Here is a 57,671-nt window from a genome sequence, read left to right as displayed (position 1 = left end):
GCCCGCTTCTTCGGCCGGGTGGAGGCGTTCACCCGGGCCACCGAGGACTGGCAGCGCCAGACCAGGAAGGCCGGCGTCCTCACCCGTGCCGCGATGACCCCGCTGCCCACCCTCGTGATCGTCCTCGCCGTGGGCACCTGGTTGGTCTCGACGGGCTCGCTCTCGCTCGTCGACCTGGTGCTCGCCACCCTGTTGGGCACCATGCCCATCGAGGCCGTCGTCCCCCTGATGTACCTCAGCCAGTTCATCACCGAGTCCCGGGCCGGCGCGGTCCGCATCGGTGAGGTCCTCGCCATCCGCCCGCTGCCGGAGCCCGACACCCCGAAGCAGCCCGCCGACGGCTCGGTCACCTTCACCGGCGTCGACTTCTCCTACGACTCCCGCGGCTCCGGAGCCACCGCCACCCCCGCAACGGACGCGGCCCCGGGCGAGGGCCCCGCCGGGCGCAAGGCACTCGACGGCGTCGACCTGCACATCCCCGCCGGCACCGTCTGCGCCCTGGTAGGCGCCTCGGGCTCCGGCAAGTCGACCGTCGCCCGCCTCATCCCCCGCTTCTGGGACGTGGACGCCGGCTCGGTCCTGGTCGGCGGCGTCGACGTCCGCGACATCGGTTCCACCGAACTGCTGCGGCACGTCGGACTGGTCTTCCAGGACCCGTTCCTGCTCGACGACACCGTCGCCGCGAACATCCGCCTCGTCCGCCCCGACGCCACCGACGAGGAGGTCCGCGCCGCCGCCCGCGCCGCCCAGGCCGACGAGTTCATCCGCAAGGAGCTGCCCGACGGTTACGACACCCGCGTCGGTGAACGCGGCGCACTGCTCTCCGGCGGCCAGCGGCAACGCCTCACCATCGCCCGCGCCCTCCTCGCCGAATCGCCCGTGATCGTCCTCGACGAGGCCACCGCCTTCGCCGACCCCGAGAACGAGGCGGCCATCCAGCGCGCGCTCGCCGAACTGACGCGCGGTCGCACCGTCGTGGTCATCGCGCACCGACTGAGCACCATCACCGACGCCGACCAGATCGTGGTCCTGGACGGCGGGGGCGTCGCCGAGAGCGGAACCCACGCGTCGCTGCTCGCCGCCGACGGCCGCTACGCGGCGATGTGGCGCCAGCACCTCCAGGCGGACGCCTGGGGACTCACCGGCCGCACCGCCGCCCGCACCACCGGCGGGACACCGACCGGCACCAGCACGGAGGCACCCGCATGAAGCGCCTGTTCCGCCTGATGATGGTCGCCGCCGCCTCGCGGCGCGCACACTTCCTCTCCTCCCTCAGGGCGTCCCTGGCCGGCTCCCTCGCCCAGGCCGCCGCCTACGGAGTCCTCATCGGACTGATCCACGAACTCGCCCGGCCCGACATCGACTCCACCGCCGCCTGGACCTGGTTCGCCGCCTTCGCCGCGCTCTACGCCGTGGAAGCGCTCTGCCGGCTCAAGGAACTGAGCTTCCAGTACGAGGACTGGGCGCGCGTCATGTCCGACCTGCGTCTCGGCCTCGGCGAGAAACTGCGCGCCATGCCCCTGCGGGAGCTGGAGAAGCGGAGCGCGGGTGACCTCAGCGCCCTCGTCGGCGGCAACGTCTCCTACGCGTCGATGGCCGCCTCCCACATCGCCTTCCTGTTCGTGCAGGCCGCGGTCGTCCCCCTCGTCCTGATCCTGGTCGTCCTCGCGGTCGACTGGCGCATCGGCCTGGTCCTGGTCGCGATCCTCCCCGCCACCCTGCCCTTCGTCCGTGGCATCCAGCGCCGCGCCGGCACCGGCCTGCGCGCCTCGAACGAAGCCGACGGAGCGGCGGCAGCCCGGATCGTCGAGTACGTCCAGGGACTTCCGGTGCTGCGTGCCGCGGGCCAGGTCGGGGCCTCGTCGCGCCGCCTCGACGACGCGCTGAAGCACCAGACCCAGGTGATGAGCGAGTCCCAGCGGTCGCTCACCCTGCCCAGCATCGTCGCCACCACCTCGATGCAGCTCGCGATCGTCGTGGCCGTGGCCGTCGGCGCCTCCCTCGTCTTCGACGGACGGCTCTCCGTGCCGCTGCTCGCCGCCCTGGTGGTGGCCGCCGTCAAACTCGCGGAGCCGCTCGCCAACGCCACCGCGATGATCGCCGTGTTCGAGCTGTCCGAGGCGTCGCTCGAACGCATCGAGGAGGTCATGAAGAGCGAGCCCCTCGGCGTGGACGACCCCGACGCCCGGCTCGACCGCTATGACGTCGCCTTCGACGACGTGGTGTTCCGCTACCGTCCCGACGACGCCGAGCCCGTGCTCGACGGCATCTCCTTCACCCTGCCTGCCCGTTCGCTGACCGCCCTGGTCGGCCCGTCCGGGTCCGGCAAGACCACCATCTCCAAACTCGTCACCCGCTACGCCGACCCCGACTCGGGAAGCGTCCGGATCGGCGACCACGACCTGCGCCAGGTCGCGCCCACCGAGATCTACCGGCACGTCGCCGTCGTCTTCCAGGACGTCTACCTCTTCGACGACACCATCCGGGCCAACATCGCCATGGCGCGTCCGGGGGCCACCGACGAGGAGGTGGAGGCCGCCGCCCGGGCGGCGAACGTCCACGAGTTCGTCAGCCGACTGCCCCACGGCTACGACACCAGGGTCGGTGAGATCGGCGGGGCCCTCTCCGGCGGGGAACGCCAGCGGGTGTCGATCGCCCGCGCCATCCTCAAGGACGCCCCGATCGTCCTGCTCGACGAACCGACCGCCGCGCTCGACAGCGGCAGCGAGGTCGCGGTGCAACAGGCCATCGACGCGCTCGTCGCCCGCAAGACGGTGCTGGTCATCGCCCATCGGCTGTCCACGGTCATCGGCGCCGACCAGATCCTCGTCATCGAGGAGGGCCGCGTCACCGAGCGGGGAACCCACGACGAACTGCTCGACTCCCGCGGGCGGTACGCGGACATGTGGGCCGCCCAGACCGGTGCCCGGCAGTGGCGGGTCGCCGGAGCCGCAGCGGAGGCCCCCGCTAGGGGGTGAACGCCGCGCCGCGGGGGCCGGGGCGGTCGGCGGTTCGTCAGCGGTCGGCGCGCAGGAGCGCGCCCAGCAGCCGACCGACCGACCCGCCGAACAGGTCCTCGGCGGGCCGGCCCTCCGCAGCGGCCTGCTGCGTCGCTCGTCGGACCCGGGTGAACGCCGGTAGCCGGCCGTCGTCCGCCTCGTCCACGGCGCGGGTGCGCTGGCTGGGCTCCGGCGGGGGCACCAGCGGATGCTGGGCGAGCAGTTCGCCGAGCATCAGGTGCCAGCACGCCCAGTAGGCGTCCCGTGTTTCCTCGGGGGAGAGGCCGGCCTCCAGGAAGTCGGCGAAGCACGCGTCGACGAACGAGAAGGCGGTCTCGGCGACGAGGTCACCGCGGATGAGGATGTGCAGCACCCAGACGTGGCCGGCCAGGTAGTCGTGGGCCGCCACGAGCCGGCCGAGCAGGCGTTCGCGCGGGGTGTCCCCGGGGACCTCCACCGGCAGCCCTTCGGCGATCTGCTCCAGGATCAGCAGCAGCAGGGCGTCCCGGTCGGCGACGTGCCGGTACAGCGAGGTGGCCGCGGTGCCCAACTCCCGTGCCACGGCGCGCATGGTCAGTGCGTCCAGTCCGTCCCGCTCGATCAGTTGCCGTCCCGCCGTCACCACGGAGGCCGTGGTGAGGCCGGGCCGCGGGTGGCGCCGCCCGTAGCGGCCGCGTTCCTCCAGGCTGGACTGTTGTGCCATGGAGCCATCGTTTCACGAGCCGGCCCCCCGTCATCGGTGGCGGGGGTGCCGCCCACCTGCTCCCGACGCAAGGCGGTGAGCTGCACCACATTCAGGTAATCAAGTTTGACTAATGGAGTCGGCGGGCCTACCTTGATCAGGTCAGCACTGATGATCGACTCCCTGGAGGAACGCGCGTGACCCAGCTTCCCGACGCCGGATACACCCCGACCGCCGCCGACCACGCCGCCGTCCAGGCCTGGTTCGCGGAGTACGACGCGGCCGCGGCGCGACGGGACGTCGAGCGGATGGCGGACCTCGCCGTCTTCCCCCTGAACCTCGTCAGCGACGACTCCGCGGGCGAGGGCGCCTCGGCCCAGTGGGACCGCAAGCAGTTCATCGACACCATGACGCACGTGATGGGAGAGGGATCCGATGACATCACCTTCGCATCCGTGCGCACTCCGGTCTTCCTGAGCCCCGCGATGGCCGTCGTCTTCACCGACTCGACGATGACGGCGGGCGGCGCCACCCAGCAGTTGCGGTACGCCGACATCCTGATCAAGCGGGACGGGCAGTGGGCCTTCCAGACCATGATCCAGGGAGGGTGGGGCGACAACCTCCGCTGACGCCGCGCACGGGTCCCGCGCGTTCGCGCGCGGGACCCGTGGCGCCCCCTAACGCCCCGGTGCGCCGGAGCTCCCCGGCTCGTCGGCCCGGTCCGTTGCCCTGGTCAGTGCCCGCCCCGTTCCGCCCGGGCCGGTTCCGCGTCGGTCGGTTCCGTTCCGGCCGGGGGAGCCGCCCCGGCCCGCTCCCGCTTCGGGGCGACGAACGCCGTGGCCGCGAGCGCCAGGACGAGCAGCCCGGCGCAGAGGTAGCTGGCGATCTCCACCCCCGAGGTCATCGCCTCGCGTGCGGCCCGCGCGGCGCCCACGGTCCGCGGATCGCCGGCGAGCGCGGGGATCGCTGACCCCGCGCTGTCCGTGACGGCGCCGCTGAGCCGGTCGGCTTCCGCCTTCGGTGTCCCCGTGTCGGTGAGCCGCTCGCGCAGCCCGGACGTGAGGGTGCTGAAGAACAGGGTGGTGAGCACCGCGATGCCCAGCGCGGCGCCCAGTTCGCGCGCCGCGCTCTGGATGCCCGACCCCTGCCCGGCGCTGTGCGCGGGGACGTCCACCAGCACGATGTTGGTCACCTGGGCGGTGGCGAAACCGACCCCGATCCCGTACACGAAGAGGGCGAAGGCGACCGGCCACCAGGGTGCGTCGACGGAGGCGACCAGCCCGAGCACCGCCATCCCCACCGCTTCCAGCGCCAGCCCGATCCGCACCAGGGTGAGGGCGGACGCCGACATCGAGAAGCTGGCGCCGCTCGCGAAGAAGCTGCCCACCGCGATCGCCACCAGCGACAGGCCCGCCTGGAACGCGGTGTAGTCGAGGGTGAACTGCAACCACAGGGGCAGCACCGCGATGATGCCGAACTCGCCGAGTCCCACGATCAGGGTGACGGCGTTCCCGTTGCGGAACGACGGGATGGCGAACAGCCGCACGTCCATCAGCGGTTCGTTGTCGCGCTGCCACAGGGCCCGTTGGCGCCGCCAGAACGCCAGGCCGGTCAGCACGGACACGACGAACGCGACGAAGACGGGGGACGGCCCCCCGCTCCAGGAGGTCCCGCCGACGACGAGGGGTTCCGTGGTGAGCAGCCAACCGTGGGTGCGGCCCTCGATGAGGGCGAACGCCAGGAGCCCCAGCGCGACCGCGGACAGCACGCCGCTCGGTACGTCGACCCGCCCCCGGGTGCGGGGCGAGGCGGAGAAGTGGCGCAGGACGCCGAGGGCGACCAGGGCCACCAGCGGCACGTTGATGCCGAAGGCCCAGCGCCAGGACAGATCCGCGAGCCAGCCCCCCAGGACCGGCCCCACGGCCGCCGCCGCGCCGATGGTCGAGCCCCAGACGGCGAACGCCTGGCCGCGCGCCCGACCGGTGAAGGTCGCGTTCACCAGGGTCAGCGACGAGGGGAGCATCATGGCCCCGCCGATGCCCTGGAGGAAACGGGCGAGGATCAGCAGTCCGCCGTTGGGTGCCAGCGCGGCGCCCACGCTGGTCAGCCCGAAGACGGCGAGACCCACCAGGAACACCCGCCGCGCGCCGTGCAGATCGGTCAGCCGACCGGTGACCAGCAGCAGCGCGGCGAAGACGATCGCGTACGACTCCTGCACCCACTGCGCCTCGATCGAGGTGACCTGAAGGTCGTCGATGATCGGGGCCAGGATCACATTGACGATCGTGATGTCCACGACGATCAGGGCCACGCCCAGGGACACGGCGATCAGCCCGAGCCATTGCCGCCGGGAGGGCGACTCCACGCCCTCGGAAGGCGCCCCGTCGCCCGGAGGTCCTGTACGTTCGGTCATTCTTCCCCCACGTGAAGTTACCTTTACCGTAAAGCTAACTAACTTTGTGGCAAAGGTAGTTTCGTCGAGGTAGGTTGTCAATCGAGCGGTTGACCGCGTGGACCGCGCGGACCGTGCGGTTGGGGTCATCGGAACGGATCGGAAACGACGCATGTCCATGGAGAGGCCGGAGTCCGTCGACCTTGAGGAGCAGCGCGACCGCCTCATGGAGGGGTTGCGGGCCTTCGGGGCCAACTACACGGAGTTCACCCGGCGGTTCGCGTCCTGGCTGGGGCTCCACTCCACCGACGCCGCCGCACTCGCGGAGATCCTCTACGCCGAGGACAAGGGCACCCCCCTGTCGCCCGCCCGGCTGGGCGAACGGGTGTCGCTGTCGTCCGGGGCGACGACCATCCTGCTCAACCGACTCGAAGCGGCCGGGTGCGTCGTCCGCACCCGGGAGCACTCCGACGGCAGGGTCGTCACCCTGCGGTCGAGCCCCCGCATCCGCCCCCGCGCCGAACAGTTCTTCACGGCCTACACGGAGCGGATGACGGAGGCCATGGCGCAGTACCCGCCCGAGCAGCTGCGCCAGTTCGAGGACTTCGTCGGACACCTCTGCGACACGATGGGGGCGTTGCTCGCCGACGAGTACCAGCCGGGTCGGGGCCCCGCCCCCCGCCCCGGCGACGCCTGACGCCCGGTCGGGCCGGTGGCCGAATGGCCGTTGACGCTACTCGGGCTGACCACCGTCAACGACACGCCCAGGTCCGCCGCCGTGATCCGGGGCCGCGTCCCCCTTCCGCTCGGACGCCTCGTACGCGCCCTGGCGCCGGGGCAAGCGCGGCCGAGCCCGGGGCGGGTGCGGCCCGATCCGGTGGATCTACGCGGAAGGCTTCGCCGTGCCCGCGCCGTCCTGCCGGAACTGCCGCAGCAAACCGGCATTTACTGCGGCAGTTCTTCCGGTCGCCGTTGAGCGGCTGCGGCGAGCAGGTCGGCGAGGTCCTTGAGGGCCTGTCGCAGTTCGTCGGGGTGGTGGATGGTGAAGGGCCATTCCAAGGAGGCGAGGAGGTGTGCCATGCCGTCCAGCCGATCTGCTCGTGCGTGCATGAGGACGCGGGCGGGCCGGGCGGTGAGGGTCACCGCCGATCGGGGCAGCCGGCGGGCGATCTCATCGAGAGGACCGTGGATCGTCACCTCGACCTGCCAGTGGTAGGGGCCCTGGGCCAGGGTGGAGGTCAGGTGGGCGACGGGATCGAAGCCGTCGGGGGTGGTGAAGCGCCGGGTCCGGGGGGTGGTGGCGGCGATGCGGTCGATGCGGAAGGTCCGCAGGCCGTCGCGGAGGTGGTCGTGGCCGACGACGTACCAGCGGCCGGTGTGAAAGACGACGCCGTAGGGGTCGATGTCGCGTTCGGTCTGCTCCTGCCGCCAGGACCGGTGGCTGATGCCGACGGTCGTGCCGGCGCGGGACGCCTGGGCCAGGGCCAGTAGGACGCCGGTTCCGGGTGTCTGCCCGATCACGGCGTTGGCGGTGAACGACAGGGTCTCCCGCATGGCGGCGAGCGGCTCGCGCAGGGAGTGCGGAAGCACCCGCTCGATCTTGGCCAGGGCACCGGCACTGGCCGGTGCGGTGGTGCCCATGCCGAGGCGTTCTGCCGCGAGCAGGCCCAGGACGACGGCGAGGGCCTCGTCGTTGGTGAGTACCAGGGGTGGCATCCGGTAGCCGCGGGCCAGGCGGTAGCCGCCGTAGCGGCCGCGCTCGGCTTCCACGGGGATGCCCAGTTCCCGCAGGTGGGACACGTACCGACGTACCGTGCGGACGTCGGTGTCCAGACGGTCCGCCAGCTCCGTCCCGGTGAGTCGGGCGTGGGACTGGAGGAGTTCCAGCAAGGTCAGAACACGGGTGAGGGGATGCGACATGGATCACTCGACATTTCAGGGCGGAAACTGTCCTGTATCAACTCTACGCTCCCGGTAGCACCTCACCTCAGGGAGATCACATGGCCACCTTCGTACTCGTTCCCGGCGCCTGGCTCGGCGCGTGGGCCTGGGAAGACACCGCCCGCACTCTGCGGGCGAACGGCCACACGGCGCTGCCGCTCACGCTGACGGGCCTGGCCGAGCACGCCGAGCAGGCCGGACCCGGGACGGACCTGAACACGCACATCGCGGACATCACCGGCTTCATCGAGGAGAGCGATCTGCGCGACGTCACGCTGGTCGCCCACAGCTACGCGGCTGCCCCGGTCACCGGGGCGGCCGGGCGCCTCGGCGACCGGCTGGAGCGCGTGGTCTACGTGGACAGCGCCCCGTTCGCCGCAGGCATGTGCATGCTCGACCTCATGCCGCCGGAGGCAGCGGACCAGCTGAACCGGCAGGTCTCCGCCTCCGACGACGGGTGGCGGCTGCCGATGCCGCCGTTGGAGGTCCTGGGCCTGTCCGGAAGTCTCGTCGGGCTCGATGAGGGACAGCGGGATGCTCTGTGCGCGCGTGCCACCCCTCACCCGTTCGGCACCTACACCCAGCGCCTCGCCGGCCCGACCGAGCCCGACGCCGGCGTGGACCGTGTCCTGATCGCCTGCCATGACTTCACGGGTCTGCTGGATGCCGGGATACCGATGCTTGCCTACCTGAACCAGCCGCCGTGGCGGCGCTTCGACCTGCCCACCGGGCACTGGCCGATGCTGTCCACACCCACCGAACTCGCCGCCCTCCTTGACAAGGCCGTCTCCTGACGTCGACGGCTTCCCGCGGGGCGACGCGGCAGCGCACCAGCAACTCCACTCGCACCTGCTCGGGCCTGCGTTCCCGTGCGCAACGTGCTCGGTCAGATGAGCCGTCAGCTTCTCCGCATCCGCGACGCTGCACTCACTGATCACCGCCGTTCGCGGCCGGTGACAGTATTGTCACCGGCACTCCCAGTCCCCCCCGCAACGGCTCCGTGCTCGCGTAGCCAACGGCGTGGCCCAGCCCCAGGTGCGAAGAACTCTTCGCGAAAGACTGTTCGCGAAGAGTTCTTCGCACCTATCGTGTCCTCTCATGAACGACACGGCGGCACCCGACCCCGATCGATCCGTACTGGACCTGTCCCTCGACCCCCGGGCCCTGCGCGTCCTCGCCCATCCCGTTCGCGTCGCCCTGCTCACCCATCTGCGGTGGCACGGGCCCGCCACCGGACGGCAACTCGCCCGCCACTTCGACCTGGACTCGGGTGCGGCCAGCTACCACCTGCGCAGGCTCGCGGCCGGCGGACTCATCGAGGAGGACCGGGAGCGCGGCAGCAAACGGGAGCGGTGGTGGCGACCACGGCACGTCACGACCGAGCACGACCCCGCCCACACCGGTGCCGACGGAACGGACCAACGCGCCTACGTCCAGGCCGTCGCCCTCGCCCAGAGCGAGACGCTGCGCCGGGTGGCCACCGAGACGGTGCCCGCGCTGCCCGACCCGTGGTTCGGGGCGGTGGCCTTCACCGACCACCGGCTGTGGTTGACGCCGGACGAGGCCCGCCGGATGCAGCACGAACTGGCGGAGGTGATCGCACGGTACGGGGCCCGGGGCGACGCCCGCCGCGACGAAGCCCGCCGGGCGCAAGCAGCGGGGCCGGTCGCCGCCCACGTACAGATCTACGCCAACCCCCACGAGCCCCCGACGGCGAAGGCACGTGGTGGCGGCTCGACGGACGGGGCGACGGGAACGGAGGGGGCCGGGTGAGCGACGGAGCCGAGCACGGCCGCGCACGACCGGAACCAGGAACCCCGACCGCGGAGGTTCCCCGTCCGCCCGTGGCCCACCCGACCGCACCGGAACGGGAAGGCCGGCCCGTCTACCGCGACGCCAACGTGCTGCGCTGGCTGGGTGCGTACACCGCCTCGGTGACCGGCGACGTCGCCTACTACTTCGTCCTCACCTGGGCGGCCTCACGGGTCGCCGGCGCCGCCCAGGTGGGCCTGGTCCTGGCGGTGGGCGCCGCGCCCCGGGCCGTCCTGATGCTGGGCGGCGGCGTGCTGGCCGACCGGTTCGGACCCCGCCGCGTACTCCTCGCCAGCGACACCGTCCGCAGCGCGACGGTCGTCGCGGTCGCCGTGGTGACCTGGGTCGCCGGGCCCGGACTGTGGTCCCTGTGCCTGCTCGCCCTGGCCTTCGGCATCGTCGACGCCGTGTTCATGCCCGCGGTCGGCGCACTGCCCCCGCGGATCGCCCCGGTCGCCCAACTCGCCCGGGTGCAGGCCCTGCGGGGGCTCGCCGTGCGACTGGCGAACGCGGTGGGCCCGCTGATCGCGGCGGCCGTGGTGGCCGTGGGCGGCGCGGCGGCCGGGTTCGCGGTGGCGGGGGTGCTGTTCGTCGTGTCGCTGGTACTGATCGCCCTCGTGCGGATCGCACCGTCGGCGCCTTCACCAGCCGGACGGTCCGGCCCAGGCCGTCCGTCCCCCACCTTCCGGGACGACCTCCGAGAGGGGTGGCAACTACTGCGCGGTGACCGGCGGTTGGCGCGCCTGGTCGCCGTTCTCGCCCTCGGCGAGATGTGCTTCAGCGGCCCGCTCGCCGCCGGCCTCGTCCTGTTCACCCAGGACCGGGGCTGGGGACCCGCCGAACTGGGCGGCCTCCTCGCGGCGTTCAGCATCGGCGGGGCGGCGACGGGACTGACCTTGGCCGCCGTCTCCCGGGTTCCCCGCGCACCCGCCGTCATGGCCACGGCGCTCCTGCTCTGCGGCCTGGCCGTGGCGGCGTTGGGCCGGACGCAGACCCTGTCGACCGCGCTGCTGTGGTGCGGCCTGCTGGGTGCGGTCTCCGGTACCGCGGGAACACTCGCGCACGCGTTGGTGCAACGGGCCACCGAACCCCGGTACCTCGGGCGGATCACCTCCGTCACCACCCTGTGCACCCTCGGACTCGCGCCCGCCCTCTACCCCCTGGCGGGTGTCGTCACCGCACGGTGGGGCGTCGGTGCGTTCTTCCTGGGCTGCGGGGCCGTCTGCGTCGCCGCGGTGGCGCTGTCGCTCACCGCGCCTGTGCGGCGCGCGGAACTGTGACCGCGCGCCGCACCGGTATCCGCCCGGACGACGGGTGCGCCCGGCGTCAGACGCCGCCGGTCGGGGAGAACTCACCGGCGAACGCAGCCGCCATCCGCAGCTGCGGGGCCGCCTCGGCGTCCCGCCCCTGACGCTCCAGCGTCCGGCCCAGCATCAGCCGCGCGTAACCCTCGACGGGGTCCCGCTCCAGGACCGCGCGGAGCTGCTCCTCCGCCCGACCCAGCTGCGCGGAGTGGTAGTAGGCACGGGCGAGCAACAGTCGCGGGGCGACCTGCTCCGGCTCCTCCTCGACCAGACCGCCCAGGATGCGCGCGGCCGTCAGGTACTCCTTGGAGTCGAAGAACATGCGGGCCCGGTCCCAGCGCTCCGCCGCCGTGCCGAACTCGTAGTACGCCGTGCTCACCATGACCTCCTTCGACGATGTGACACCCGCCCCAACCGGGTCGGACGGGTGGATATTCCCCGAGCCCCCGGGCCCGCGGGCGTCTCGCCTCACCATCCGGAATGTGGGCGGCACTGTCCGAACCCGGAAGGTCCCTCTAAGCTGATCGGCGCAGCTGGTTCGCCCTGTCCGCCAGACAGACGCGTCGCAAGAGGGAACCCGGTGGGAATCCGGGACTGCCCCGCAGCGGTGAGTGGGAACGACCGCCGTCATACGCACTGGATCCGGCCAACGGATCTGGGAAGCGACGGCCAGTAGGTGTCCGTCCCGACGGACGTGCCCGCGAGTCCGAAGACCTGCCCGCTGCCCGTGCGCGACCGATCGCGCACGGCATCCCGGTGACCTCGTGGGCGGGTCGGAGGAACCTCGGACACCTGTCCGAGGAGTGCACACCAGACGGACCGCTGCGCCCCGCGCGCACCCCCGGGCCCGTCGGGTCTGTCGTCCCTTCGCGTCCTCGTCCCGTCCCCGGGATTCGCAGGACACATCTCGCGAAGGAGAGTTCCGTGACAGCCCAGCCCGCAGCCGCGGCAGCACGAGCCACCGTGTACGGCTACCCCCGTCAGGGCCAGCACCGGGAACTGAAGAAGGCCGTCGAGGGTTACTGGAAGGGCCGTGTCACCGCCGACGCCCTCCGCCGGACCGCCGCCGACCTCCGTCGGACGAACTGGCGACGACTGGCCGACGCCGGCGTCCACGAAGTGCCGACCGGTGACTTCTCGTACTACGACCACGTGCTGGACACCAGCGTCATGGTCGGCGCCGTACCCGAACGGCACCGCGGTGCCCACACGGCGGACCCGCTCGACGGCTACTTCGCCATGGCGCGCGGCACCCAGGACGTCGCACCGCTGGAGATGACCAAGTGGTTCGACACCAACTACCACTACCTGGTCCCCGAACTCGGCCCCGACACCGTCTTCCGGGCCGACTCGACCAAGCAGGTCTCCGAACTGAAGGAGGCCCTCGCCCTCGGGCTCACCGCCCGCCCGGTCCTCGTCGGGCCCGTCACCTATCTGCTGCTGGCCAAGCCCGCACCCGGCGTCGCCCCCGACTTCGAGCCGCTGACCCTGCTGGACCGGCTGCTGCCCGTGTACGCCGAGGTCCTCGCCGACCTCCGTGCCGCCGGCGCCACATGGGTCCAACTCGACGAACCCGCCCTGGTCCAGGACCGCACCCCGGCCGACCTGAACGCCGCCGCCCGCGCCTACCGCGACCTCGGCGGACTCACCGCACGACCCAAGCTGCTGGTCGCCTCGTACTTCGACCGCCTCGGCGACGCCCTGCCCGTCCTCGCCAAGGCCCCCGTCGAGGGCCTCGCCCTCGACTTCACGGAGCGCGCCGCCGGCAACCTCGACGACCTCGCCGCCGCCGGTGGCCTGCGGGGCAAGCGCCTGGTCGCGGGGGTGGTCAACGGCCGCAACATCTGGATCAACGACTACGAGAAGTCCCTCGCCACCCTCGGCACCCTGCTCGGCCTCGCCGACCAGGTGGACGTGGCCGCCTCCTGCTCCCTGCTCCACGTCCCGCTGGACGCCACCGCCGAACGGGACATCGACCCGCAGATCGCCCGCTGGCTCGCCTTCGCCCAGCAGAAGACCGCCGAGATCGTCACCCTGGCCAAGGGACTCGCCCAGGGCACCGGCGCCATCACCGCCGAACTCGCGGCCAACCGGGCCGACCTGGCGTCCCGCGCCGGGTCCCCCCTCACCCACGACCCGGCGGTCCGGGCCCGCACCGCCGCCGTCACCGACGCCGACGGCCGCCGCTCCCTGCCCTACGCCGAGCGGACCGCCGCCCAGCGGTCCCACCTGGGCCTGCCGCTGCTGCCCACCACCACCATCGGCTCCTTCCCGCAGACCGACGAACTCCGCACCGCCCGCGCCGACCTGCGGGCGCGACGCCTCGACACCGCCGGGTACGAGGAGCGCATCAAGGACGAGATCCGGGAGGTCATCGCCTTCCAGGAGAAGGCCGGCATCGACGTGCTGGTGCACGGCGAGCCCGAACGCAACGACATGGTGCAGTACTTCGCCGAGCAGCTCACCGGCTACCTCGCCACCCAACACGGCTGGGTCCAGTCCTACGGCACCCGATACGTCCGGCCGCCGGTGCTGGCCGGGGACATCTCCCGCCCCGAGCCGATGACCGTCCGCTGGACCGCCTACGCCCAGTCGCTCACCGAACGGCCCGTCAAGGGCATGCTGACCGGTCCGGTCACCATGCTCGCCTGGTCCTTCGTCCGCGACGACCAGCCCCTCGGCGACACCGCCCGCCAGGTCGCCCTCGCCCTGCGCGACGAGGTCAACGACCTCGAAGCCGCCGGGACCTCCGTCATCCAGGTCGACGAACCCGCGCTCCGCGAGACCCTGCCGCTGCGCTCCGCCGACCACGCGGACTACCTGGACTGGGCCACGGAGTCGTTCCGTCTCACCACCAGCGGGGTGCGTCCGGCCACCCAGATCCACACCCACATGTGCTACGCCGAGTTCGGTGACATCGTCCAGGCGATCGACGACCTCGACGCCGACGTCATCAGCCTGGAGGCCGCGCGTTCCCACATGCAGGTCGCCCGTGAACTCGCCGCCCACGGTTACCCGCGCGAGGCGGGACCCGGCGTCTACGACATCCACTCGCCGCGGGTCCCCAGCGAGGAGGAAGCGGTCACCCTGCTGCGCAAGGGACTTGAGGCCATCCCGGCCGAACGTCTCTGGGTCAACCCCGACTGCGGACTGAAGACCCGCGGCTGGCCCGAGACCCGGGCCTCCCTGGAGAACCTGGTCGCCGCGGCCCGCGAGGTCCGTTCCGGGCTCACGTCCCGCAACGCCTGACGCCACCGGTCGGGGGCGGCCCCGCCCGCCCCCGACCCCCGTTCCCGTGCGTGCGGCCGGGATGCTCAGACCGGCCCGCCCGGCCCGGTGCCGGACCCGGGCGGCGGGGAGTCCGGCCGGGCACCGTCGCGGGGCGCGGCGAAGCGTACCGGGGCCTGGAAGCGGGCCTTCCGGGCCGCTCGACGGAACACCGTCAGCACCGCCGGACCCGCGAGGACGATGCACACGAAGTTGGTGACGGCCCGCCCGGTGTCCCAACCCAGCGACGTCGCGAGGTCGAAGGCGACGTACCGCTGCCACTGCTCGGTGAAGGGGAGGCCGGGCAGGTAGGCGATCGAACTGCCCGGGTCCAGGGAGAACGGCCAGAAGGACAGGTTGAGCAGGAAGCCGAAGAGGTAGCCGGAGAGGGAGCCGTAGACGGCGAGCAACAGCACCTCCCGCCGTCCGGTGGCCCTCGGCAGGAGCCCCGCGAGCATGCCCACGAAGGCGCAGCCGAACATCTGGTACGGCATCCACGGGCCGACGCCACCGGTGATCAGGGCGGACGCGAACAGCGAGGTGCAGCCCAGGGTGAAGCCGAAACCGGGCCCGTAGACGCGGCCCGCCAGGACGAGGACGAAGAACACCGTCTCGATGCCGGCGGTGCCCGCACCGAGGGGACGCAGCGCGGCGTTCACGGCGGAGAGCACCCCGAGCATGGCGAGGGCCTTGGAGCTGATGCCGCCCTCGGCCACCTCCGAGATCACCACGCTCAGCACCAGGACGAGCAGCACACCGAAGATCAGGGGCGGCGCGTAGTGCGAGGCGAAGGCGCCGGGGGCGACGAGGAAGGGCCAGAAGAACGCGACCACGCCGAGGAGGGCCGCCAGGGTGATGACGACCGCGGCGCGGGGCCGGATGCGGATCGCGGTCGTGGCGGCGGGGAGGGTCATGACCCCGCCCGGCCGGTGAGCGCCCCCGCGACCTGCGCGACGGTGAGGTAGGGGAGCGGCGCGAGGATCTTCGCGACCTGGGGGGCGAAGACGGGGGAGGCGACGATGACCTCCGGGGTGGGGCCGTCGGCGACGACCTCGCCCTCGGCCATCACCACCACCCGGTCGGCGGCCCGGGCCACGAACTCCACGTCGTGGGTGGAGATCACCACGGCGCGCCCCTCGGCCGCGAGCTCGTCGACGATGCGGATGAGTTGGCCCTTGGCCCGGTAGTCGAGTCCCCGCGTCGGCTCGTCGAGCAGCACGACCCGCGGTGCCGCGGTGAGTTGGATCGCCAGGACCAGGGCGAGTTTCTGCCCTTCGGAGAGGTCGCGCGGGTGCGTGGCGTCGTCGATCCCGGGCGCGAGCCGGTCGAGGACCGCGCGGGCCGGGCGGTTCGTGCCCGCGCCGAGGGATTCCGTGTCGGCCTGGTCGAGTTCCTGCTTGACGCTCTCCAAGTACAGCAGGTCGGTGGGCGTCTGGGGGACCAGCCCGACCAGTCGCCGGGCATCGGCCGCCGACAGGTCACGGGGGTCGCCGGCCCTCCCCGCTCCGCCGTCCCCGACCCGGACGGTCCCGCCCGCCCGGGGCCCCGAGCCCTGGAGCGCCCACAGCAACGAGGACTTGCCCGAGCCGTTGCGGCCCATCAGGGCGGTGACCCCGCGGTGCAGATCGAGGTCGACCTCACGGACCGCGGGAACACGCTGGTAGCTCACCGTGATCCGGCGGGCCGTCAGCAACGGTTCGCCCGCGTCCGTCGTGTGCCCTCGCGCCGGCGACGGCGGCGTCCGGTCGAGCCGGGCGCGCAGCGGAGCGGCCTCGCGGCGGGCGTCCCGGACGGACAGCGGCAGCGGGGACCAGCCGGCGGCCCGACCCAGTTCCACGATCGGCGGGGCGATGGACGAGGTGCGGAAGACCTCGGCGGGACGGCCGCTGAGCACCGTGCCGTCGCCGGGGAGGTGGATGACCCGGTCGGCGTACTGGACGACGCGTTCGAGACGGTGTTCCGCGATGAGGACGGTCACCCCGAGGTCGTGGACGAGGCGGGTCACGGAGGCCAGGACCTCCTCGGCCGCCGACGGATCGAGGGCGGAGGTGGGTTCGTCGAGCACGAGGACCCGGGGATGCGCGGTGAGGACGGAACCGATGGCGACGCGCTGCTGTTGGCCGCCGGAGAGTTCGTACAGCGCCCGGTGCCGGAGGTCGGCGAGGCCGAGCAGGTCGAGGGTCTCCTCCACCCGCTTGCGCATCGTGGCCGGCGGGACGGCCAGTTGTTCCATGGCGTAGGCGAGTTCCTCCTCCACGGTGTCGGTGACGAACCCGTCGAGCGGGTCCTGACCCACCACGCCCACCACATCGGCGAGTTCACGGGGCGGGTGGTCGGCGGTGTCGCGACCGTCGACGGTGACCCGGCCGTACAAGGTGCCCCCGGTGAAGTGCGGCACCAGACCGTTGACGGCACCCAGGAGCGTCGACTTGCCCACCCCGGTGTGCCCGACGACCAGGCACAGTTCACCCTCCTCCACCGTCAGGTCGACCTCGCGCAGTACGGGGTCGGCCCGGTCCTCGTACTGGACGCTGACCTGATCGAAGGTGATCACGTGACCGCCTCGGTGCGCGGGGGAGGGACGGACGCCCGGGCGGGAGCCCGGGGCGGTGGCGAGAGGAAGCCGGCGGCGCCGGCGAGCAGGATCGCGACGGTCGGCACCAGCGGCAGGGTGGGCCAACTCAATGGGTAGATCGACGGGTTGAGCTCGGCTGCGTGGAAGCCGGCATTGCTGAAGAGGACGACCGCCGACACCACCCCGCAACCGGCGACCGCGCACTCCGCGAACCGCCACGGGTCCGGGCGGTAGGTGGTCCGGGTGATCCTGCGCCCGCCCAGGCGCAGTCCCGCGACGCACAGGAGCGCGCCCGCCACCATCGTGGGCGTGCCCAGGAGCCGGGGCGCGGTGGCGTCGAGGAGACCGTAGGCCCCGGCGCACAGACCGCACATGCCGGTGAGCATGAGCGCCCCGGTGATCCGCCGGGTGGCACGCGTGGCCGTACCGGCCCTGCCGTAGCCGCGCGAGTCCATGGCGGCGGCGAGCCGCAGGGAACGTTCCAGCGCGTCTTCGAGCACGGGGACCACGATGCCGCGCAGGGCGCCGAGGCCCTTGGTGCGCCCGGCGCGCAGCCGTCGGGCCCGGTGGACCCGCTGCACGCTCTGCACGAGTTGCGGGGCGACGCTGAGCGAGACGGTCACGGCGACCCCGAGTTCGTACAGTGCGCCGGGCAGTACGCGCAGGGCGCGCTTGGGGTTGGCGAGGGTGTTGGCCGCCCCGATGCAGCACAGCATGCAGGCGAGCCGCAGTCCGTCGGTGGCCGCGGAGAGCAGGGCTTCCAAGGAGACCGGCCCGCCGATCTCGATGCCGGCGTACCAGTCGGGGGTCGGGACGCGGGGCAGGGCGAACAGGAAGTGGTCGTGCGGGGTGATCCCGGTGGCGAACACCGCGCGGAAGACCACCCGGATCGCCACGACGCACAGCGCGAGGTACAGGTAGTAGACGAAACCGCGGGCCCAGGGCGCCTCGGTACGGCGCGCGGTGACGACGTATCCGAGCACCGCCAGGACGAGGAACAACAACAGGGGGTTGTTGGTGCGGCTGACGGCGGTGGCCAGGGCGAGCGCCCAGATCCACCAGGCCACCGGGTGCAGGGCACGCGGCAGCCGACGTCCGCCCGGGTCCGTCCGGGGCGCGGGCGCGGACGGACGCCCCACGGGGGACGAGGAGGAAGCGGGCGCAGAGGAGGAAGCCACCGGGGCGCCTACTCCGCGCGGTTGCGGCGTTTGGCCGCGAACACGGCCGCACCGACGAGGAGGAGGACCAGTCCGCCGGCGGCTGCGGCGGGGACGAACGAGCCGGAGTCATGCGCGGCGTCCGCTGCCGGGGCCGCCTCGACCACCTGCGCGGGGCTCGGCCCGGCGCCCGCCCGGGCCGGCGCCGAGGAGGTGGACGGCGCGCGTGACGGCGACGTCGGGGGAGCGCTCGGGGCGGTACGCGGGGGCCGGGACGCGGAAGGCTTGGCCGAACGGGTGGGGGAGGGGGCGCCCGTGGTCGGCGGGGCAGTGGTGCGGGGCGGTGACGCAGCGGGACGGGTCCGGGTCGGGGTGGGGCCGGTGTCGGTGCCGGGCGGCAGCGGGTCCGCCGTGCGCGTGGGCGGCGTCCCGGTGGGCCTGCCGCCCCCGGTCGGCTGGGTGTTGCGGGCCCGCACCTGATCGGGGGTCACGGTCGGACGGCCCCTGGTGCCCTCGATGTTGGTGCCGCCGAAGATCCACAGGTCGACGCTGCCCGGCTTCGGCCGGTAGAGCATGGCCCCGAGCTGGCTGTACTCCCAGGTGTTCTCCCCGGGGTCCGCGTGCCAGTACGACCAGTAGGCGGAGGCGGGCGGAGTCAGCACGCAGTCGTCCTGGTCCGGCGGCGGGAACTGCTTGCCGCCCCGGTGGCCGCTGTACCCGATGCGGCAGATGAACGCCGGACCGTCGTGGCCCGTTCCGGTGGTGCGCCAGCCGCCCTGGTTGAGCAGTTCGTACCCGGTCGTCGGGGTGGTCCCGCAGGAGCGGTACAACGGGCCGCCCCACTTGCTGAAGTCGACGGCCAGCACCACGCCGGAGGAGGTGGTGCACCGTCCCATCGGCTGGGAGGCCGCGGACGCGGAACCCGTGGTGCCCCCGAGGAGGGCGCATGCCGCGCCCAGGGCTGCGGCGGTCCGCGCCACGCGTGCGACGGTCCTGGTCACGACTGTCCCCCTCGTCGGGCCCTGCTGCGGTTGCGGACCGCGGCGGTCACCGCGCAGCCCGCCAGGAGGAGCGTGGCGGCGCCGGCGGCGAGCACCGCGACCCCGCCTCCGGTGGCGGCCAACCCGCCTCCGGCGCTGCCCCCGGAAGCACCGGCACCACCGTCGCCGGCGCCCGCGGTGCCCCCGCCCCCGGTACCCGCGGGGGTTCCGCCCGTGTCGCCCGGCGTGACGATCGCCGGTGCGGACGCCGACGCGGAGGGCGTGGGAGTGGGGTCGGCGTCGGGCTGCGGTCGGGTACCGGTCAGATCGCGGGTCAGCACGCCGAAGGAGACGCCGGTGGAGCCGCCGACGGCCTGGGTGGAGGCCCGCAGGTCGGAGCCCCGCTGGCCGCCCTCGGCAACGTTGAACCCCCCGTCGGGGTTCTGCTGCGAGGCCAGGAACTTCCGCGCCTCGGCGATCTGTCGGTCGTACCCCGGGGCGTCCAGGGACAGGCCCTGTACCGCGAGGGCGGCGGAGTTCACCGAGTTCCCGGCAGCGCCGGGGAAGCCGCCGTCATCGAGTTGTTTGGTCGCGATCCAGCGGAGCGCCCGGTCGACGGCCGCATCGGCCTCGTCGTCCCCGACGAGGTCCAGGGCCATCGCGGCGATGGCGGTGGAGTCCACATCGGAGTCCCCCGTCGACGGCACCAGGCTGGGGAAGGCGCCGGAAGCGTGCTGAAGGCTCTTCAGATAGGCGACGGGACCGGACGCCGCCCCCTCCTCCCCGGCCCGGATCTGCGCCATCACCGCGAGCGCGTGGGCGAAGACGGACGGGGCGTAGGTGTACGCGCCCTTCGCGGCGCAGCTGCGGTCCGGCGCGGTACTGGGGGCCCGGCAGACGGCCGTCGCCAGCGCCGCGATCAGGTCCTGTCCGCCGAAGTCGCGCGGGTCGCGGCCGACGGCCTGGGCGAGGACGGCGGTTTTGCCGAGGGAACCGCCTCCGGCGTACCGGGTGCCCACCTTGGTCCAGTCGTGGACGGAGCGCCCCTCGCCGTCCTCGCCCCCCTGGTCGAGGAAGTCGACGATGCCGCGCAACGCGTCGTCGTCGTGGCCGGTCGCGGCGAGCGCGTAGGCGCCGTCGATGGTGAGTCCGAAGTCCGCCCGCGTGGACCCGGCGCCGATGTCGTAGTAGCGGCCCCGCCGCAGTCGGGTCGCGTCGGTGAGGTACGCGACTCCCTTCTTCAGGTCCGGGCCCCGACCGTTCCCCGAGGCGGGCGGTGAGGCCGGCGGTGAGGCCGGGGGAGTGGTGCTCGGGGGGTGCGGACGATCGGGCTTCTTCGTGGTCAGCGAGGCCAGGCTGGTGTCCGCCCCCGCCAGGACGGCCACCCCGGTCGCGTAGAACACCGAGTCCGCCGCTCCCTCCTCGAAGCCGAAGCCCCCGTCGGCGCGTTGCTGCCCGGACAGCCAGGACACGGCGGCGTCGGCGCGCACCTTCTCGCCGAGGACCCGTAGGGCCTGGGCGGCGTAGCCGGTGCCGATCACGCTGCCCGTGGTGCCACCGGTGTAGCCGGGGAACGCGCCGTTGCTCAGCTGGGCCTTCCGCAGGTGGTCGCGGGCCTTCGCCACCACCGCCCGGTGACCGCCCGCCTGGTGCAGGGCCAGCACGGCGAGGCCCGTGGCCAGGGGGTCGGCCTCGCAGTTCTCCCCGGGGCCGATCAGGACGCTGGTGAAACTGCCGTCCCGGCACTGGAGTCGGGTGAGCCGGGTCAGCGTCGAAGCCGGGGGCCGCACGCCGCCCCGCAGGAGGGCGAGCACCCCCAGGGCCTGCCCGTCGGTGTAGGAGGCGTTGCGGAAGTCGCCCTTGGCGGTGCAGCCGGCTTGTCCGCCGGCAGGACAGACGTGGTGCGCCAGATCGCCGACGAGGTCGTGCCCGCCGAAGTCACGCGGGTCGTTCTCGGTGACGGCGGCGAGCAGGGCGAGCCGGGCGGCGGCCGTGGCGTCCGGCGCCTCGTCCCGTCCCGCGGCGTACGCGTAGGCGTCGGTGTGGGCGCGGAGGAACGCGGTCACCTTGTCCAGCGCCCGGCTCTTGCCCCGGGTGGCCAGCGCGTACGCGGCCTCCGTGGTCAGGAAGTGGTTGGGGGCGTCGGCGCCTTCGTCCACCACCCTTTCCCCGTCGGTCAGTTCGGCCCGGACCCAGGCGGTGGCCTTCGCGAGGTCCACTTCGGCCGGCGGTACGTTCGGCTCCGTCGGCCCGGGACCCGGTGTGCCGCCGCCCGCCCGCACCTCGTCGGGGGTGAACGTCGGCCGGCCGGTGGTGCCGCCGACGTCGGTGCCGCCGAAGACCCAGGCGTCCACGTCACCGGGCTTCGGCTTGCGGTCCATCGCCCCGTACTGGCTGTACTTCCAGTCCTCCTCGTCGGGGGAGGCGACCCAGTACGACCAGTACGCGGTGGCCTGCGGGGTGAGGACGCAGTCCTCGGTGGCGGGAGTCGGGTACGGGGTGCCCGAGTGGAACGAGCCGTGGCCGATGCGGCAGATGAACGCATCGCCGTCGTGCGCGGTCCCGGCCGTGCTGAAGCCCGCCTCGTGCAGCAGTTCGTAACCGGTGGTGGGCGTGGTGTCGCAGCCCCGCTCGACCGTGCCGCCGAAGGGGCCGAAGTCCACGGCGACGACGGCTCCCCTGCTGGCCGTGCAGCGGTCGATCGGGTCGGCGAGCACCGGGGCGGCGGTGACGAGGGCGGCACCGGTCCCGCCGAACAGGAGCACGGCCGACAGCAGGGCGGCCAGCCCTGCGAACCGTCTCCCCTTGTCCCTGTCCACCCGAGCTCCCCCGTGTCATCCGGGCGGCCAGACGTGGCTGAAGGACCCGCAGGGACGCCTGGGCGTCACCGACGTGCCGATTGACCACGCCGTAGTCCGCGACGGCGCTTCTCGCTGAGATCTGTTGCTCCAGGCATTCCGGCTCGCCCGGTGTCACCGGGCCCACGGTTGCGGGTCAGCGCCGGATTTCGACCGGCTTCCCCTGAAGTGCAGTGCGTATCAGGCGGATTGGAACATGCGGCCGAAGACACCGTCAAGGAGGCATGAACCACCCGCTGACCGTGCACCGTTGCTCCAGCGCCCCATCTGGTGCGCCGGTGATCCCTCGGGTAGCGTCCAGGGCTGCCACATGGGGGAACCCGGTGCGAAACCGGGGCTGACGCGCAGCGGTGTGGGGCGGCACGGTGCCGTACCCGAGCCCGAATGCCCATGCGGTGACGTCACCTTCGAAGCCGTACCACGCGAGGGGACGACGGCCCGAACCCGCCGGCGCCGCCACGGTGTCACCGCGGCGCGGTGCGCCCGGCCGGCGTCCCCGGTCCACCACAGGAGCAGGCCATGTCCCGTCCTCCGACCACCCGCCGCCTCGCGCTGGCCGTTCCCGCCGCCCTCGGGGCCTTCGCCCTGACCGTCCTCCCCGCGGCGGCGACCTCGACGCCCGCCCAGATCGCCACCTCCAAGACCAACGGCGTCGCCTACCTCAAGTCGCTCCAGGCCGCGGACGGTTCCTACGCGGGCACCGGGCTGTCCAACGAGTGGGCCTTCAGCGCCTTCGCCGCGGCCGGGACCGCGGTCGTCGACGTGGCACCCGGCGGTGACACGACGAAGAACGCCCGCACCGTCTACCGCACTCTGCTCTCCACGGCCGGCTGGCCGTCCGCCACCCCGGTCGTCACCGACTACGAGCGCGCCACCCTCAACGCCTACGCGGCGGGCATCGACCCGGCCCGGGTGTCCGCCGCACGGAACCTGATCGCCGACGTCTACGGTTACTGGCAGAACGCCGAGGCCGGCTACTTCGGCCCCTCGACCACCTACAACGGCACCGTCTTCGCCGGGCTGGCCCTGGCCGGGGCCAAGACGCAGACCGGGGTGCGGCGCGTCCCCCAGACGCTCCTCGACAAGATCGTCACCCGCATCCGCGCCAACCAACACCACGACGGCGGCTGGGACTTCCAGAAGGCCGAGGGCAACCCGACCCGCCTCAGCGCCCCCGGCGACATCGACATGACCGGCGCTTCGATGGCCGCGCTCTGCGCCGCGGGAGTGCCGAACACGGACGCCGACGTCGTCCAGGCGAAGGCGTTCCTCAAGAGCAAACTGGTCGCCGCCAACGGCGCGTTCAACGCCCTGTACGGAGTCAACACCAACTCCAACGGATGGGCCGTCGCCGGGCTCAACGCCTGCGGCATCAACCCACAGACCGGCGACTTCCTCACCACCCTCGGCAAGACCCCGGTGGACTTCCTGATAGCCCAGCAGTACAACCCCGGTGGCGGTTTCAAGTACAAGTCCACCGACACCGCCCCCTCCGCCTACGCCTCCATCGACGCCCTCCGCGCCGTCGCGGGCGGCGGCTTCACCGCCGCCCCGCCCACCCCGGTCACCGCGGGCGCCCCGAAGTGGGTGGCCGCGAGCGCCTTCACCCCCGGTACGGCCACCGAACTCGCCCTCACCGTCGATGACGGAACGGGGAACCTGAAGGTGTGCGCCGTCGCCTTCACGCCCACGGCCGCCACGGCCACCCTCGGGGACGTGCTGGACGCCGCCGCCACCTCGGCGACCCCGTCGGGCTGTGTGACCGGGGTGACCCCGTCGTCGGGCACCGGCACGATCACCACCCTCAACGGCAAGTCCAACAGCGGTTCCCAGACCTGGAAGGTCAGCGTGGACGGCTCCGCCTTCGCCGCCGCCTCCCGCGGCAGGACGATCGGCGTCGGCGACACCATCGCCCTGCGCTGGGGAGCCTGACCCCGAACCGGTGCGGGCCCGTCACCTCCACGGGCCCGCACCGTCGGACCGCCCCCCCGAGGGCCACCCCTGCGGGAACAGCGATCCGTACGCACGGATGCACTGATCAGGCGCGCCCCGCCCTACGATGGGCACATGAGCAAGGGCACGCACCCGGCAGGTGCACACCATGCGCAGCAGGCGGCCGAGCGACTCGACGTCGCCGCGTCCGTCCTCGCCCTGCTCGCGGACCGGACCCGGCTGGCGCTGCTGGAGCGGCTCGGCCGCGGCGAAGCCGATGTCACCACGCTCACCCAGGCGTGCGGGGCCGCCCGGCCTTCCGTCAGCCAGCACCTCGCCAAACTCCGACTGGCCGGTCTGGTCACCGCCCGCAAGGACGGCCGTCGCGTCGTGTACGCCTTGCGCCACGGGCATCTGCGCCGGCTGGTGGACGAGGCCCTGAACGTCGCCGACCACCAGATCGGCGCGCTGCCGCCCCACGACTGACGGCCACCCGCGTCGGCCCACGGAGCACCTTTCACCAATAGGTGCATAGGTGCGCACCTATTGGTTACGATGGCATGGCCGCGCCACCCGCCGAACGGGAGGGGACCTCATGCTGTCCGTGCTGCGCAACCGCACCTACCGCCGTCTGTTCACCGCACAGGTCGTCGCCCTGGTCGGCACGGGGCTCGCCACCGTCGCACTGGCCCTGCTCGCGTACGACTTCGCCGGCGACGAGGCGTCGACCGTGCTCGGGACGGCGCTGGCGATCAAGATGATCGCCTACGTCACGATCGCCCCCGCCGTCGGCGCACTCGCCCAGCGGATACCCCGCCGCGCCCTGCTGGTCTCCACGGACCTCACCCGGGCCGGGGTCGCCCTGGGCCTGCCGTTCGTCTCGGCGGTCTGGCAGGTGTACGTCCTGGTCTTCCTCCTCCAAGCGGCTTCGGCCGCCTTCACCCCGACCTTCCAGGCCACCATCCCCGAGGTGCTGCCCGAGGAGCGCGACTACACCCGGGCCCTGTCGATGTCCCGCCTCGCCTACGACGGGGAGAGCCTGTTCAGCCCGGTGCTCGCGGCGGCACTGCTCACCCTCATCCCCTACAACTGGCTGTTCGCCGGCACCGCTGCGGGATTCGTGGCCTCCGCGGTCCTCGTCGTCTCGGCCGCCCTCCCCGCACCGAAACCCGTCGAACGCGGGGGCTCCGCCGCCGGGGCGACCTCCGGCACCCGACTCTTCCGGGCCACCCCCCGGCTACGGGCCCTGATCGCCCTCGACCTCGCGGTCGCCGCCGCCGGATCCGTCGTCCTCGTGCACACCGTCGTCCTGGTCCGGGACCACCTCCAGCGCCCCGCCAGCGCCGTGCCCCTCGCCCTGGGCGCCTACGGCACGGGCTCCGTCCTTGCCGCGCTGATCCTGCCCCGGCTGCTGCGTCACCGCACCGACCGCACGGTGATGCTGCCGGCCGCCTTCGCCCTCCCGGTCGCCCTGGCCGCCGTCGTGGCGGTCGGCACCGCGCGGCCGGACGCCTGGTCCTGGTACCTGCTCCTGGCGGCCTGGACCGCGATCGGCGCGGCCTGCTCCCTCGTCCTGACCCCCGCAGGCCGGTTGATACGCCGGTCCACCTCCGACGCGGACCTGCCCGCGGCCTTCGCCGCCCAGTTCTCCCTCTCCCACGCGTGCTGGCTGCTGACGTACCCCCTCGCCGGCTGGCTCGGTGCGGCTGCGGGCCTCCCGGTCACCACCACGGTGCTCGCCGTCCTCGCGCTGGGCGCCGCCGGTTGCGCCCTCGTGATCTGGCCCGCCCGGGACCCCGCACGACTGAGGCACGTCCACCCGGACCTCCCCGCCGGTCACCCGCACCTCGTCGACGCCCGCCCCTGCGCCGACGGTTGGCAGCACGACCACCACTACGTCATCGACGGGCACCACCACAGCTGGCCCCGCCGGACCCGGGTCGGGATCTGACGCCTCGGGGTCAGGCCCCCGGTGAGGTGAGGGACGAGGCGCGGATCCGCAAGGCGGGTTCCAGTTCGACGGATCGCACCTCCCGGCCGTTCAGCCGGGCCAGCAACAACTCCGCCGCCGTCCCGCCCATGCGGCGGGGACTGCTGTCCACGCTGCTGAGCGGGATCGTCAACTCACGCGCCGCGTCGATGTCGTTGAAGCCGACGACGGCGATGTCCCGTCCCGGGACCAGCCCGCGGTCGCGCATGGCCCCCATCACCCCGAGCGCGGTGTGGTCGTTGACCGCGAAGACGGCTGTGGGGCGGGGGCTGAGGTCCAGGAGCACATCGGCCGCTCGCCTACCGCTGTCGACGTCGAACCCGGACCGTGGACCACGCGCAGGAGGTCGACGGGTTCGCACTCGCCTGGGAGCTGCTGACGGCCACCGGCCGCATCGACATCGCGCGGCTGCGGCCCCTCGGACGGGTCGCCTCCCGCTTGGTCGACGCGGCTCACCCCTCGGGGAGCGCCGCGGACCACCGCCGGTCGGAGCGCTCACACCCCCCCTGCCAGTACCCGTACCGGCTTCTCCGCGAGGAACCCCTCGATGTCCTCGACGGCCTGAGTGAAGTACCCCGCGTAGTTGCGTCGGGTGACGTAGCCCAGATGCGGCAGTGCGAGGAGACGGGGTGCCGTGCGCAACGGATCGTCCAGCGGCAGGGGTTCCGTCTCGAAGACATCGGTGCCCGCTCCGGCGATCCACCCCTCCGCAAGCGCCCGCAGCAGTGCCGTCTGGTCGACGATCGCCGCCCGTGAGGTGTTGACCAGGTAGGCGCTGTCACGCATCCGGCGCAGCTCCGCTTCGCCGATCAGCCCCCGGGTGCGGTCGCTGAGCACCAGGTGCACCGAGACGAAGTCGCTGGTCTCCAGCAGTTCCTCCTTGGAGGCCGCGGCGATCGCCCCGCCCTCGGCCGCACGCTCCGGGGTGAGGTTCTGGCTCCACGCCACCACCTCCATCCCGAACGCGGCGCCGATGCGGGCCACCTTGCGGCCGATCTTGCCCAGTCCCAGCAGCCCGAGGCGACTGCCGTGGAGGTCGGCCCCCACCGTGTGCTGCCACGGCCCGCCCGAACGGAGCGCGGCGTTCTCGGGCACCACCTGCCGGGCCAGACCGAGGATCAACGCCCAGGTCAGCTCGGTCGGCGGCTCCGAGTTGCTGGCCGTGCCACACACGGTGACCCCGTGCCGGGCAGCCGCTTCCATGTCGATGGCCGCATTGCGCATCCCCGAGGTCACCAGCAGCCGGAGCCGGGGCAACCTGGCGAAGAGGGCGGCGGGGAACGGGGTCCGCTCGCGCATGGCCACGACGATCTCGCTGTGCTCAAGCGCTTCGACCAGGGCGTCGGTCGAGGTGATGTGCGTGTCCAGGAACTCCGTCTCCACCTGGGGGGCGATCTTCGTCCAGTCCGCCAGGGAGCGGGCGACGCCCTGATAGTCGTCCAGCACCACGCAGCGCAGCTTCGTCACGGCAAGCCCTCTCCAGGAAGCCCGGCCCCTCGACCGCGGGGTCGGTGTGCGCCGACAGTACCTGTCCCGTGCCGCCGCCCGGCTCCCCGGTGCCGCCCCGGATCGAGCCGCAGCGAGTCGTACCACGGACGACGAGCTCAGCCGATGACGCGGGAGCCGATCCGGGCGGTGCAGCGCTGCTCCGCCCAGTGACAGATCTGCTCCGGCCAGTCGACGATCCGTCGGGCACCCTCCCCGGGGGCGCCGTCGGTGTCGGAGGCGAGCCGGGATCCGAGATCGGCGGCGTGCGCGTACACCGCGCCGAGCCGCTCGTTCCGCTGCCGGATCGACAGCTTCCCGTGTCCGGTGAGTGCCCGGTTGTTCAGGGTGAAACGCCGGCGCAGCGGCTCGTTGTCGATCAGCTCGGACACCGCGGCGGTGTAGCCGCTCACCCGCTCCGCCACCGGGTCGGCGTTCGAGACGAACAGGGCGTTCTCGCCGTGCGCGAACAGTTCACCGATGTGCTCCATGCCCGGCCCGTCCGAGCAGACGATCGCGAGGCCGGCGGCAGCGGCTTCGAGGAGGCCCATGCCGAAGCTCTCGAACGTGGTCGGCGAGAGGAAGACGTCCGCTCGGCCGAGCTGACTCAGGTACGCCGATCGGGGCAGCACCGGTGTCAGCCGCACCCCGATCGCCGCCAACCCGTCGGCGAGCCGGCTCGGGCAGGGCCCGAGGAAGACCAGCCGTACCCTGGCCCCGTGCCGTTCCCGAAGCCGGGCGAAGACCTCAGCCGCCACGGAGGCACCCTTGTCCTGAGCGGTCCGGCCCATGTAGAGCACGGTCACCGGCCGTCCGGTCCGGCTGACCGCGCCGCTCGCCGGGACGGCGGGGTACACCACCTCGGATTTGGCGGCCAGTTCCTCCACCGTCTCCGACCGGTGCCCACGGTCGCCGAGGTGGCCGAGGAACGTCCGTCGGGCGTACTCGGTGCGGAAGAGGATCCGGGCGCAGCGTCGGTGGGAGTACCACTCCACCATCGCGGCCTCCCGGCGCGCCACCGCACCCGGGCTGGGAATCGGCACCTCACCGCGGGCTGCCGCGCCCAGCGCGAAGAACCGGCCGACCTGGAGCGGCGTCATCAAGGAGTCCGCGTCGACCACCCAGGGCAGCGGTGTCTGCACCGGCAGCCGGGAGGAGTGCACCACCTGCACGTCGGACGGCACGTCGTGGAACCGCGCCCACTCCGCGACTGCCGGATCGTGCAGCGGCGAGAACGGCTGGTGGGCCTCGCGGTCGGGTCGTAGGCGAAGCGTGTACGTGCACTGGACGTAGGTGGCGCCGGGCGGCGGCGCGGCCAGCAACGATCCGTGCACCCCGACGTGCAGTTCGTGCGCTGGCCCGAGCAGGACCCTCACCGGGCTGATGCAGTGACCGGAAGGCGCTCCCGCATGTGCTGGATGAGGCCGCTCAGGCCACAGCAGTCGCTGGAGAACTGAGGGTCGTGCCGGGAGGCGAGGTAACGCTCGTGCGGACACCACCCGTTGCACACGCCGAAGTCCGGACAGCTGCGCATCGAGTCCCGCGCACGGTCGTTCGCATCCCGCAGACGCACGAGCGCAGGTCGGTCGCGGAACGAGGTGAACGAGTCGGTGAGGACGTTGCCCACCGTGTACGCGGGGTCGCCGACGAACAGGTCGCAGTGCGCCACCTCGCCGTCGGGTTCCACGAGGTAGTAGCGGCCGAAGCAGTCCCCGGCGAGGGTGCAGACGGGGGAACGTCGGTCCGAGAGCCGGTTGAGCAGGCCGTCGAACTCCCTGACCCGGATGTCGGGGTCGCCGTGGGCCACCCACCGGTCGAAGTACGCGCGCAGGAACACGCTCATCTCGGCCGGGGTGACGTAGTGCGGCGTCGGGGTGCCGGGCGGCGCGTCGGGTTGGTTCGTCGGTTTGGCGGCGAGCAGCCCGTAGTTGGTGATCCCCTCTTCGACGAAGAAGTCGAAGATCGGGTCGGGCCCCAGCTCGATCGCCTCCCTGTCGACGACCATGAGCACGCTGAGCGGCACGTCGTTGTCGCGCAGGGCGTCCAGCCCGCGGCGTACGTCATCGAAGGAGGGCCGGCCGGAGGCGTAGCGGCGGTGCCGATCGTGCACGGCGGGCGGGCCGTCGAGGCTCACACTGACCCTGAACTGGAAGTCCCGGAAGAAGCGGGCCCAGGCGTGGTCGATGCGCGTGCCGTTGGTTTGCAGCGAGTTGCGGACCGTCTGGCCCGGCTGGCGCAAACGGGCCTGCACGTAGACGGCCCGCTCGTAGAACGAGCGCGGCAACACGGTGGGCTCGCCACCGTGCCAGATGAACTCGACCGCGTCATGGGCGGGGTCGGCGAGCGCCCGGGCGGTCAGCTGGGCCAGCACCGGAAAGCCCATCGTCTGGTTCGGTCCGCTCCGCCAGTCGTGGCAGTACGCGCAGCGCAGGTTGCACAGTCGGGTCGCTTTGACGATGAGGCCGAGATATCGACCCACTACCGCTCCTCGGAGCGGGCTCGCTCCACCAGCTGTTCCACCAGTCGCGCGTCCGCTGGATCCAGTAGCTTCTCCACCGGGTGCGCGGCCATCCGTTCCCACGGCCCCATCGCGGCGTTGAGCACGGCGACGAGAATGGCGCGGTCGGCATCGGACAGGCTGGTGGAGAACCGGTCCAGTGCCGCGGAGAATGCCTCGGCGGTGGGCGCGTCGATCTCCTTGCGGCCTGCGATGTCGCTATGCATACGGAGGCGTCCACTTCTCCGGGCGGGTGTAGGTCCACTGAACGATTTCCCACTCCTCCCGCCCCTCGCGCGGGTTGGCCTTCTGCCAGATGGGACCGATCTCGACCCAGGCGCTGGCCGCTTCGGCCGCGTTGGCCCACCGGCTCTTGACCGATTCGATGACTGCGCGCGTCGCCGCGTCCAGGTCGCTGACCAACTGATTGCGACGGACGTCCTCGGGCCGAAGGTCCCGCGCGTACTGGAGTAGCACCTGGGCCAGAGACTGTTCGACCGGGCCGAGGGATTCACTCCATTGCGCGAGTCGGCCGGAGAAGGACTGAATGTCGTCGCTCGTAACCGGGATATCCGCGTCGTCCGTTCCTCCGGACATCAGCAACCTCCACGTCGCTCGATGACCCCCGCTAGGCATAATAGCTCCAGGTGATTGACCTGTCGCATTGAGTGCCCTTCCGTGCGGGTGAGTCGCGCCCGCCGTGCTCGCAGGTGGATCCGGCCTGGGCCGTGGGTCGAAGCCCCGCCCGGCAGGCGTACAGGTCGAGGCGCGCTCCCGGACCGCTCGCCGAGTCGATGTGGCCACGATCGGTCGGTTAACCCATGTGCAGCAGTCTTCTCCGCGCCAGAGTCTTTACCGTGCGCGGTTCGACGAGGATCGATCTCTCCTCAAGTTGAGATTGCTGCTGCGTCAGTTTCGCGATCGCCTGCACCCCTTTGGCTTTCGTGTAGTTCATGATCTTCACGTCGTAGTAGGACGTCCCTAGTGCGCCGAACGAAATTGCGGCCTTCTGGTGGGCGGCTGCTCTCTCCTGTAGGCCCAGTTTCGATTCCAGGCCGGCAGCGATGGCGCCAACGGTGCTTATCGCGCCGACCGTGATTGCCCAGGCGGTGTCCGTATTTCCTGCCAGTGGTGTTCCTCCGGCCAGCGCTCCGGACACAACTGCGAAACGTGTCGATTCGGTGCCCTCCTCGCCGTGGAGGGCGCTCGGCTCAAGTGTTGTCGGGTTTGGGTGTCTCACCGCGACATGCCCCTGCGTACCCGGCGCAAGGGAGTGATCGAGCCGTACGCCGCGCCGCGCGGGACCGCCGTCGACGCGCACCTGCTCCGACACCTCACCGAGTGGGAGCGCGAGAGGTATTCAGCCGTCTGCTTCGCGCCACGAAATGCGCGGCAATGCGCTCCCCGGGAAATCGGCCGCTCCGTTGCCGCATCTGAATGACGACGTGTCGGTCAGCTGATAGCCCACGAGCGGACGTCCAGAGCGGTTCGACTCGGTCGGATAACCGAGACGGACCAAGCGGCTGATGGCCCGGCACCGCCCTGTTCCCCCCTATGGCGATCACCTCAGTTCGAAGGCCGACGGCGTCACCGGAACCGTTCTCCACTGATCAGAGGCCTGCCGCGGATCTCGGTCCCGGACCTGAACGCGTTCCTGTGGATCGGGTCAGGGCGATGTGGGGAGGGTGTCGATTCCGGGCCCGAGCCCATCGGATCGGTCATCCGGCCTTTCGCGTGCCCTCCCGGGGCGATGGCCCGGCTGCTGCGGGCACCCGCGGCCGGCACGCCGTCCGGCACGGCAACGGGGAGCCGATGCCGAACTGCGCGCCCTGTAGGGCCTGTTGCAGCAAGTCATCACTGTTGCGGAGAAGCCCTGCCCCGGCCCGGCCGACGCCGAGCGGTCCGCCCGGCAGCTGTCACCGGACGGCGTCGGCCGGGCCTGGCCGCGGCCGGGATGTCAGTGTTGTGAAGCCTCGGAAATGCCCGTGGTGGTACCCCGGAAAACACCTATCAGCACAGGTCACACGGCATTTCTTTGTCGTCGACGCACCCGTGGAAGGTGGCCGGCCGGTGTCCCGGGGCTCAAAGCTTGAGCACGAATTCCACACATCCCCTCTCCATAGTCGTCGCGATGGTCTAGATTGACCGTGCTTCGGCTGATCGGACGCAAGGACTCCGTTAAATGATCTATAGGTTGGGCGCCACGGACAGCTAGCAGTTGCGGCTCCCGCGCTGGTCGCGGGGGTGATCAATTCTTGGAACCCGAGAGGGGTCCTCGGCTGCGGGGAGTAGTCGAGGTTCCCGAGGGGATTCCGTGCACCTCGAAAGGGCCTGGCGGGACGGATGAGTCCGCTGTGGCCAGGGTGAGTCGTTCACGTCACGCTGAAAGAGCCGAGATGTCATGCGCGGGGGGCGGAGCCTCCCGGGGGGAGGAACAGCGCGGCGCGGGGGGCGGGGAGCCTCCGTGGCGAGGAACAGTCTTGGGCGAACTTGGCGAACCGCTGGCGACCTGGGGGGTTCTGTGCAGCAGGGGGAGTTAGTCGACCCGTTTCCGTCGGCGCGCGGGCGTCTGGCGAACGGGGCAATCAGTCAACCCGCGATCGACTGGGAGGAGCGGTACCGACGTACCGTGATCACCAGCGACACCGTGGCCACCGCCTTCGTGGTGGCGGCGATCGGCAATTTCTTCGGTGCCCGGGACGCGGCCAACTGGCACGAGAAGTGGGGAATCCTCGCATTCGGCACCGAGTTGCTGGTGCTGGGTGCGCTTGCGGTGAGCCGCGCATGGGCGCCGGCCGTACTCGGCCAGGGTGCCGAGGAGTTCCGTCGCCTCGGACGCTCCCTGTTCACGGCGGCCGTCGTACTGGCCCTCGGCGGCATCGCCCTGACCTCACGCAACATCAAGCTCTGGATCTTCGTCGCGATCCCCGCGATCGCGCTCGTCACCATGACCGCGCGGTACCTGCTGCGCATCTGGTTGCACAAACAGCGAAAAGAAGGACGGTGTCTGCGACCGGTGCTCGCCGCCGGGAGCCCGGCCACCGTGCGCGACCTGATCTCCAGGGCCCGCAGGTTCCCGCACCTCGGCTGGCGGGTGGACGGGGTGTGCACGACGGACGGCCGCGGGCTCGAAGGCGACCAACTGGACGGAGTGCCCGTCGTCGGCCGACTGGCGGACGTCGCCAACCACATCCGCCGCGACGGCTACCGCGTCGTCGCGGTCACACCGGACCCGCACTGGTCACCGGACCGGTTGCAGCGGCTGGCGTGGAACCTCGAAGGCAGCGATGCCGAGATGGTCGTGGCCCCCGTACTCATGGAGGTGGCCGGCCCGCGGCTGCACGTCGACGCGGTGCTCGGGATCCCGCTGCTACGGGTCAGCATGCCGACCTTCACCGGGGGCAGCCGGGCGGTCAAGGCGGTCGTCGACCGGCTGGGCGCGGCGGTGCTGCTGATCCTGTTCGCGCCGCTGATGATGCTGGTCGGGCTGCTCGTCCTGATGGACAGCCGCGGCGGGGCGTTCTACCGGCAGCGCAGGGTGGGCAAGGACGGCCGCGAGTTCACGATCCTCAAGTTCCGCACCATGGTCGCCGGGGCCGACGGGGCACGGGCCGAACTGGCCGACCGCAACGAGGGCGCCGGCGTGCTGTTCAAGCTCCGCCGGGATCCGCGGGTGACCCGGTTGGGAGCGGTACTGCGCCGGTACTCGGTCGACGAGCTCCCGCAACTCTTCAACGTGCTCACCGGTTCCATGTCGCTCGTCGGCCCGCGGCCTCCGCTACCGGAGGAGTCCGCTGCGTACGGCCCGGACATCCGGCGGCGGCTCCTGGTCAAGCCCGGCCTCACCGGCCTGTGGCAGATCAGCGGACGCAGCGACCTGCCGTGGGAGGAAGCCGTGCGGCTGGACCTGCGGTACGTCGAGGACTGGTCGCTCGCCCTGGACACGGTGATCTTGTGGAAGACGCTCCGTGCGGTGGTTTACGGGCGGGGGGCCTACTGATGCGCGGGGGGCTGCGGCTCAAGAGGCCCGCAGGCGTGCGGACCGCAGGCCCGAAGGGCCTGCCCGAGGGGAGGGACGAGTCATGAGGATCAGTGTTTTCGGGCTCGGTTACGTGGGCTGCGTGTCGGCCGCGTGCCTGGCCAGCATGGGCCACGAGGTCATCGGGGTGGACGTGAACCAGGTCAAGATCGACCTGGTCAACGACGGCAAGGCCCCGGTGGTCGAGGAGCGGATCGGCGAACTCATCGCCGAGGTCGTGCGGACCGGAGCGTTACGCGCCACCGACGACGTCCGCGAGGCGATCAACGACAGCGAGGTGTCGCTGATCTGCGTGGGGACGCCGTCGGAGCCCAACGGCAGCCTGTGCACCACGTACTTGGAGCGGGTCACCGAGCAGATCGGCGCCGTGCTCGCCGAGCGCGGCGGGCGGCACACCGTCGTGTTCCGCAGCACCATGCTCCCGGGCACCTGCCTCGACCTGCTGGTGCCGATCCTGGAGAAGTACGTCGGCGGCACGGCCGGGGTGGACTTCGGGGTCGCCGTCAACCCGGAGTTCCTGCGCGAGGGCACGAGCGTGCGGGACTTCTTCGACCCGCCCAAGACCGTCATCGGCGAGTTCGACCCGGCGAGCGGCGAGACGGTGGCGGCACTGTACGAGGGCCTGCCCGGCGAGGTGTTCCGGGTGCCGGTCCCGACGGCCGAGGCGATCAAGTACGCGGACAACGCGTTCCACGGCCTCAAGATCGGCTTCGCGAACGAGCTGGGCGCGGTGTGCCAGGCACTCGGGGTGGACTCGCACCAGGTGATGGACGTGTTCCTGGCCGACCACAAGCTGAACATCAGCCCCGCCTACCTACGGCCCGGCTTCGCCTTCGGGGGCTCCTGCCTGCCGAAGGACCTCCGCAGCCTGGTCCACGCGGCGCAGCGGGCCGATGTCGCGGTGCCCATCCTCGCGCATGTGCTGCCCTCCAACTCCGCGCACCTGCAACGGGCGGTGGAGCTGGTCGAACGCACCGGGAAACGCCGGGTCGGCCTGTTCGGGCTGTCCTTCAAACCCGGCACCGACGACCTCCGCGAGAGCCCGCTCGTCGAGCTGGCGGAGCGGCTCTTCGGCAAGGGTTACGACCTGCGGATCCACGACGCGAACGTCAGCCTCTCCCGGCTGCTGGGCGCGAACCGCGAGTACATCGAGACCCGGCTGCCGCACCTCGCCCAGCTGCTCGCCGACTCCGTCGACGAGGTGCTCGACCACGCCGAAGTGTGCCTGGTCGGGACCAGGGACCCGGCCGTGCTGTCGGCGCTGCCCCGCGGCGGCGACGGTCCGGCGCTGATCGATCTCATCCACCTACCCGACGCCGATGCGCGCCGGGCCGAACCGGGGTACGTGGGCCTTGCTTGGTGACACATCGTTCGACGGCACCACCAGCGGCGACCGGTCCGACCGGCGCGCGCTGATCCTGGTGGAGAACCTGTCGGTGCCCTTCGACCGTCGGGTGTGGCAGGAGTGCAAGACGCTGCGCGACGCGGGCTGGACGGTGCACGTCATCTGCCCGCGGGGGAGCAAGCGGGACACCGAGCCGGAGGTGGAGATCGACGGGGTGCGCATCCACCGCTACCCGTTGCGCGCGGCCACCGGCGGACCGGCCGGCTACCTGCGGGAGTACGGAGCAGCGTTGTGGCACACGGCCCGGCTGGCCCGCAAGGTCGGCCCGGTGGACGTGGTCCACGCCTGCAATCCGCCCGACCTGTTGTTCCTGCCGGCCCTGTGGCTCAAACGGCGCGGCGCGCGGTTCGTCTTCGACCAGCACGACCTGGTGCCCGAGTTGTACCTCTCCCGGTTCGACCGCGGTGAGGACCTGCTCTACCGCGCGGTGTGCGCGCTGGAACGGTTCACCTACCGGGCCGCGGACGTCGTGCTCGCCACCAACGAGAGCTATCGCGACGTCGCGATCCGCCGCGGCGGTCGGCGGCCACAGGACGTGTTCGTGGTGCGCAGCGCACCCGAGACCGAACGGTTCCGACCGGTACCGCCCGAGCCGGAGCTGAAGCGCGGCAAGCCCCATCTGCTGTGCTACCTCGGCGTCATGGGCCCCCAGGACGGCGTCGACTACGCCCTGCGGGCGCTGGCGAAGCTCCGCGACGAACGCGGGCGGACCGACTGGCACGCGGTGTTCGTCGGCTCCGGCGACGCCTTCGACGCGATGGTGGAGCTGTCCCGGCGGCTCGGGCTCCAGGAGCAGGTGCAGTTCACCGGGCGCATTCCCGACGCCGACCTGGTCCGCTACCTGTCCACCGCGGACGTGTGCCTCTCACCCGACCCGCGCAATCCGCTCAACGACGTCTCGACCATGAACAAGGTCCTGGAGTACATGGCGATGGGCCGCCCCGTCGTCTCGTTCGACCTCCGGGAGGCGCGGGTCTCCGCCGGTGACGCCGCCGTCTACGCGCCCGCCAACGACGAGGCCGCCTTCGCCGAGCTCATCGCGCAGCTGTTGGACGATCCGGAGAAACGGGCCCGGATGGGCAAGATCGGCCAGGAACGCATCAACGGGGAACTCTCCTGGCGGAACTCCCAGGCGTCGCTGCTCGCGGCCTACGCCGCCACCGGCCGCGACCGCACCGCGGTGCCGTCGGGCAACACGATACGCACAGGGAAGAGGCCGCGTCGTTGAGCGAGGAAGCGATACGCCTGGTCACCATCGGGCGGATTCTCCGTCGGCGCTGGCGGCTCCTCACCCTCCTCGCCGTGCTGGGCGCACTCGTCGGCCACGGCACCTCGGTGCTGTTCCCGCCGCGCTACACGGCATCGGCTTCGGTGCTGCTGCCGGGGCAGTGGGAGGAACGCGAACTGCTCACCCAGGTGGAGATCGCGACCAGTTCCGCGGTGGTCGACCGGGCGGCCGCCACCCTCGGCTGGACGGACGTCAGCGGCAGCGAGCTACGGGACCGGGTGAGCGCCGAGGCAGCCGACGGGAACATCATCACGATCTCGGGCACGGCCGACGCCCCGGAGCGGGCGCAGCAGCTCTCCGACCGGATGGCCCAGCAATTCGTCACGTTCGTCGCCCGGATCGCGGGCGAGGGCACCGAGTCCGAAGCGGCTACGGGGCCCGAGGCCCTGCGGAAGAAGGTGGTGGAGACCAACCGCCGCATCAGCGACCTGGCCGATGCGACCGATCCGGGGCGGACCGTGGAGAGCGTGCAGGCCCGCACCGCGCTCGAAAAGCTGCGTCTCGCGCTGGAAGAGGCCATGAAGAAGCTGGACCAGGCCGACCCGGCGAGCAACCAGGCCGGCATGGTCGTGATGGGGCCGGCGGCCCGACCGACCGGCGAGGTGCCGCCGACGCGGCCCCAGCTCATCATCGCCGGGGCACTGCTGTTCCTCCTGCTCGGGGTCGTCGGCCACCTCGCCGCCGCCCGGATGGACCGCCGACTGCGCACCGAACGCGAGATCAGCGCAGCACTCGGTTCCCCCCTGCTGGGCACCGTCGACGTACCCGCCGAACGGCCCGCGCGCCGACCGGAGGGCCGAGGCCCACGGGCCCGGATCCGCCGGCTGCTGCACCTCGACACCCCGTGGGACGCGCCGCCCCCACAGACCTCCGGCGACGAGGCCGCCCGTCGGATCCGGTACGGGCGGGTGCGCGCTCGGCTCAGGGACCGACTGCTCCCGGGCTCCCGGAGTCTGCTGGTGGTCGTACCGGAGGGCGACGAGATCGCCCGCCGGGCCGCCGGGCAGTTGGTCACCGAGGCCGAGAACGATCCTTCCCCGAACCCGTCGAAGACGGGGCGTCCCGGACTGCGGGTGGTGGACGTGTCGGTGGCCCGGCCGGTGGTGCCGGACCGCGGCACCGAGTCCGGCGCCCTGGTCGTGCTCAGCACGGGCAACTGGACCGCGGGGGAGCTCACCGGCATCGCCGAGGCGTGTGCGGACGGCGGGCACGAGGTCATCGGCATCGTCCTCGCCGACGCGGTGCGGGCCCGTACGACGCAGCCCGCCGACCGCATTCCGGAGGACGCCGCCGGCGCCCTCGCGGCCCACGGCCAGGCGACGGGGGGTTCGGCGTGAAACCGCACACGACCGCGGAGCCGTCGGCGACCGCGCCGTTGCTGGACCTCCAGTCGCTGGTGGTGGCCGTGCGCAGACGCCGCCGCCTCTGGTCCGCCGCGGCCCTCCTGGGACTGCTGGTCGGCGCGGCACTGGCGGTCCTCATGCAGCCGCCGCCGACCGCCACCACCAAGGTGCTGGTCGCCCACCAGGACGACCAGCCGAACGACACCGGCACGCTGATCCGTACCGACGTCGCGCTCCTCCAGACCACCCGGATCGCCGGCAAGGCGCTGCGCACCCTCAAGTCCCGCGAAAAGCCGGCCGACTTCATGCAGGACTACCGGGGGACCGGCTTGACCAACAACCTGCTCCAGATCGAGGTGACGGGGGACAGCGAAGCGCAAGCGGTGGCCCGGGCCGGGGCGTTGGCCGAAGCGTTCGTCACGGACCACGTGCGGCGGATGTGGGAAACCGCGAAGGCCGAGGCCACGGCCCTGCTCGACCAGCGCGACCGCATGCGCGACGAACTCACCCAGGTCAACAAGGCCATCGGAGAGCGCACCCAGGGCAGTGACCCGAAGGCGTCGGCGAGCATCGAATCGCTCTACGCCCGCCGGGCCGAACTCAACTCGCGGATCGCCGACTTCGACCAGCGGGCCGCCGATGCGCGCACCGGCACGCCCCGGCTCGTCGCCGGCACCCAGATCGTGGACGCACCGCGCGCGGTGCCGCACTCCCTGCCCAGGGCCGCGGTCACCCACGCGGTCATCGGACTCGTCCTCGGGTTCGTCGTCGGACTCGCCCTGGCCGCGGTCGGTTCGGTGGTGGCGGACCGCCCCGTGCTCCGCCGGGACATCGCGGCGAACCTGGGCGCCTCGGTCATCGCGGAGCTGCGCCGGGTGCCCCGCCGGCCGGTCGGGCGGTGGCAGCGCCGCCGGACCCGGGTGGCACGCGAACGGCTCACCACGACCCTGGCCCGCACCGTGCGGGGCTCCACGGAACCCGTGTCGCTGCTGGAGTTGGGCTGTGCGCGCAGCACCGGCGCGATCGCCCTGGACGTCGCCATGGCACTCACGGCGGAGGGACCGGTGGTCGTCGTCGACGGGCTGCCCGGCCCGCAGCTCGCCCACAGCGACCGGCATCCAGGAGGCCCGACCGTCGTCAGCGGCGAGGGCGCCGAGGGCGTGCCGCCACTGGCGCGCCGGCTCGGCGTCGGTTCGGTCGCGCCCGGCACGGCGTGGACCGATCTGCGGTACCTCGGTGGCCGGACCGTGCTCGTCGTACGGGCCGGGCACGGCAGCGCCGCCTGGCTGCACACCGTGGCGCGGCAACTCGCCGACCAACACATCGCGGTGATCGGTGTGGTGCTGATCGACCCCGATCCGCGCGACCGGACCGACGGCACGCTGTGGGACGGGCTGCACACCGCGCTGCGCGGCCACGACGAGCGGCTGGCCCGGCAGAACGGGACCGGCCAGCTACGGACGGAGCGGCCGTCGAAACCGGCCGCACTGGTCCCGGACAACGAGCAGGAGGCGCGGTAGCACATGTGCGGCATCGCAGGCACCTACAGGTGGCCGGACGGGAAGGTCGTGACCGACCGGCTCACCGATGTCCTCGCCCACCGCGGACCGGACGGGGCGGGCCGGTACAGCCACCCCGCCGGCGGCGGCGACGTCCACCTCGGGCACCGTCGGCTGGCCGTCATCGACCTGTCCGAGACCGGCGCCCAGCCGATGGTCTCCGACGGCCTCGCCCTCACCTACAACGGCGAGCTGTACAACGCGCCGGAACTCCGGGCCGAGTTGACCGCGGCCGGGGCACGCTTCCGCGGCACCTCCGACACCGAGGTGCTGCTGGAGGCCTGGCGGCGCTGGGGCACGGACTGCCTGCCACGGCTGCGCGGCATGTTCGCCTTCGCGGTCTTCGACGAGCGCACCGGCGAGCTGGTGCTCGCCCGCGACCAGCTCGGCATCAAACCGCTGTTCCTGCTCCGGCGCGGCCCGGGCCTGGTGTTCGCCTCCGAACTCAAGGCACTCGCCGCCGTGACCGGCGGCTCGCTGGAAGTGGACCACGCGGCACTGGTGGCCTCGCTGCTCTACTACTGGGTGCCGGACTCGCGCTGCGCGTACCGCGAAGCGGAGAAGCTGCCCCCGGGGAGCTGGCTGCGGATCCGGCCCGACGGCCGGGTGGAGCGCGGCCGGTACTGGAACCTCCGGGACGTCGCCGCCGAGGCCCGGGAGCAGGCCCGCGACGGCGACCAGCCGGATCTTGCCGCCGTCGTCGAGGAGTCCAACCGGCGGCACCTGCTCTCCGACGTACCGGTGGCGACCTTCCTCTCCGGCGGCCTGGACTCCAGCTATCTGACCGCGCTGGCGGCCCGGCACCGACCCGGGATCTCCGCCTACACGATCGGGTTCCGCGCCGAGGACGCCAAGTTCGAGGCGATGCCCGACGACCTGCGCTACGCCCGGCAGGTGGCCGAGCGGTTCGGCGTCGACCTGCACGAGATCGAGATCGCTCCGAAGGTGCTCGACCTGCTGCCGCAGATGACGTACCACCTGGACGAGCCGATCGGGGACCCGGCTGCGATCAACACCTTCCTGATCTGTTCGGCCGCCCGTGAGGCCGGGGTCAAGGTGATGCTCTCGGGGATGGGCGCCGACGAGCTGTTCGCCGGGTACCGCAAACACCTGGCCAACCTGCTCGCGGTGCGCTACCAACGTGTCCCGCGGCCCCTGCGGCGCGGTCTGTCCGCGGCCGTGGACCGGCTGCCGGTCGCCACGTCCCGCCGGGGGTACCGGTCGGTGCGCTTCGCGAAGCGGTTCCTCTCCTTCGCCGATCTGCCGGAGGAGACCGCGTTCCGGCGCAGCTACACCATGTACGACCGGGCCGAGTTGCTCGACCTGATCGATCCGGACCTCGCCGGGACGGTCGACGACGTGCTGACCGAACACGCGGACGTCTACCGGGACAACGACCTCGACGACTTCGTCAACCGCATGTGCCTGGGCGACGCCCGGATGTTCCTGCCGGGCCTGAACCTCGCCTACACGGACCGGTCGAGCATGGCCGCGTCGACCGAGGTGCGGGTCCCGTACGTGGACGTCGAGGTGGTCAAGGCGGCGTTCGCGGTGCCCGGTGACCGCAAGATCGTCGGACGACAGGGCAAGGCCGTCCTCAAGGAGGCGGCCTCCTCGATCCTGCCCCGGGAGATCGTGTACCGGCCCAAGGGCCTGTTCAGCGCCCCGCTGCGGGCCTGGATGAGCCGCGATCTGGCGCCGCTGGTGCGCGAGGTGGTGAACGACGGGGTGCTCGTCCGTTCCGGATTCCTGCGCCGCGAGGCGCTGGCCCGGCTCGTCGCCGAGGACGCCGCCGGGCACCGGGACTTCTCCAAGCACCTGTGGCACGTGCTGACCCTTGAGTACTGGTACCGCGGCGCGACGTCCGGCTCCGGCCAGAGCTGAACGAGGACACGGCTGTACGGCTACACGGATACAGGGCTAGATCGCATGACGGCATGAAGGCGTAGAAACAAGAGGAGTTCGGGTGAAGCAGGTTGTGCAGAACTACAAGAGCGGCGAGCTGGCGCTGCTCGACGTGCCGGTGCCGGGGTGCAAGCCGAACGGTGTGCTGGTCCGCAGCGCCTACTCGCTGATCTCCACCGGGACCGAGCTCATGAAGGTGTCCGAGGCCGGCATGTCGATGCTGGGCAAGGCGCGCTCCCGGCCGGACCAGGTGGCGAAGGTCATGCAGAGCGTGGCCACCAACGGGATGTCCGCCACCTACCGCAAGGTGATCAACCAACTGGACTCCTACACCCCGCTCGGCTACTCGCTGTGCGGGGTGGTCGAGCAGGTCGGCGCCGGGATCGACGACGTGGCGGTCGGCGACCTGGTGGCCTGCGCCGGCAACGAACACGCGCTGCACGCCGAACTGAACTGGGTGCCGAAGAACCTGTACACCCCGGTGCCGGACGGCCTCGCACCGCGGCACGCGGCCTTCGGCACCGTCGGGTCGATCGCCTTGCAGGGCGTCCGCCGCGGCGAGCCGCAGCTCGGCGACGTGGCCCTGGTCATCGGCCTCGGACTGATCGGCCAGTTGGTGGTGCAGCTGCTGGCCGCCTCGGGCGTCCGCGTCATCGGCGTCGACCCCGACCCGGTGCGCTGCGAACTCGCCGCCCGCCTCGGCGCTGCGGCCTGCGGCGACCCCGGCTCCGCGGCCGTGGAGAGTTCCGTCGCCGAACTCACCGATGGCCACGGCGTGGACCAGGTGTACCTGGCCGCGGGCGGCGGCAGCAACCAGCCCGTCGAGCTGGCCGCCCGACTGAGCCGGGACCGAGGCCGGGTCGTCGACATCGGCAAGTGCCGCCTGGACCTGCCGTGGAACGCGTACTACGAGAAGGAACTCGACGTCCGGTTCTCCCGCTCGTACGGCCCCGGGCGCTACGACCCGGAGTACGAACTCGAAGGGCGGGACTACCCGATCGGCTACGTGCGCTGGACCGAGCGCCGCAACCTGGCGTGCTTCCTGGATCTCCTGGCCCGCGGACGCGTCGACACCGAACCCCTGATCTCCCACATCGCCGACTTCGACGACGCCGTCAAGACCTACCAGCGCCTGAAGGACGGCGAACTGAAGGCCGTGGCCGTGCTGTTCCGCTACCCCGACGCCGCGGAACACCCGATCGAAGCGGAGGCACCGGCGGTGGCCGTGCCCACGGTGCGACGCAGCAGCAGGGCGGCCACCCCGACCCGGTCGGTCACGTCCCCGGTGCGGCTGGCGTTCGTCGGTGCGGGCAACTACGCGACGTCGATGCTGCTGCCGCACCTGGCCCAGCGCGACGACGTCGAGCTGTCCACCGTCGTCACCACGACGGCGCTGTCCGCGGTCAACGCGAAGCGGAAGTTCGGTTTCGCCGAAGCGACCACCGAGCTGGACGCCGTCCTCGAAGACCCCTCCGTCGACGCGGTGTTCGTGGTCACCCGGCACAACTCGCACGCCGCACTGACCCGCAGGGCGCTCCTGGCCGGCAAGGCGGTCTTCGTGGAGAAGCCGTTGGCGCTCACCGAGGACGAACTGGCCGGTGTGCTCACCGCCGTGGAGGAGTCCGGCAACGACCGGCTGCAAGTCGGCTTCAACCGGCGGTTCGCGCCGCTGCTGCGGCAGGCCCGCAAGCGGTTCGGAACCCGGAGCGGACCGGCGAACGTCCGCTACCTGGTCAACGCCGGCCGGTTGCAGCACGGCAGCTGGTACCTCCAACAAGACAGCCAGGGCTCCCGGTTCGCCGGCGAGGGCGGTCACTTCATCGACACCGTCAGCTGGCTGCTCGGGGCCGACCCGACCTCGGTGTACGCGGTCGCCACGCCCGGCAACGAGGACCTCCAGATCGTGCTGCGCTACCCGGGCGGGTCCACCGCCACCCTCAGCTACGTCACCACCGGCTCACCCGGCTTCCCCAAGGAGACGCTGGACCTGATCGCGGACGGCAAGGTGCTGCGGCTCGACGACTTCGTCCGCGCCTCGGTGCACGGCCGCAAGCGGTGGAGCAGCCCGCGGCTGTCCCCCGCCCGGGACAAGGGCCAGCGCGCCGAACTGGACGCGTTCCTCAAGGCCGTGCGGACCGGCGGACCGATGCCGGTGCCGTTGGAGTCGCTGGTCGCCACCACGGCGGCCACCCTCGCCGTGCAGACCGGCCTGGTCAGCGGCGCCCCGGTGACGCTGACGAGGACGCGATGACCCGGAGCACGTCCGTGGGCTGGTACCTGCGGCGGTTGTCCCGGATGGGACCGCAAGAGGTCGCCGGCCGGGTCAGTGACACGGTGCGCAGGCGGCGGTGGCGGTCACCGCTGCCGGACGGCCCGCGCGTGACCGGCGCCCGGTTCACCGCCCTGCTGCCCGCCCGGGCGACCACCGCAGTGCCCCCGGACGCCGCGAAACGCCTGATCGCCGAGGCGGACCGGCTGATGGCCGGCCGGGTCGTCCACTTCGGAGTGGAACGCGACGACCTGGTCGACCCGGACTGGTGGTACGACCCGAAGACCGGACGCCGGGCCCCCGGGGTCCACGCCTTCGACGTGCCGTACCGCGACGAGGACGCGATCGGGGACGTCAAGCAGATCTGGGAGCCGTCCCGGCACCAGTACCTCACCGTGCTCGCCGCCGCCTACGCGCTCACCGGGGACGCACGGTACGCCGAGCGCGTGGCCGAGCACCTGCGGTCCTGGTGGGCGGCGAACCCGCCGCTGCACGGGGTGCACTGGATCAGCGGCATCGAGCTGGGCATCAGGCTGCTGTCCTGGGTGTGGATCCGCCGGCTGCTCGACGGCTGGCCGGGCGCGCCCGGGCTGTTCGAGGACAACCCGGCGGCGCTGCACCAGATCTGGCACCACCAGCGCTGGCTGGCGGCCTTCCCCAGCCGGGGCTCCTCGGCGAACAACCACGTCATCGCCGAGGCCGCCGGACAGTTCGCCGCGGCCTGCGCGTTCGGCTGGTTCCCCGCCTCCGCACGGTGGCGGGCCGACGCCCTGCGGTCCCTGGAGCGGCACCTGCGCGGCAACACCTTCGGCTCCGGCCTCAACCGCGAGCTGGCCACCGAGTACCACGGACTCGTCCTGGAACTCGGCCTGGCCGCGGTGGCCGAGGCGGACGCCGCCCACGTGCCGGTGCCCGCGGCCGTCCGGCTGGTGCTGCTGCGCATGACCGACGCGCTGGCCGCCGTCGTCGACAACCGGCTACGGCCGCCCCGCCAGGGGGACGCCGACGACGGGCACGGTCTCGTCGTGGACGGCGCGGGCACCGACCGCTGGGCCTCGCTGCTGGCCACCGGGGACGCCGTGTTCGGGCGGCTGGCCTGGTGGCCGGACGTGACCGCCACCAGCGTGCGCACCCCGCTGCTGGCCGCCCTCGTCCGGCCCACGGCACCGTCCGTCACCCGCCCGGCGAGCCGACCGGCCCACTTCGCCGACGCGGGCATGACCATCCTGCGCGGCCCGGGGGAGATCTGGTGCCGCTGCGACGGCGGTCCGCACGGATTCCTGTCCATCGCCGCGCACGCCCACGCGGACGCCCTGTCCGTGGAGGTCCGCCACGACGGGGTCGACGTGCTCGCCGACCCCGGCACGTTCTGCTACCACGGGCAACCCGAGTGGCGGCAGTACTTCCGGTCGACGCTGGGCCACAACACCCTGCAACTGGACGGCGCTGACCAGTCGCTCTCCGGCGGCCCCTTCCTGTGGACCCGGCACGCCCGCAGCCGCGTCCTGGCCGCGGACACCACCACCGACGAGCCGGTGAGCCGCTGGTGCGCCGAACACGACGGCTACCCGCGCTCCGTGCACCGCCGCCGGGTGGAGCTGACCGCACAGACCCGGGAACTGCGCGTCATCGACGAGGTGCGCGGCCCGCGCCGGGCCGCGCAGCTGGCGTTCCACCTCGGGCCGGCGATCACCGCGGACCTGGTGGGGAACCGGGCCCACCTCACCTGGACCCGGGACGGCGAGGACCGCTCCGCGGTGCTCGACCTCCCGCAACAGCTGAACTGGCGGGCGCACCGCGGCGCGAGCAAGCCGCCGCTGGGCTGGTACTCCGCCGGCTTCGGACGCAAGGAACCCACCACCGTGCTGCTCGGCACCGGCTTCGCCGACGGCGCACAGGGGTTCACCACCGTACTCAAGTTCCGCGGCTAGGGAGGGCGGGCGCGTGGGGATCAAGTGGCGGAACTGGGCGTCGCCGATGGCGACGCTGGCCCTGCTGGCGACCGGCTGCGCGGGCACGCAGGAGGCCCGGGCGGAGCCGACCGTCGCACCCGCCACGTCCCCGGCCCGGGTGTGCGCCAAGCCCACGGCCGGCCCGGCGACGGCGCCGCCGGGCGCGGTGACCGTCGACCCCGCGGTGGTCGGGGACCTCGCCGCGAAGACCCGCAGCCACCCCCGAGGCACCACCTTCTGGCTGCGACCGGGCACCCACCGCCTCCCCCCGCACCGCTACTCCCAGGTCATCCCCAAGAAGGGCAACCGCTACCTCGGCGCGCCCGGCGCGGTGCTCGACGGCCGCAAGACCAACCAGTACGCGTTCGGCGGCGCCGCGCGCGACGTCACCCTCCGCCACCTGACCGTGCAGGGCTTCGTCGCACCGCACAACGAGGGCGTGGTCAACCACGACTCGGCCGACGGATGGGTGATCGAACACGCGAAGATCCAGTACAACTCCGGCGCCGGACTGATGGCCGGCGACCGCCAGCGGGTCCGCGCCAGCTGTCTGCGCGGCAACGGCCAGTACGGCATGAACGCGTACCAGGCCGGCGGAAGGCTCAGCGGGCTGCTGGTCGAGGGCAACGAGATCGTGGCCAACAACACCGACGACTGGGAACGGCGACGGCCCGGCTGCGGCTGCACCGCGGGCATCAAGTTCTGGGCCGTCGACGGCGCCGACGTACGCGGCAACTGGGTGCACGACAACCGCGGAGCCGGACTGTGGGCGGACACCAACAACAACGACTTCCGCATCGAGGACAACGTCCTCGAAGCCAACGACGGCGCCGCGCTGATCTACGAGATCAGCTACAACGCGGTCATCCGGGAGAACACGATCCGGCGCAACAACTGGGTCGAGGGCCGCAAGTACGCCGACCGCGGCGACAGCTTCCCCTTCGCCACCGTCTACCTGTCCGAGTCAGGCGGCGAACCACGGGTCCGGGCCCGCACCGACAAGATCGAGATCTACCGGAACGTACTGGAGGACAACTGGTCCGGGATCACCCTGTGGGAGAACGCCGACCGGTTCTGCAACAGTCCGGCCAACACCTCCTCCGGCACCTGCACGCTGCTGGTGCGGCACGCCGACCGCTGCGCCCGGCCCGGGATCGCCACCGCACCCCTGTACACCGACTGCCGGTGGAAGACCCAGCGGGTGGACATCCACCACAACCGCTTCGTGCTGGACACCTCCGTCGTCGGATGCACGGTCACGTGCGACCGCATGGCGGTGCTCGCCAACTACGGCACCTATCCCGACTGGTCGCCGTACCAGGGCGAACGGGTGGCCGAAGCGATCACCCACAAGCAGCGCAACCGCTGGCACGACAACGTCTACGTCGGACCGTGGAAGTTCGTCGCCCACGACCCGAGCCGGGTGCTCGACTTCGGACAGTGGCAGGGCACGCCCTACCACCAGGACGCCGGCAGCACCCTCGACCCACGGGCCGGTGGTTGAGATGGACCGACACCCGCACGACGGCGGACGGGAGACCACGGGCACCCGGCCCGACGCCGCACCGCGCCCCACCGGCACGCCCCGGGCCGTCGGGCTGGCCTGGGGGCTGCTGGTCCTCAACACGCTCGGTTCCGCCGGGGCGAAGACCATCGTCCCGCTGCCCCGCTCCCTCATCCAACTCGTCACCATGGGCGCACTGGTCGCCGCCTTCGCCCTGGCCCTCGCACTCAACCTCCGGCTACGCGTCCGAGCCAGCGCCTACCTGTTCCTGCTCACCCTGCTGCTGGTGCCGAGCGTGATCTCCAGCGTGCACCTGGAATCCGGGTTCGGCGCACTGTTCCGCTGCGCCCGGCTGGCGCTCTTCGTCGGCACCCTGTGGCTCCTGAGCCGCTGGTGGGACGGCGGCACCACCTTCGTCCGGCACCACATCCGGATGTACTTCGCCGTACTCGGATCGGTGGCCGCCGGCGCGGCCATCTCCCCGGGCGCGGCCGTGCCCGAACTCTACGGCGGGCGGCTGGTCGGCGCGCTGTGGCCGCTCACCCCGCCGCAGATCGGACAGTACGCAGCGGTGATCATCGGGCTCACCGCGCTGCTCCTCCTGGGCCGCCGGACCGACCGGACCAGCGCGGTGGTGGTCATCGTGCCCTCCCTCGTCCTGCTCGCCCTGACCCACACCCGGACGGCCACCCTCGGCCTGCTCGTCGGGCTGGCCTTGGCGGTGAGCTCGCTCGTCCTGACCAGCGCCGCCGCCCGCCGGTTCTTCGCCTGGGCGGTGCTCTGCGCCGCGGTGGCCGCGGTGGCGCTCAGCTCGGCGCTCCAGGCCTGGTTCCTGCGCGGCCAGAGCCAGGAGAACTTCTCCAACCTCACCGGTCGCGCCAAGGTCTGGGACGCCCTGCTGGCAGCCCCCCGGACGACCTCCGAGCAGCTGTTCGGCGTGGGCCTGGGCGACAAGTCCTTCGGCGGGCTGCCGATCGACAACAGCTGGCTTGCCGTCTACCACGAGCAGGGCCTGACCGGCACCGCCGTCGTGGCGGCGATCATCATCGTGCTGGGCGGCGTGGCGCTGCTGCGGCCCCCGTCGCTGCCGAGGGCGTGCGCGATCTTCCTGATCAGCTACTGCGCGATCGCCTCGTACACCGAAGCCGGGCTGGGCGACGCCTCGCCGTACCTGCTGCACCTGGCCGTGGCCGCCTCCCTGCTGGCGGCACCCGCCGCGACCACCCCGCCCACGACCCCCGAACCCCCGCAGCGGCCCCGCCCGCGAGGGGCCCGGGAACCGGAGGTGAACTGAGCATGCACGTCCTCGTGGTGCACAACCGCTACTCCTCGGCGCAGCCGAGCGGGGAGAACAACGTCGTCGACCAGGAGGTGGCGCTGCTGCGCACCGCAGGCCACCGGGTCGAGCTGTTCGAGCGGCGCAGCGACGACATCGCCGCCCTGTCCCTCCCGGGCAAGGCCGCACTGCCGCTGCTGGTGCCGTGGAACCCGTCGGCCCGCGCGGAGTTGGCCGCCCGACTGCGCACCGAGCGGCCGGACGTGGTGCACGTCCACAACGTCTTCCCGCTCCTGTCGCCCGCGGTACTGGCCGCCTGCGCCGACGCCGACGTACCCGCCGTCGCCACCCTCCACAACTACACCCAGGTGTGCCCGCCCGGCACGCTGCAACGGGACGGCCGACCGTGCACCGCGTGCATCGGCCGGGCACCGTTGCCCGCCGTCCGGCACGGCTGCTACCGCAACTCCCGGCTGGCGACCGTGCCGCTCGCGGTCAGCCTGTCGGTCAACCGGCGGCGGTGGTGGTCCGGCGTGGAACGGTTCTTCTGCATCTCCGCGGCGCAGCGCGACGTCCTGGTGCGCGCCGGCATGCCGCCCGAGCGGCTGGCGGTGAAGCACAACTTCGTGCCCGACCCGGACGCCCGCCGGTCGGGCGACGGCGCACACCTCCTCTACCTCGGCCGGCTCGCCGAGACCAAGGGCGTGCGGCCCCTCATGGCCGCATGGGACCGGATCGCCGCGGACGGCGGCGTGGGCGTACCGCTCGTGATCGCCGGCGCGGGGCCCCTGGAGCAGGAGGTGACCGCCTGGGCGGCGGGCCGCAGCGACGTGCGGTACGTCGGCCTGTACGACCCGGCCCAGTGCCGGCAGGCCATCGCCCGGTCGGTCGCGGTGGTGGCCCCCTCGACCTGGCTGGAGGCGTTCGGCCTGGTGGTCGTGGAGGCGATGGCGGCGGGCGTCCCGGCGGTCGCCGCCGGCCACGGCGCCTTCGTCGAACTCGTCGAGGACGGGGTGACCGGGCTGCTGCACCAGCCGGGCGAGCCCGCCTCGCTCGCGTCCTGCCTGCGCCGGATCGCGACCGACCCGGCCCGCAACCGGGAGCTGGGCCGGGCGGCCCGGCGCCGCTACGAACAGGGTTTCAGCCCGACCGTCGGGCTGGAGCGCCTGGTGGACGGATACCGCACCGCGATCGCGGGACGGTCCGGCGGCGGGGACGGCCCGCCGCCGGTTGGGGACGACAGCACCGGCTCGCGGCGGGACACCCGCGCGAGCAGGGATGGGGGCAGTAGATGACAGGATGCCGACTCTGCGGTTCGACGGCGACGGCCAGCGTCGTCGATCTCGGCGCGACCCCGCCGTGCGAGAGCTTCCTCGCCGCGGACCAACTGGACCGACCGGAGCCGACGTACCCGCTGCACCTGCGGGTCTGCACCGACTGCTGGCTCGCGCAGATCCCTCCGCTGATCACCCCGGAGGACACGTTCACGCAGTACGCGTACTTCTCCTCCTACTCGACCTCCTGGGTGGAGCACGCCCGCACCTTCGTCACCGACGCCGTCCAGCGCCTCGACCTCGGCTCCGACGCCTTCGTGGTCGAGGTCGCCAGCAACGACGGCTACCTGCTGAAGCACCTGGTGGACCGCCAGATCCGCTGCCTGGGCATCGAACCGTCGGTGAACGTCGGCGCCGCGGCGCGGGAAGCGGGGGTGCCCACGCTCACGGAGTTCCTGAGCCCGACCACCGGCGCCACCGTCCGCGCCGAGCACGGCCCGGCGGACCTGGTGGTGGCCAACAACGTGTACGCGCACATCCCCGACGTGGTCGGCTTCACCCGGGGGCTGCGCGCCCTGGTCGCCGACGACGGCTGGGTCTCCATCGAAGTGCAGCACCTGCTGACCCTGATCGAGGAGAACCAGTACGACACGATCTACCACGAGCACTTCCAGTACTACACGGTCGCGTCCGCGATCCGGGCGCTGGCGAGCGGCGGACTCGCCCTCGTGGACGTCGAGTTGCTGCCCACGCACGGCGGCTCCATCCGCCTGTGGGCCCGACCGGCCGAGGCGGCCGGCGAACCGAGCCGCCGGGTGGCCGACGCACTGGACCGGGAGAAGGCCGCCGGGCTCCAGGAGCTCTCCGGGTACACCGAGTTCTCCGCCCGGGTGGCCAAGGTGCGCCGCGACCTCCTGCGGTTCCTCGTCGACGCGGCCGAACGCGGCGAGACGGTCGTCGGCTACGGCGCCCCCGGCAAGGGCAACACCCTGCTCAACCACTGCGGCATCCGACCCGACCTGCTCCCGTACACCGTCGACCGCAATCCCTACAAACACGGCAGGTTCACCCCGGGCACCCGCATCCCGATCCTGCCGCCCGAACAGATCGCCACCGACCGACCGGACTACGTGCTCGTCCTCCCCTGGAACCTGCGGGCCGAACTGGTCGAGCAACTGTCCTTCGTGCACGCCTGGGGCGGCCGGCTGGTCTTCCCCATCCCGGAACTGAGCATCGTCGAGGTCGCGTCGTGAAGGAGATCGCAGCATGAAGGTCGTACTGTTCTGCGGCGGATACGGGCTGCGCATGCGCAGCGGAGCGTCCGACGACATACCCAAGCCGATGGCGATGGTCGGCCCCCGACCGCTGATCTGGCACGTCATGCGCTACTACGCCCACTTCGGCCACACGGAGTTCATCCTCTGCCTCGGCTACGGGGCCCACCACATCAAGGACTTCTTCCTCCACTACGAGGAGACGACGTCCAACGACTTCGTGCTGCGGGGCGGGCAGACCGAACTGCTGTCCACCGACATCGCCAGCTGGACGATCACGTTCGTGCAGACCGGCATCGAGTCACCGATCGGGGAGCGACTGCGCCGGGTGCGGCCCCACCTGGACGGCGACGAGATGTTCCTCGCCAACTACGCCGACGTGCTCACCGACGCCCCGTTGCCCGAGATGATCGAGCAGTTCGCCCGGCGCGACGCCGGTGCCTCGATGACGGTGGTGCCGCCGCAGTCCTCGTTCCACTGCGTGGAACTGGGCGAGGACGGCCTGGTGGGAGGCATCACCGCGGTCAGCGAACTGCCGTTGTGGGAGAACGGCGGCTACTTCGTGCTCCGTCAGGAGGTCTTCGACCACATCCCGGAGAACGGGGACCTGGTCGCCGACGGGTGCGCCCAACTCGCCAAACGCGGACGGCTGCTGGCCTACCAGCACCGCGGCTTCTGGAAGCCGACCGACACCGTCAAGGAACGCGCCGCGCTCGACGCCTCCTACGCCCGGGGCGAGCGCCCGTGGGCCGTGTGGGAACGGGACGGCGGCGGCCGGGACGACACCCGGGTGAGGACCGCGTGATCCGGCTCGGAGCCGGACGACTGGACCGGATCGTCGCCCTGGGCGCGCACTGCGACGACATCGCCATCGGCGCCGGCGGCACCCTGCTGACGACGTGCCTCGCACGGCCGGGCATCCGCGTCGACGCGCTGGTGCTCTCCGGCGGGGGCAGCGAACGCGAGCAGGAGGAGCAGGCCGCGCTCGCCGCCTTCTGCCCGGGCGCCGAACTCCACCTGACCGTGCTCAAGCTGTCCGACGGCCGGCTGCCGGCACAGTGGGACGAGGCCAAGGCCGCGGTGGAGCACCTGCGCACCGAGACCGACCCGGACCTGGTGCTGGCCCCGCGCACCGAGGACGCCCACCAGGACCACCGCGGCCTGGCGAAACTGGTGTCCACCGCGTTCCGCGACCACCTCGTCCTCGGCTACGAGATCGTCAAGTGGGACGGCGACCTCGGACGCCCGGTGGGGTACCAGCCGCTGTCACCGGAGATCGCCGAACGGAAGGTGCGGCTGCTCCAGGAGCACTACCCGTCACAACAACACCGGCCCTGGTACGACCGGGAGGCGTTCCTCGGGCTGGCACGCATCCGCGGCATCGAATGCCACGCGCGCTACGCCGAGGCGTTCGCCGTCACCAAACTCACTCTCGACCTGGGGGAATGAACCTTGCGCGTGCTGCTGACCGGACACCAGGGCTATCTGGGAACCGTGATGGCCCCGATCCTCACCGCCGCCGGACACGAGGTCGTCGGGTTGGACGCCGGCCTGTTCGCCGACTGCGTGCTGGGCCCGCCGCCCGCGGACCCGCCGGGGCACCGGGTGGACCTGCGCGACGTCACGGCCGACCACGTCACCGGGGTGGACGCAGTGATCCACCTGGCCGCACTGTCCAACGACCCGCTGGGAGCGCTGGCCCCGGACCTCACCTACGACATCAACCACCACGCGTCCGTACGGCTGGCCCGACTCGCCCGCGACGCCGGAGTGCGGCGCTTCCTGTACGCGTCGACCTGCTCCGTCTACGGCGCCGCCGGCGGGGGCGACCTGGTGACCGAGGACGCCCCGCTGCGCCCGGTGACCCCCTACGCCGAGTCCAAGGTGCGCGTGGAGGACGACCTGCACGCCCTGTCCGACGGCGACTTCAGCCCGGTGTACCTGCGCAACGCCACCGCCTTCGGGTACTCACCGCGGCTGCGCGCCGACATCGTGCTGAACAACCTGGTCGGCCACGCACTCCTGTCCGGCGAGGTGCTGGTGCTCTCCGACGGCACCCCCTGGCGTCCGCTGGTGCACGCCGTCGACATCGCCCGGGCCTTCGCCGCGGCACTGGTCGCGCCGCGCGACGCGGTGCACGACCGGGCGTTCAACATCGGCAGCGAGACCAACAACGTCACGGTCGCCGAGATCGCCGAACAGGTCGCCGAGGCGGTGTCCGACGCCCGGGTGGTGATCACCGGGGAGACCGGTGCCGACCCGCGGTCCTACCGCGTCGACTTCGCCCGGTTCCGTGCCGCGATCCCCGGCTTCGACTGCGAGTGGACGGTGAAGCAGGGCGCCCTCGAACTCGCCGACGCCTACCGCGAGCACGGGCTGACCCGGGAGGGCTTCGCACGACGCTTCACCCGGCTGGCCGTGCTGCGCGCGGCCTCCGAGGCCGGCACCGTCGACGACACCCTGCGGCGGCGCCGATGACCACGACCGGCGAGCAGATGCACGCACTGGTGGAACGGCTGTACCCGCTGTGCCGGAGCATCACCGGCGACGGAGTCCGCGCCACCCTGGACATCGTCGGCGAGTACCTTCCGCTCCAGGTGCACGAGGTGCCGACCGGGACGCAGGTGCTCGACTGGACGGTGCCGCAGGAGTGGAACATCCGGGACGCGTACATCGCCGACCCCGCCGGCAACCGGGTCGTCGACTTCGCCGCGTCCAGCCTGCACGTGCTCGGCTACAGCCTGCCGGTGTCGACGACCCTGCCGCTCGCCGAACTCCGTGCCCACCTGCACACCCTGCCCGACCACCCGACCTGGGTGCCGTACCGCACCAGCTACTACCGGCCTGACTGGGGGTTCTGCCTCGCCCAGGAGACCCTGGACGCGCTGCCGGACGGCGACTACGAGGTGCACATCGACTCCACCCTCGCCGACGGCCACCTCACCTACGCCGAACACGTGGTCCCGGGGCAGGTGCCCGACGAGGTGATCGTCTCCTGCCACGTCTGCCACCCGTCGCTCGCCAACGACAACCTGGCCGGCATCGCGGTGGCGACGTTCCTGGCGCGGGCCCTGGCCGAGCGGACGCCCTGGTACACGTACCGGTTCCTGTTCGCACCCGGCACCATCGGCGCGATCACCTGGCTGGCCCGCAACACGGAGCCGAAACCCGGGGGAAGGGTCGCGCACGGACTGGTGCTGGCCTGCGCCGGCGACCGGGGCCAATTGACGTACAAGCAGAGCAGACGCGGCGACGCGGAGATCGACCGGGTGCTGCAACACGTGCTCCGCACCTCCGAACGCCCCCACCGCGTCACCGAGTTCACTCCGTACGGCTACGACGAGCGGCAGTTCTGCTCACCCGGGTTCGACCTCGGCGTCGGCTCGCTCACCCGCACCCCGTACGCCGGCTACCCCGAGTACCACACCTCGGCGGACAACCCCGACTTCGTCTCCCCGGAAGCGATGGCGGACACGCTCGCCGTCTGCCGCGAGGCGTTCGCCGTGCTGGACCGCAACCGGCGGTACCTCAACCTCAACCCCTACGGCGAACCCCAGCTGGGCCGGCGCGGACTGTACGAATCGCTCGGCGGGCGCAGCGACGCGAAGCAGGCCCAGATGGCCATGCTCTGGGTGCTCAACCTCTCCGACGGCACACACAGCCTGCTGGACGTCGCCGAGCGCTCCGGGCTGCCCTTCGACACCGTCGCCGGCGCGGCCGACGCCCTGCACGGCGCCGGACTGATCAAGGCATGACGCCGATGAACAAGGGAAAGGAGGAGGCGACGACCCCGGCGGCCCGGGCCGCACCCGCCCGGCCGAGGACCGGCCGGGCCCTGGCCGGCCGACTGTCCTGGGGACTCGCCGACCAGGCGGTCTGCAGCCTCACCAACTTCGCGGTGGGGATCTACGTCGCACGCTCGCTGGGGCTGGCCGCGTTCGGCGTGTTCAGCCTGGCCTGGGTGACCTACGGCGTGCTGCTCAGCGTCTCCCGCGGGCTGGCCACCGACCCGCTCGTCGTGCGCTTCAGCGGCGTGCCGGACGCGTCCTGGCGCGCGGCGGCCGCCCGGTCCACGGGCGCCGCGCTCGCCGTCGGCACCGGAGTCGGCGCGGTGTCCCTGGCGGTCGGGCTGGGCCTCGGCGGCCGGGTGGGCCCCGCGTTCGCCGCCCTCGGCCTCGTCCTGCCGGGGCTGCTGCTCCAGGATGCCTGGCGGTACTCGTTCTTCGCCGCCGGCACCGGGCGGAAGGCGTGCGTGAACGACCTCCTCGGGGGCGTCGCACTCGTGCCCGCCATGGTGGTGGCGGCCCAGGTGGGCAGCGTCGCCGCCTTCGTGCTCGCCTGGGGCACCGCCGCTTCCGTCGCCGCGACGTACGGCTGCCTCCAGTCCGGCATCCGACCCCGGCTGACCGGAGCGCGCGCCTGGGTCCGGGAACACCGCGACCTCGGCTACCGGTACCTCGTCGAGAACGTCAGCGTCAGCGGCGCGGCCCAACTGCGGGCGTACGGGCTCGGCGCGATCGTCGGGGTCAGCGCGGTCGGCGTGGTCCGGGGCGCCGAGCTGCTCCTCGGCCCGTTCCTCGCCCTGCTGATGGGACTGTCCCTGGTCACCGTCGCGGAGGCGGCACGGGTGCTACGGCGCGCCCCGCACCGGCTGGGCCGGTTCTGCTTCCTCCTCGGCGGCGGGCAGGCCGCCGCCGCCCTGCTCTGGGGCGCCGCGCTGCTGCTGGTGCCGGACCGGTTCGGCGAGCTGGTGCTCGGCGGCGTCTGGCACCCCGCCTCGGAGCTGATCGTCCCGGCCACGCTCGGCGTCGCGGGCGCCGGCCTCGGCGTCGGCGCGGCGGCCGGACTGCGCGCGCTCGCCGCGGCCCGGCGCAGCCTGCGCAGCCAACTCATCGCCTCCACCTGCTACGTCAGCGGCGGGCTCGGCGGGGCGGCCGTGGCCGGCACGGTCGGCTCCGCCTGGGGCGTGGCCGCCGCGACCGTCAGCGGCTCGGCCGTGTGGTGGCTGCACCTGCGGTCCGCCCTGCGCGAGCACCACCAGAACCCATCCGCGAAGTGAGGACCCCATGACTGCACCACGCCGCGTGCCGCGCCTGAGCATCGGCCTGCCCGTGTACAACGGCGAGGAGTACCTCGCCGAATCGCTCGACGCCCTCCTCGGCCAGACCTACGAGGACTTCGAGCTGGTCATCTCCGACAACGCCTCGACCGACGGGACCCAGGACATCTGCCGCCGGTACGCCGCGCGGGACTCCCGCATCCGGTACCTCCGACTGCCCCGGAACATCGGCGCCGCACCCAACCACAACCACGTGTTCACCGAGTGCCGCGGCGAACTCTTCAAATGGGCCTCGCACGACGACCTGTACGCCCGGGACCTGCTGCGGAGCTGCGTCCAGGCGCTGGACGAACGGCCGGACGTGATCCTCGCGCACAGCGGCCAAGCGGTCATCGACGGCGACGGCCAGCTGAAGGTCCCCTACGAGTACGGGCTCGCCACCGACTCGCCGCACCCGCCGGAGCGCTTCCGCAGCCTGCTGTTCGAGCCCGGGGGCGACGACTTCTACGGGGTGATGCGGGCCGACGTGCTGCGTCGGGTGAAGCCGCACGACAGCTACCACCACGCGGACCGCACGTTCGTCGCCGAGATCACCCTGCACGGGCCCTTCCACCAGGTGCCGGAGCTGCTCTACTTCCGCCGCGACCACCCCACCCGCGCCGAACGGGCCAACCCGAGCAAGCGCTCCCGGTGCGTCAACCTGGACCCGCGCCGGGCGGGCCCGCTGCACCCGACCCCCCGACTGCTCGCCGAGTACGTCTGGGGCTTCGTCGCGGCCGTCCGGCGGGCCCCGTTGTCCCCGGCCGACCGGCGCGCCTGCCACCGCCACCTGGTCGCCTGGATGACCAGCCGGGTCCGGCCGGGCGCCGGCGAGCGGGTCGAGGACCGCGCCCCGGTCGACCCGGGCCGGCTCACCGTCTCCGTGGACTCCCTCGTCGCCGGCCGCGACGGCGGGCGGGCATGAAGTCCGCGCACGGGACCCCGGTGCGCGTCGGGGTGTTCGGCCTGCTCGGCTCCGGCAACCTCGGCAACGACGGGTCCTTGGAAGCGGTGCTCGGTTACCTCCGCGCCGAGCACCCGGACGCGGCCGTGGACGCACTGTGCGGCGGCCCGGAGGCCGTAGCGACCCGGTACGGCATCCCCGCGACCCGACTGCACTGGTACCGCGGGGAGTACCGGACCGCGTCACGCGTCGGCGCGATCGCCGGCAAGGGCCTCGGCAAACTCGTCGACGCCTTCCGCACCGCCGCCTGGGTGCGCCGGCACGACGTGGTGATCGTGCCGGGCATGGGAGTCCTGGAGGCCACGCTGCCGCTCAGGCCGTGGGGCTTCCCGTACGCGCTGTTCCTGCTCTGCGCGACCGGCCGGCTGTTCGGCACCCGGGTCGCCCTGGTCAGCGTCGGCGCCGGCGCGATCAGCGGGCGGCCCACCCGGGCCCTGGTGCGCTGGTCGGCGCGACTGGCCGCCTACCGCTCGTACCGGGACACCCCGTCCCGCGACGCGATGCGGGCGATGGGCGTGGACACCGCGCGCGACGAGGTCTACCCGGACCTCGCGTTCGCCCTGCCGACGCCACCCGACGACCACCCCGCCGCGGCCGGCCCCCCCCCGCCCCGCGGGCGCCGGGCGGGGGGGCGGGGACCCCGGCCCCCC

General features: G+C 72.3%; 45 protein-coding genes, 1 pseudogene and 3 riboswitches (1 of these 49 cut by a window edge). Of the genes and pseudogenes, 30 read left to right on the top strand and 16 right to left on the bottom strand.

The window, feature by feature from the left end; translation table 11 throughout:
• Both ACFWIA_RS23375 and ACFWIA_RS23370 read left to right on the top strand, forming a co-directional pair.
• Window positions 1-1,209, top strand: partial view of an ABC transporter ATP-binding protein gene (locus ACFWIA_RS23375; RefSeq protein WP_387008112.1) — the 3' portion only. It extends 831 nt beyond the left edge of the window; only the last 1,209 of its 2,040 coding nucleotides appear in the window; its start codon lies beyond the left edge, outside the window; it ends in the stop codon at window positions 1,207-1,209.
• A complete protein-coding gene (locus tag ACFWIA_RS23370) occupies window positions 1,206-2,978 on the top strand; it encodes an ABC transporter ATP-binding protein (protein ID WP_387008110.1) in 1,773 nt (590 codons plus the stop codon). Before ACFWIA_RS23375 ends, ACFWIA_RS23370 begins: the two co-directional genes overlap by 4 nt.
• Window positions 2,979-3,015: 37 nt before the next feature.
• On the opposite strand, the gene ACFWIA_RS23365 is transcribed toward ACFWIA_RS23370, so the two are convergent.
• Complete coding sequence (locus tag ACFWIA_RS23365) at window positions 3,016-3,702, bottom strand: TetR/AcrR family transcriptional regulator (protein ID WP_387008108.1); 687 nt, start codon at window positions 3,700-3,702, stop codon at window positions 3,016-3,018.
• Between the two features lie 176 nt (window positions 3,703-3,878).
• On the opposite strand from ACFWIA_RS23365, the gene ACFWIA_RS23360 reads away from it, so the two are divergent.
• Window positions 3,879-4,310, top strand: a complete 432-nt coding sequence (locus ACFWIA_RS23360; protein ID WP_387008106.1) for a DUF4440 domain-containing protein — start codon at window positions 3,879-3,881, stop codon at window positions 4,308-4,310.
• 104 nt (window positions 4,311-4,414) lie between these two features.
• On the opposite strand, the gene ACFWIA_RS23355 is transcribed toward ACFWIA_RS23360, so the two are convergent.
• Entirely contained in the window at window positions 4,415-6,094 is a 1,680-nt protein-coding gene (locus ACFWIA_RS23355) for a DHA2 family efflux MFS transporter permease subunit (protein WP_387008104.1), read from the bottom strand.
• Window positions 6,095-6,251: 157 nt separating this feature from the next.
• On the opposite strand from ACFWIA_RS23355, the gene ACFWIA_RS23350 reads away from it, so the two are divergent.
• Window positions 6,252-6,770 (top strand): MarR family winged helix-turn-helix transcriptional regulator, encoded by a 519-nt coding sequence (locus ACFWIA_RS23350; protein ID WP_387008156.1) that lies wholly within the window; start codon window positions 6,252-6,254, stop codon window positions 6,768-6,770.
• Between the two features lie 248 nt (window positions 6,771-7,018).
• Here ACFWIA_RS23350 and ACFWIA_RS23345 read toward each other — a convergent pair whose 3' ends face one another.
• Window positions 7,019-7,993 carry a helix-turn-helix transcriptional regulator gene (locus tag ACFWIA_RS23345; protein ID WP_387008102.1) on the bottom strand — a complete coding sequence of 325 codons (975 nt, stop codon included), beginning with the start codon at window positions 7,991-7,993 and terminating at the stop codon, window positions 7,019-7,021.
• An 80-nt stretch (window positions 7,994-8,073) separates the two neighbouring features.
• On the opposite strand from ACFWIA_RS23345, the gene ACFWIA_RS23340 reads away from it, so the two are divergent.
• From ACFWIA_RS23340 to ACFWIA_RS23330, 3 genes are all read left to right on the top strand, one after another.
• Entirely contained in the window at window positions 8,074-8,808 is a 735-nt protein-coding gene (locus ACFWIA_RS23340) for an alpha/beta fold hydrolase (protein WP_387008100.1), read from the top strand.
• A 304-nt stretch (window positions 8,809-9,112) separates the two neighbouring features.
• Complete coding sequence (locus tag ACFWIA_RS23335) at window positions 9,113-9,787, top strand: ArsR/SmtB family transcription factor (protein ID WP_387008098.1); 675 nt, start codon at window positions 9,113-9,115, stop codon at window positions 9,785-9,787.
• 71 nt (window positions 9,788-9,858) lie between these two features.
• The gene (locus ACFWIA_RS23330; RefSeq protein ID WP_387008096.1) at window positions 9,859-11,106 is read left to right on the top strand and encodes an MFS transporter; all 1,248 of its coding nucleotides are present in this window, start codon (window positions 9,859-9,861) and stop codon (window positions 11,104-11,106) included.
• 46 nt (window positions 11,107-11,152) lie between these two features.
• On the opposite strand, the gene ACFWIA_RS23325 is transcribed toward ACFWIA_RS23330, so the two are convergent.
• Entirely contained in the window at window positions 11,153-11,512 is a 360-nt protein-coding gene (locus ACFWIA_RS23325; RefSeq protein WP_387008094.1) for a tetratricopeptide repeat protein, read from the bottom strand.
• A 135-nt stretch (window positions 11,513-11,647) separates the two neighbouring features.
• A riboswitch (cobalamin riboswitch) is annotated at window positions 11,648-11,867 on the top strand.
• Window positions 11,868-12,054: 187 nt separating this feature from the next.
• On the opposite strand from ACFWIA_RS23325, the gene metE reads away from it, so the two are divergent.
• Complete coding sequence (metE, locus tag ACFWIA_RS23320) at window positions 12,055-14,379, top strand: 5-methyltetrahydropteroyltriglutamate--homocysteine S-methyltransferase (protein WP_387008092.1); 2,325 nt, start codon at window positions 12,055-12,057, stop codon at window positions 14,377-14,379.
• Between the two features lie 65 nt (window positions 14,380-14,444).
• On the opposite strand, the gene ACFWIA_RS23315 is transcribed toward metE, so the two are convergent.
• The 5 genes from ACFWIA_RS23315 to ACFWIA_RS23295 are packed head-to-tail and all read right to left on the bottom strand — an operon-like array spanning window position 14,445 to window position 21,928.
• On the bottom strand, window positions 14,445-15,311 hold the full coding sequence (locus ACFWIA_RS23315) for an ECF transporter S component (protein WP_387008090.1): 867 nt from the start codon (window positions 15,309-15,311) through the stop codon (window positions 14,445-14,447).
• The gene (locus ACFWIA_RS23310; protein WP_387008088.1) at window positions 15,308-16,951 is read right to left on the bottom strand and encodes an ABC transporter ATP-binding protein; all 1,644 of its coding nucleotides are present in this window, start codon (window positions 16,949-16,951) and stop codon (window positions 15,308-15,310) included. Before ACFWIA_RS23310 ends, ACFWIA_RS23315 begins: the two co-directional genes overlap by 4 nt.
• The gene (locus ACFWIA_RS23305) at window positions 16,948-18,111 is read right to left on the bottom strand and encodes an energy-coupling factor transporter transmembrane component T (protein ID WP_387008154.1); all 1,164 of its coding nucleotides are present in this window, start codon (window positions 18,109-18,111) and stop codon (window positions 16,948-16,950) included. Before ACFWIA_RS23305 ends, ACFWIA_RS23310 begins: the two co-directional genes overlap by 4 nt.
• 47 nt (window positions 18,112-18,158) lie before the next feature.
• Complete coding sequence (locus tag ACFWIA_RS23300; protein ID WP_387008086.1) at window positions 18,159-19,130, bottom strand: hypothetical protein; 972 nt, start codon at window positions 19,128-19,130, stop codon at window positions 18,159-18,161.
• Window positions 19,127-21,928: a prenyltransferase/squalene oxidase repeat-containing protein gene (locus ACFWIA_RS23295; protein WP_387008084.1), complete on the bottom strand. Its 2,802-nt coding sequence runs from the start codon at window positions 21,926-21,928 to the stop codon at window positions 19,127-19,129. Before ACFWIA_RS23295 ends, ACFWIA_RS23300 begins: the two co-directional genes overlap by 4 nt.
• Before the next feature lie 132 nt (window positions 21,929-22,060).
• Window positions 22,061-22,130, bottom strand: a riboswitch (cobalamin riboswitch).
• 150 nt (window positions 22,131-22,280) lie between these two features.
• A riboswitch (cobalamin riboswitch) is annotated at window positions 22,281-22,357 on the top strand.
• Window positions 22,358-22,486: 129 nt separating this feature from the next.
• On the opposite strand from ACFWIA_RS23295, the gene ACFWIA_RS23290 reads away from it, so the two are divergent.
• The 3 genes from ACFWIA_RS23290 to ACFWIA_RS23280 all read left to right on the top strand — a co-directional run bounded on the left by ACFWIA_RS23290 (window position 22,487) and on the right by ACFWIA_RS23280 (window position 25,850).
• Window positions 22,487-23,899, top strand: coding sequence for a prenyltransferase/squalene oxidase repeat-containing protein (locus ACFWIA_RS23290; RefSeq protein ID WP_387008082.1), 1,413 nt, complete (start codon window positions 22,487-22,489; stop codon window positions 23,897-23,899).
• Between the two features lie 135 nt (window positions 23,900-24,034).
• On the top strand, window positions 24,035-24,385 hold the full coding sequence (locus ACFWIA_RS23285) for an ArsR/SmtB family transcription factor (protein ID WP_387008080.1): 351 nt from the start codon (window positions 24,035-24,037) through the stop codon (window positions 24,383-24,385).
• A gap of 109 nt (window positions 24,386-24,494) precedes the next feature.
• Window positions 24,495-25,850, top strand: coding sequence for an MFS transporter (locus ACFWIA_RS23280; RefSeq protein WP_387008078.1), 1,356 nt, complete (start codon window positions 24,495-24,497; stop codon window positions 25,848-25,850).
• Between the two features lie 10 nt (window positions 25,851-25,860).
• Here ACFWIA_RS23280 and ACFWIA_RS23275 read toward each other — a convergent pair whose 3' ends face one another.
• From ACFWIA_RS23275 to ACFWIA_RS23245, 7 genes are all read right to left on the bottom strand, one after another.
• Window positions 25,861-26,250, bottom strand: coding sequence for a substrate-binding domain-containing protein (locus ACFWIA_RS23275; protein ID WP_387008076.1), 390 nt, complete (start codon window positions 26,248-26,250; stop codon window positions 25,861-25,863).
• Between the two features lie 134 nt (window positions 26,251-26,384).
• Window positions 26,385-27,356, bottom strand: a complete 972-nt coding sequence (locus ACFWIA_RS23270) for a D-2-hydroxyacid dehydrogenase family protein (protein ID WP_387008074.1) — start codon at window positions 27,354-27,356, stop codon at window positions 26,385-26,387.
• Window positions 27,357-27,493: 137 nt separating this feature from the next.
• Window positions 27,494-28,750 (bottom strand): glycosyltransferase, encoded by a 1,257-nt coding sequence (locus ACFWIA_RS23265; RefSeq protein WP_387008072.1) that lies wholly within the window; start codon window positions 28,748-28,750, stop codon window positions 27,494-27,496.
• A complete protein-coding gene (locus tag ACFWIA_RS23260; protein ID WP_387008070.1) occupies window positions 28,747-29,853 on the bottom strand; it encodes a radical SAM protein in 1,107 nt (368 codons plus the stop codon). The genes ACFWIA_RS23265 and ACFWIA_RS23260 overlap by 4 nt, the downstream gene beginning before the upstream one ends.
• Window positions 29,853-30,098: a hypothetical protein gene (locus tag ACFWIA_RS23255; RefSeq protein WP_387008068.1), complete on the bottom strand. Its 246-nt coding sequence runs from the start codon at window positions 30,096-30,098 to the stop codon at window positions 29,853-29,855. The genes ACFWIA_RS23260 and ACFWIA_RS23255 overlap by 1 nt, the downstream gene beginning before the upstream one ends.
• A complete protein-coding gene (locus tag ACFWIA_RS23250; protein ID WP_387008066.1) occupies window positions 30,091-30,468 on the bottom strand; it encodes a hypothetical protein in 378 nt (125 codons plus the stop codon). The genes ACFWIA_RS23255 and ACFWIA_RS23250 overlap by 8 nt, the downstream gene beginning before the upstream one ends.
• 217 nt (window positions 30,469-30,685) lie before the next feature.
• The gene (locus ACFWIA_RS23245; RefSeq protein WP_387008064.1) at window positions 30,686-31,204 is read right to left on the bottom strand and encodes a hypothetical protein; all 519 of its coding nucleotides are present in this window, start codon (window positions 31,202-31,204) and stop codon (window positions 30,686-30,688) included.
• Between the two features lie 1,188 nt (window positions 31,205-32,392).
• Between ACFWIA_RS23245 and ACFWIA_RS23240 the strand changes: the two genes are divergently transcribed.
• From ACFWIA_RS23240 to ACFWIA_RS23150, 19 genes and pseudogenes are all read left to right on the top strand, one after another.
• Window positions 32,393-33,871: a sugar transferase gene (locus tag ACFWIA_RS23240; protein WP_387008062.1), complete on the top strand. Its 1,479-nt coding sequence runs from the start codon at window positions 32,393-32,395 to the stop codon at window positions 33,869-33,871.
• An 82-nt stretch (window positions 33,872-33,953) separates the two neighbouring features.
• A complete protein-coding gene (locus tag ACFWIA_RS23235; protein ID WP_387008060.1) occupies window positions 33,954-35,273 on the top strand; it encodes a nucleotide sugar dehydrogenase in 1,320 nt (439 codons plus the stop codon).
• Complete coding sequence (locus ACFWIA_RS23230; RefSeq protein WP_387008058.1) at window positions 35,263-36,543, top strand: glycosyltransferase family 4 protein; 1,281 nt, start codon at window positions 35,263-35,265, stop codon at window positions 36,541-36,543. Before ACFWIA_RS23235 ends, ACFWIA_RS23230 begins: the two co-directional genes overlap by 11 nt.
• Complete coding sequence (locus ACFWIA_RS23225; RefSeq protein ID WP_387008056.1) at window positions 36,540-37,940, top strand: Wzz/FepE/Etk N-terminal domain-containing protein; 1,401 nt, start codon at window positions 36,540-36,542, stop codon at window positions 37,938-37,940. The genes ACFWIA_RS23230 and ACFWIA_RS23225 overlap by 4 nt, the downstream gene beginning before the upstream one ends.
• Window positions 37,937-39,466 carry a Wzz/FepE/Etk N-terminal domain-containing protein gene (locus ACFWIA_RS23220; protein WP_387008054.1) on the top strand — a complete coding sequence of 510 codons (1,530 nt, stop codon included), beginning with the start codon at window positions 37,937-37,939 and terminating at the stop codon, window positions 39,464-39,466. The genes ACFWIA_RS23225 and ACFWIA_RS23220 overlap by 4 nt, the downstream gene beginning before the upstream one ends.
• 3 nt (window positions 39,467-39,469) lie before the next feature.
• Entirely contained in the window at window positions 39,470-41,389 is a 1,920-nt protein-coding gene (asnB, locus tag ACFWIA_RS23215) for an asparagine synthase (glutamine-hydrolyzing) (protein ID WP_387008052.1), read from the top strand.
• Between the two features lie 82 nt (window positions 41,390-41,471).
• The gene (locus ACFWIA_RS23210; RefSeq protein WP_387008050.1) at window positions 41,472-43,661 is read left to right on the top strand and encodes a bi-domain-containing oxidoreductase; all 2,190 of its coding nucleotides are present in this window, start codon (window positions 41,472-41,474) and stop codon (window positions 43,659-43,661) included.
• The gene (locus tag ACFWIA_RS23205; protein WP_387008048.1) at window positions 43,658-45,610 is read left to right on the top strand and encodes an alginate lyase family protein; all 1,953 of its coding nucleotides are present in this window, start codon (window positions 43,658-43,660) and stop codon (window positions 45,608-45,610) included. The genes ACFWIA_RS23210 and ACFWIA_RS23205 overlap by 4 nt, the downstream gene beginning before the upstream one ends.
• Before the next feature lie 46 nt (window positions 45,611-45,656).
• The gene (locus ACFWIA_RS23200) at window positions 45,657-47,135 is read left to right on the top strand and encodes a right-handed parallel beta-helix repeat-containing protein (protein ID WP_387008152.1); all 1,479 of its coding nucleotides are present in this window, start codon (window positions 45,657-45,659) and stop codon (window positions 47,133-47,135) included.
• A 1-nt stretch (window position 47,136) separates the two neighbouring features.
• The gene (locus tag ACFWIA_RS23195; protein ID WP_387008046.1) at window positions 47,137-48,429 is read left to right on the top strand and encodes an O-antigen ligase domain-containing protein; all 1,293 of its coding nucleotides are present in this window, start codon (window positions 47,137-47,139) and stop codon (window positions 48,427-48,429) included.
• 2 nt (window positions 48,430-48,431) lie between these two features.
• Window positions 48,432-49,706, top strand: a complete 1,275-nt coding sequence (locus tag ACFWIA_RS23190; RefSeq protein ID WP_387008044.1) for a glycosyltransferase — start codon at window positions 48,432-48,434, stop codon at window positions 49,704-49,706.
• The gene (locus tag ACFWIA_RS23185; RefSeq protein WP_387008042.1) at window positions 49,703-50,938 is read left to right on the top strand and encodes a class I SAM-dependent methyltransferase; all 1,236 of its coding nucleotides are present in this window, start codon (window positions 49,703-49,705) and stop codon (window positions 50,936-50,938) included. Before ACFWIA_RS23190 ends, ACFWIA_RS23185 begins: the two co-directional genes overlap by 4 nt.
• Window positions 50,939-50,951: 13 nt before the next feature.
• Window positions 50,952-51,764 (top strand): glucose-1-phosphate cytidylyltransferase, encoded by an 813-nt coding sequence (locus ACFWIA_RS23180; protein WP_387008040.1) that lies wholly within the window; start codon window positions 50,952-50,954, stop codon window positions 51,762-51,764.
• A complete protein-coding gene (locus ACFWIA_RS23175) occupies window positions 51,761-52,408 on the top strand; it encodes a PIG-L deacetylase family protein (protein WP_387008038.1) in 648 nt (215 codons plus the stop codon). Before ACFWIA_RS23180 ends, ACFWIA_RS23175 begins: the two co-directional genes overlap by 4 nt.
• Window positions 52,409-52,411: 3 nt before the next feature.
• Complete coding sequence (locus ACFWIA_RS23170) at window positions 52,412-53,437, top strand: NAD-dependent epimerase/dehydratase family protein (protein WP_387008036.1); 1,026 nt, start codon at window positions 52,412-52,414, stop codon at window positions 53,435-53,437.
• Complete coding sequence (locus ACFWIA_RS23165; RefSeq protein ID WP_387008034.1) at window positions 53,434-54,714, top strand: DUF4910 domain-containing protein; 1,281 nt, start codon at window positions 53,434-53,436, stop codon at window positions 54,712-54,714. The genes ACFWIA_RS23170 and ACFWIA_RS23165 overlap by 4 nt, the downstream gene beginning before the upstream one ends.
• A pseudogene (locus tag ACFWIA_RS23160) lies at window positions 54,711-56,029 on the top strand (hypothetical protein). Before ACFWIA_RS23165 ends, ACFWIA_RS23160 begins: the two are co-directional and overlap by 4 nt.
• Window positions 56,026-56,982, top strand: coding sequence for a glycosyltransferase family 2 protein (locus ACFWIA_RS23155; RefSeq protein ID WP_387008032.1), 957 nt, complete (start codon window positions 56,026-56,028; stop codon window positions 56,980-56,982). The pseudogene ACFWIA_RS23160 and the gene ACFWIA_RS23155 overlap by 4 nt, the downstream one beginning before the upstream one ends.
• Window positions 56,979-57,671 (top strand): polysaccharide pyruvyl transferase family protein (locus tag ACFWIA_RS23150; RefSeq protein ID WP_387008031.1); only part of this gene is annotated, 693 nt, incomplete at its 3' end. The genes ACFWIA_RS23155 and ACFWIA_RS23150, both read left to right, overlap by 4 nt.

Origin of the sequence: Streptomyces sp. NPDC127068, from assembly GCF_042724695.1 — a bacterium.
Taxonomy (GTDB): Bacteria; Actinomycetota; Actinomycetes; order Streptomycetales; family Streptomycetaceae; genus Streptomyces.
This window is presented reverse-complemented; position numbering and strand designations above follow the sequence as displayed.

Bases quoted from the DNA above. Each gene is read 5' to 3' on its own strand.
- ACFWIA_RS23370 (WP_387008110.1), top strand. From the start codon at position 1,206: ATGAAGCGCCTGTTCCGCCTGATGATGGTCGCCGCCGCCTCGCGGCGC.
- ACFWIA_RS23365 (WP_387008108.1), bottom strand. From the start codon at position 3,702: ATGGCACAACAGTCCAGCCTGGAGGAACGCGGCCGCTACGGGCGGCGC.
- ACFWIA_RS23355 (WP_387008104.1), bottom strand. From the start codon at position 6,094: ATGACCGAACGTACAGGACCTCCGGGCGACGGGGCGCCTTCCGAGGGC.
- ACFWIA_RS23350 (WP_387008156.1), top strand. From the start codon at position 6,252: ATGGAGAGGCCGGAGTCCGTCGACCTTGAGGAGCAGCGCGACCGCCTC.
- ACFWIA_RS23345 (WP_387008102.1), bottom strand. From the start codon at position 7,993: ATGTCGCATCCCCTCACCCGTGTTCTGACCTTGCTGGAACTCCTCCAG.
- ACFWIA_RS23340 (WP_387008100.1), top strand. From the start codon at position 8,074: ATGGCCACCTTCGTACTCGTTCCCGGCGCCTGGCTCGGCGCGTGGGCC.
- ACFWIA_RS23335 (WP_387008098.1), top strand. From the start codon at position 9,113: ATGAACGACACGGCGGCACCCGACCCCGATCGATCCGTACTGGACCTG.
- ACFWIA_RS23325 (WP_387008094.1), bottom strand. From the start codon at position 11,512: ATGGTGAGCACGGCGTACTACGAGTTCGGCACGGCGGCGGAGCGCTGG.
- ACFWIA_RS23315 (WP_387008090.1), bottom strand. From the start codon at position 15,311: ATGACCCTCCCCGCCGCCACGACCGCGATCCGCATCCGGCCCCGCGCC.
- ACFWIA_RS23290 (WP_387008082.1), top strand. From the start codon at position 22,487: ATGTCCCGTCCTCCGACCACCCGCCGCCTCGCGCTGGCCGTTCCCGCC.
- ACFWIA_RS23285 (WP_387008080.1), top strand. From the start codon at position 24,035: ATGAGCAAGGGCACGCACCCGGCAGGTGCACACCATGCGCAGCAGGCG.
- ACFWIA_RS23280 (WP_387008078.1), top strand. From the start codon at position 24,495: ATGCTGTCCGTGCTGCGCAACCGCACCTACCGCCGTCTGTTCACCGCA.
- ACFWIA_RS23255 (WP_387008068.1), bottom strand. From the start codon at position 30,098: ATGCATAGCGACATCGCAGGCCGCAAGGAGATCGACGCGCCCACCGCC.
- ACFWIA_RS23250 (WP_387008066.1), bottom strand. From the start codon at position 30,468: ATGTCCGGAGGAACGGACGACGCGGATATCCCGGTTACGAGCGACGAC.
- ACFWIA_RS23235 (WP_387008060.1), top strand. From the start codon at position 33,954: ATGAGGATCAGTGTTTTCGGGCTCGGTTACGTGGGCTGCGTGTCGGCC.
- asnB (WP_387008052.1), top strand. From the start codon at position 39,470: ATGTGCGGCATCGCAGGCACCTACAGGTGGCCGGACGGGAAGGTCGTG.
- ACFWIA_RS23205 (WP_387008048.1), top strand. From the start codon at position 43,658: ATGACCCGGAGCACGTCCGTGGGCTGGTACCTGCGGCGGTTGTCCCGG.
- ACFWIA_RS23200 (WP_387008152.1), top strand. From the start codon at position 45,657: ATGGCGACGCTGGCCCTGCTGGCGACCGGCTGCGCGGGCACGCAGGAG.
- ACFWIA_RS23195 (WP_387008046.1), top strand. From the start codon at position 47,137: ATGGACCGACACCCGCACGACGGCGGACGGGAGACCACGGGCACCCGG.
- ACFWIA_RS23190 (WP_387008044.1), top strand. From the start codon at position 48,432: ATGCACGTCCTCGTGGTGCACAACCGCTACTCCTCGGCGCAGCCGAGC.
- ACFWIA_RS23185 (WP_387008042.1), top strand. From the start codon at position 49,703: ATGACAGGATGCCGACTCTGCGGTTCGACGGCGACGGCCAGCGTCGTC.
- ACFWIA_RS23180 (WP_387008040.1), top strand. From the start codon at position 50,952: ATGAAGGTCGTACTGTTCTGCGGCGGATACGGGCTGCGCATGCGCAGC.
- ACFWIA_RS23165 (WP_387008034.1), top strand. From the start codon at position 53,434: ATGACCACGACCGGCGAGCAGATGCACGCACTGGTGGAACGGCTGTAC.
- ACFWIA_RS23155 (WP_387008032.1), top strand. From the start codon at position 56,026: ATGACTGCACCACGCCGCGTGCCGCGCCTGAGCATCGGCCTGCCCGTG.